41 protein-coding genes are annotated in these 57,671 nt (G+C 61.1%); 16 read left to right on the plus strand and 25 right to left on the minus strand.

The annotated features are described in order from the left end of the window. Positions 1–225: 225 nt before the first annotated feature. Genes tldD through AC54AF_RS09630 form a run of 3 tightly spaced genes read right to left on the minus strand, consistent with a single transcriptional unit; the run spans position 226 to position 6,723 of the window. Complete coding sequence (gene tldD / locus AC54AF_RS09620; RefSeq protein WP_496636363.1) at positions 226–1,686, minus strand: metalloprotease TldD; 1,461 nt, start codon at positions 1,684–1,686, stop codon at positions 226–228. Between the two features lie 21 nt (positions 1,687–1,707). Next, a complete protein-coding gene (locus AC54AF_RS09625; protein WP_131688811.1) occupies positions 1,708–2,508 on the minus strand; it encodes a nitrilase-related carbon-nitrogen hydrolase in 801 nt (266 codons plus the stop codon). A 30-nt stretch (positions 2,509–2,538) separates the two neighbouring features. Continuing rightward, positions 2,539–6,723: a YhdP family protein gene (locus tag AC54AF_RS09630; RefSeq protein ID WP_496636364.1), complete on the minus strand. Its 4,185-nt coding sequence runs from the start codon at positions 6,721–6,723 to the stop codon at positions 2,539–2,541. Between the two features lie 233 nt (positions 6,724–6,956). On the opposite strand from AC54AF_RS09630, the gene glnE reads away from it, so the two are divergent. Both glnE and AC54AF_RS09640 read left to right on the plus strand, forming a co-directional pair. Continuing rightward, a complete protein-coding gene (glnE, locus tag AC54AF_RS09635; RefSeq protein WP_496636365.1) occupies positions 6,957–9,710 on the plus strand; it encodes a bifunctional [glutamate--ammonia ligase]-adenylyl-L-tyrosine phosphorylase/[glutamate--ammonia-ligase] adenylyltransferase in 2,754 nt (917 codons plus the stop codon). A gap of 13 nt (positions 9,711–9,723) precedes the next feature. Next, positions 9,724–10,488: a YoaK family protein gene (locus AC54AF_RS09640; protein WP_496636366.1), complete on the plus strand. Its 765-nt coding sequence runs from the start codon at positions 9,724–9,726 to the stop codon at positions 10,486–10,488. 178 nt (positions 10,489–10,666) lie between these two features. Here AC54AF_RS09640 and gap read toward each other — a convergent pair whose 3' ends face one another. Beyond that, positions 10,667–11,677: a type I glyceraldehyde-3-phosphate dehydrogenase gene (gene gap / locus AC54AF_RS09645; protein ID WP_010395244.1), complete on the minus strand. Its 1,011-nt coding sequence runs from the start codon at positions 11,675–11,677 to the stop codon at positions 10,667–10,669. Positions 11,678–11,755: 78 nt separating this feature from the next. Further along, complete coding sequence (gene tkt, locus AC54AF_RS09650; protein WP_496636367.1) at positions 11,756–13,753, minus strand: transketolase; 1,998 nt, start codon at positions 13,751–13,753, stop codon at positions 11,756–11,758. 186 nt (positions 13,754–13,939) lie between these two features. On the opposite strand from tkt, the gene AC54AF_RS09655 reads away from it, so the two are divergent. Further along, complete coding sequence (locus AC54AF_RS09655; protein ID WP_496636368.1) at positions 13,940–14,665, plus strand: 16S rRNA (uracil(1498)-N(3))-methyltransferase; 726 nt, start codon at positions 13,940–13,942, stop codon at positions 14,663–14,665. Positions 14,666–14,774: 109 nt separating this feature from the next. Here AC54AF_RS09655 and AC54AF_RS09660 read toward each other — a convergent pair whose 3' ends face one another. Next, positions 14,775–17,576 carry a TonB-dependent receptor plug domain-containing protein gene (locus AC54AF_RS09660; protein WP_496636369.1) on the minus strand — a complete coding sequence of 934 codons (2,802 nt, stop codon included), beginning with the start codon at positions 17,574–17,576 and terminating at the stop codon, positions 14,775–14,777. A 2,216-nt stretch (positions 17,577–19,792) separates the two neighbouring features. On the opposite strand from AC54AF_RS09660, the gene AC54AF_RS09665 reads away from it, so the two are divergent. Together AC54AF_RS09665 and AC54AF_RS09670 are read left to right on the plus strand one after the other, a co-directional pair. Further along, positions 19,793–22,489 (plus strand): TonB-dependent receptor domain-containing protein, encoded by a 2,697-nt coding sequence (locus tag AC54AF_RS09665; protein WP_496636370.1) that lies wholly within the window; start codon positions 19,793–19,795, stop codon positions 22,487–22,489. Positions 22,490–22,721: 232 nt separating this feature from the next. Continuing rightward, the gene (locus AC54AF_RS09670) at positions 22,722–24,356 is read left to right on the plus strand and encodes an NAD(P)/FAD-dependent oxidoreductase (protein WP_496636371.1); all 1,635 of its coding nucleotides are present in this window, start codon (positions 22,722–22,724) and stop codon (positions 24,354–24,356) included. A gap of 83 nt (positions 24,357–24,439) precedes the next feature. On the opposite strand, the gene AC54AF_RS09675 is transcribed toward AC54AF_RS09670, so the two are convergent. The 7 genes from AC54AF_RS09675 to glnA form a co-directional block, all read right to left on the minus strand. Beyond that, entirely contained in the window at positions 24,440–27,133 is a 2,694-nt protein-coding gene (locus AC54AF_RS09675; protein ID WP_496636372.1) for a TonB-dependent receptor, read from the minus strand. 412 nt (positions 27,134–27,545) lie between these two features. Continuing rightward, positions 27,546–28,928, minus strand: a complete 1,383-nt coding sequence (locus tag AC54AF_RS09680; RefSeq protein WP_496636373.1) for a GAF domain-containing sensor histidine kinase — start codon at positions 28,926–28,928, stop codon at positions 27,546–27,548. 134 nt (positions 28,929–29,062) lie between these two features. Next, positions 29,063–30,028 carry a magnesium/cobalt transporter CorA gene (gene corA / locus AC54AF_RS09685; RefSeq protein WP_131688820.1) on the minus strand — a complete coding sequence of 322 codons (966 nt, stop codon included), beginning with the start codon at positions 30,026–30,028 and terminating at the stop codon, positions 29,063–29,065. Between the two features lie 140 nt (positions 30,029–30,168). Further along, positions 30,169–31,659, minus strand: a complete 1,491-nt coding sequence (gene ntrC, locus AC54AF_RS09690; protein WP_496636374.1) for a nitrogen regulation protein NR(I) — start codon at positions 31,657–31,659, stop codon at positions 30,169–30,171. 48 nt (positions 31,660–31,707) lie between these two features. Beyond that, positions 31,708–32,796: a nitrogen regulation protein NR(II) gene (gene glnL / locus AC54AF_RS09695; RefSeq protein ID WP_496636375.1), complete on the minus strand. Its 1,089-nt coding sequence runs from the start codon at positions 32,794–32,796 to the stop codon at positions 31,708–31,710. A 5-nt stretch (positions 32,797–32,801) separates the two neighbouring features. Then, positions 32,802–33,305: a DUF4124 domain-containing protein gene (locus AC54AF_RS09700; RefSeq protein ID WP_496636376.1), complete on the minus strand. Its 504-nt coding sequence runs from the start codon at positions 33,303–33,305 to the stop codon at positions 32,802–32,804. A gap of 155 nt (positions 33,306–33,460) precedes the next feature. Further along, positions 33,461–34,876: a type I glutamate--ammonia ligase gene (gene glnA / locus AC54AF_RS09705; protein ID WP_070219258.1), complete on the minus strand. Its 1,416-nt coding sequence runs from the start codon at positions 34,874–34,876 to the stop codon at positions 33,461–33,463. Between the two features lie 384 nt (positions 34,877–35,260). Here glnA and AC54AF_RS09710 point away from each other — a divergent pair, with 384 nt between their 5' ends. The 3 genes from AC54AF_RS09710 (at position 35,261) to AC54AF_RS09720 (ending at position 36,511) form a co-directional block, all read left to right on the plus strand. Next, positions 35,261–35,722: a rhodanese-like domain-containing protein gene (locus AC54AF_RS09710; RefSeq protein WP_496636377.1), complete on the plus strand. Its 462-nt coding sequence runs from the start codon at positions 35,261–35,263 to the stop codon at positions 35,720–35,722. 157 nt (positions 35,723–35,879) lie between these two features. After that, positions 35,880–36,230: a type II toxin-antitoxin system RelE/ParE family toxin gene (locus AC54AF_RS09715; protein WP_496636378.1), complete on the plus strand. Its 351-nt coding sequence runs from the start codon at positions 35,880–35,882 to the stop codon at positions 36,228–36,230. Next, positions 36,227–36,511: a Fis family transcriptional regulator gene (locus AC54AF_RS09720; RefSeq protein WP_496636379.1), complete on the plus strand. Its 285-nt coding sequence runs from the start codon at positions 36,227–36,229 to the stop codon at positions 36,509–36,511. Before AC54AF_RS09715 ends, AC54AF_RS09720 begins: the two co-directional genes overlap by 4 nt. A 4-nt stretch (positions 36,512–36,515) precedes the next feature. Here AC54AF_RS09720 and AC54AF_RS09725 read toward each other — a convergent pair whose 3' ends face one another. Further along, complete coding sequence (locus tag AC54AF_RS09725) at positions 36,516–37,868, minus strand: TAXI family TRAP transporter solute-binding subunit (protein WP_496636380.1); 1,353 nt, start codon at positions 37,866–37,868, stop codon at positions 36,516–36,518. A gap of 131 nt (positions 37,869–37,999) precedes the next feature. Here AC54AF_RS09725 and AC54AF_RS09730 point away from each other — a divergent pair, with 131 nt between their 5' ends. Then, positions 38,000–38,605 (plus strand): glutathione S-transferase family protein, encoded by a 606-nt coding sequence (locus tag AC54AF_RS09730; RefSeq protein WP_496636381.1) that lies wholly within the window; start codon positions 38,000–38,002, stop codon positions 38,603–38,605. A 49-nt stretch (positions 38,606–38,654) separates the two neighbouring features. On the opposite strand, the gene AC54AF_RS09735 is transcribed toward AC54AF_RS09730, so the two are convergent. The 6 genes from AC54AF_RS09735 to AC54AF_RS09760 form a co-directional block, all read right to left on the minus strand. Then, positions 38,655–41,783 (minus strand): transglycosylase domain-containing protein, encoded by a 3,129-nt coding sequence (locus AC54AF_RS09735; protein ID WP_496636382.1) that lies wholly within the window; start codon positions 41,781–41,783, stop codon positions 38,655–38,657. Positions 41,784–42,147: 364 nt separating this feature from the next. Then, positions 42,148–42,933 carry a competence/damage-inducible protein A gene (locus AC54AF_RS09740; protein WP_496636383.1) on the minus strand — a complete coding sequence of 262 codons (786 nt, stop codon included), beginning with the start codon at positions 42,931–42,933 and terminating at the stop codon, positions 42,148–42,150. A 31-nt stretch (positions 42,934–42,964) separates the two neighbouring features. Next, positions 42,965–43,783 (minus strand): EI24 domain-containing protein, encoded by an 819-nt coding sequence (locus AC54AF_RS09745; RefSeq protein ID WP_496636384.1) that lies wholly within the window; start codon positions 43,781–43,783, stop codon positions 42,965–42,967. Next, on the minus strand, positions 43,783–44,823 hold the full coding sequence (locus tag AC54AF_RS09750; RefSeq protein ID WP_496636385.1) for a sterol desaturase family protein: 1,041 nt from the start codon (positions 44,821–44,823) through the stop codon (positions 43,783–43,785). Before AC54AF_RS09750 ends, AC54AF_RS09745 begins: the two co-directional genes overlap by 1 nt. Then, positions 44,820–45,662 carry a polysaccharide deacetylase family protein gene (locus AC54AF_RS09755; protein WP_496636386.1) on the minus strand — a complete coding sequence of 281 codons (843 nt, stop codon included), beginning with the start codon at positions 45,660–45,662 and terminating at the stop codon, positions 44,820–44,822. The genes AC54AF_RS09750 and AC54AF_RS09755 overlap by 4 nt, the downstream gene beginning before the upstream one ends. An 11-nt stretch (positions 45,663–45,673) precedes the next feature. Next, positions 45,674–46,645: a YVTN family beta-propeller repeat protein gene (locus tag AC54AF_RS09760; protein ID WP_496636387.1), complete on the minus strand. Its 972-nt coding sequence runs from the start codon at positions 46,643–46,645 to the stop codon at positions 45,674–45,676. 197 nt (positions 46,646–46,842) lie between these two features. On the opposite strand from AC54AF_RS09760, the gene AC54AF_RS09765 reads away from it, so the two are divergent. The 3 genes from AC54AF_RS09765 (at position 46,843) to AC54AF_RS09775 (ending at position 48,172) form a co-directional block, all read left to right on the plus strand. After that, on the plus strand, positions 46,843–47,199 hold the full coding sequence (locus tag AC54AF_RS09765; protein ID WP_034760263.1) for an FKBP-type peptidyl-prolyl cis-trans isomerase: 357 nt from the start codon (positions 46,843–46,845) through the stop codon (positions 47,197–47,199). A gap of 200 nt (positions 47,200–47,399) precedes the next feature. Continuing rightward, on the plus strand, positions 47,400–47,654 hold the full coding sequence (locus AC54AF_RS09770; RefSeq protein WP_034782468.1) for an acyl-CoA-binding protein: 255 nt from the start codon (positions 47,400–47,402) through the stop codon (positions 47,652–47,654). A 47-nt stretch (positions 47,655–47,701) separates the two neighbouring features. Next, the gene (locus AC54AF_RS09775) at positions 47,702–48,172 is read left to right on the plus strand and encodes a GNAT family N-acetyltransferase (RefSeq protein WP_496636388.1); all 471 of its coding nucleotides are present in this window, start codon (positions 47,702–47,704) and stop codon (positions 48,170–48,172) included. A 91-nt stretch (positions 48,173–48,263) separates the two neighbouring features. Here the strand turns inward: AC54AF_RS09775 and proX are convergent, their stop codons facing one another. From proX to AC54AF_RS09795, 4 genes are all read right to left on the minus strand, one after another. Beyond that, complete coding sequence (proX, locus tag AC54AF_RS09780) at positions 48,264–49,316, minus strand: glycine betaine/L-proline ABC transporter substrate-binding protein ProX (protein ID WP_496636389.1); 1,053 nt, start codon at positions 49,314–49,316, stop codon at positions 48,264–48,266. A 9-nt stretch (positions 49,317–49,325) separates the two neighbouring features. Next, positions 49,326–50,429, minus strand: a complete 1,104-nt coding sequence (proW, locus tag AC54AF_RS09785) for a glycine betaine/L-proline ABC transporter permease ProW (protein ID WP_496636390.1) — start codon at positions 50,427–50,429, stop codon at positions 49,326–49,328. After that, on the minus strand, positions 50,426–51,658 hold the full coding sequence (gene proV, locus AC54AF_RS09790; protein WP_465044862.1) for a glycine betaine/L-proline ABC transporter ATP-binding protein ProV: 1,233 nt from the start codon (positions 51,656–51,658) through the stop codon (positions 50,426–50,428). Before proV ends, proW begins: the two co-directional genes overlap by 4 nt. A gap of 597 nt (positions 51,659–52,255) precedes the next feature. Next, positions 52,256–52,540, minus strand: coding sequence for a polyhydroxyalkanoic acid system family protein (locus tag AC54AF_RS09795; protein ID WP_131688836.1), 285 nt, complete (start codon positions 52,538–52,540; stop codon positions 52,256–52,258). 200 nt (positions 52,541–52,740) lie between these two features. Here AC54AF_RS09795 and AC54AF_RS09800 point away from each other — a divergent pair, with 200 nt between their 5' ends. The 4 genes from AC54AF_RS09800 (at position 52,741) to AC54AF_RS09815 (ending at position 56,660) form a co-directional block, all read left to right on the plus strand. Then, a complete protein-coding gene (locus AC54AF_RS09800) occupies positions 52,741–54,138 on the plus strand; it encodes a hypothetical protein (RefSeq protein WP_496636391.1) in 1,398 nt (465 codons plus the stop codon). Positions 54,139–54,221: 83 nt separating this feature from the next. Beyond that, a complete protein-coding gene (locus AC54AF_RS09805; RefSeq protein WP_131688838.1) occupies positions 54,222–54,509 on the plus strand; it encodes a protealysin inhibitor emfourin in 288 nt (95 codons plus the stop codon). A 333-nt stretch (positions 54,510–54,842) separates the two neighbouring features. Continuing rightward, positions 54,843–55,166 carry a ferredoxin FdxA gene (gene fdxA, locus AC54AF_RS09810; RefSeq protein WP_034782458.1) on the plus strand — a complete coding sequence of 108 codons (324 nt, stop codon included), beginning with the start codon at positions 54,843–54,845 and terminating at the stop codon, positions 55,164–55,166. Between the two features lie 273 nt (positions 55,167–55,439). Further along, on the plus strand, positions 55,440–56,660 hold the full coding sequence (locus AC54AF_RS09815) for a polyhydroxyalkanoate depolymerase (RefSeq protein ID WP_496636392.1): 1,221 nt from the start codon (positions 55,440–55,442) through the stop codon (positions 56,658–56,660). Between the two features lie 247 nt (positions 56,661–56,907). On the opposite strand, the gene AC54AF_RS09820 is transcribed toward AC54AF_RS09815, so the two are convergent. Then, a complete protein-coding gene (locus AC54AF_RS09820; protein WP_496636393.1) occupies positions 56,908–57,648 on the minus strand; it encodes a substrate-binding periplasmic protein in 741 nt (246 codons plus the stop codon). Positions 57,649–57,671 lie beyond the last annotated feature (23 nt).

A 57,671-nucleotide genomic window follows, 5' to 3' on the forward strand; every position in this document is an offset into this window, starting at 1 on the left:
TTGTTCGCAACACCACCAACCGCATGAGAGGAATAATACAAGGTCGGATTAGCGGGGCGCAGCCACGCGTAATCCGACACCATTGTTGACACTGCCATTGGGGGCGTCGGCTTACGCGCTGCGCGCTAAGCCGACCTACGCACGCGCCATGTCAGAAAAAAGTAGGTCGGATTCGCCCGGAGGGCGTAATCCGACAATCGCGTTGGCCTCACAGTGTCCGAAAAATCAGGCAGTCCCGCCAACCGTGATGCCATCCAGTCTCAGGGTCGGCTGCCCCACGCCCACGGGCACGCTTTGCCCCTCCTTGCCGCACACGCCCACGCCCGAGTCCAGGCGCATGTCGTTGCCGATCATCGAAACGCGGTTGAGCACGTCCGGACCATTGCCAATCAGGGTGGCGCCCTTCACTGGATAGCTGAGCTTGCCGTTTTCGATCATATACGCTTCGCTGGCCGAGAAGACGAACTTGCCGTTCGTAATGTCGACCTGGCCCCCGCCGAAGTTGACGGCATACAGGCCGTTCTTGACGGACGCGAGGATCTCGCCCGGGTCCTTGTCGCCACCGAGCATATACGTGTTCGTCATGCGCGGCATGGGCAAGTGGGCAAACGATTCGCGGCGCGCATTGCCCGTCACGGGCATCTTCATCAGGCGCGCGTTCATGGTGTCCTGGATATAGCCCTTCAGGATGCCATCCTCGATCAGGGTCGTGCACTGCGTGGGGTTGCCCTCGTCGTCGATATTCAGCGAGCCGCGCCGGCCAGCCAGGGTGCCGTCGTCGACCACCGTGACGCCCTTGGCGGCCACGCGTTCGCCGATGCGCCCGGAAAACGCGGACGAACCCTTGCGGTTGAAATCGCCTTCCAGGCCATGGCCGATCGCTTCGTGCAGCAGGATGCCGGGCCAGCCCGGTCCCAGCACGATGGTCATGGGGCCGGCGGGCGCCGGGCGCGCTTCCAGGTTCACCAGGGCCGAATTGACAGCGTCGGCCGCATATTGTTCCAGCACGGCATCACTGAAATAGTCATAGCTGAAACGCCCGCCGCCGCCGGCCGAGCCCGTTTCTCGGCGGCCATGCTGCTCCGCGATCACCGTCAGCGAGACGCGCACCAGCGGGCGGATGTCGGCCGCCAGCACGCCGTCGCTGCGCAGCACCAGCACCACGTCGTATTCGCCAGCCAGGCCCGCCATCACTTGCACCACCCTGGGATCTTTCGCGCGCGCCATCTTTTCCACGCGCTCGAGCAACCGCACCTTGGCCGTGGCGTCCAGCGAGGCGAGCGGATCGTCGGGCAGGTACAGCGAGCGCCCGCCCTGCGCCAGCGTGTTCCCCGCAATCTTGATCTTGCCCGAACCGGCGCGCGCAATCGTGCGCGTGGCCGCCGCCGCTTCCAGCAGGGCCCGCTCGGAAATATCGTCGGAATACGCAAACGCCGTCTTGTCGCCAGACACGGCGCGCACGCCCACGCCCTGGTCGATGGAAAAACTGCCCGTCTTGACGATGCCCTCTTCCAGGCTCCAGCCTTCGCTCCTGGTCGACTGGAAATACAGGTCGGCATAGTCGACCTTGTGCGTAAACATCGTGCCCAGGGCTTTGAGCAGCTTGTCTTCGTCCAGGCCGAAGGGAGTCAACAGGATATCGCGCGCCACAGCCAGGCTGGACAGATTGGGTTCAAATGGCTTCATAGCTCTTTCTCACAATTCAATTCACATCGTCCGATGCGCGAGCGCTGGCAAGGATTCGCGCACGCCGGCCAAAAACGCCAGGTCGATCTCGCCGCTCACCACGCCCTCGCCTTCGGGCAACACGGCTTTCACTTCGCCCCACGGGTCGATCAGCATGCTGTGACCCCAGGTGCGGCGGCCGTTCGGATGCAAGCCGCCCTGCGCCGAGGCCAGCACATAGCACTGGTTTTCGATGGCGCGCGCGCGCAGCAGCACTTCCCAGTGGGCGCTGCCCGTCGTATGGGTAAACGCGGCCGGCACGACGATCAGCGCGCAATCGCCCATGGCGCGGTACAGTTCGGGAAAGCGCAAGTCATAGCAGATGGACAGGCCGACCCGGCCGAACGGCGTCTCGATCGAGCGCACCTGCGCGCCCGGCACGATGGTGCGCGATTCATTGTACGACTCGGTGCCGCGCGTAAAACCGAACAAATGGATCTTGTCGTAGCGGCCGGCCGGCGCGCCTTGCGGGTCGTACACCAGCGTCGTGTTCAAGACCTTGCCTTCCTCGCCGGAAATCAGGGGCAAGGTGCCGCCGATCAGCCAGATGCCATGCTGGCGCGCCATCTGCGCCATGCCATCCTGGATCGGTCCGCTGCCGGGCTGCTCCGCATGGGCCAGCTTGTCCGTTTCCTGCTGGCCCATGATGGCCCAGTATTCGGGCAGCACCACCAGTTGCGCGCCACCGGCGGCGGCCTGCGCCACCAGCCGGCGCGCCGTGGCCAGGTTGTCTTCCACGGATGGCGAGGAAATCATTTGTACTGCTGCCACTGTATGCATCATTGCCACCTCTTCTCCATTCGAACGCCTCGCCTATTTCGCCACAGCCTCCACGGCCGCAGCGGCAGGCACGGCGACAGGTTCCAATTTACCACCATCGAGCTTGGTCACGACGGGCGACTTCCACGGGCCGGCGATCTGCATGTGGTAAGTGAGCGCCTTCATCACGGGCGCGCGCAGGAACAATTGCGCCAGGAAACTGCCCAGGCCGATGACGGGATTGACGGCCAACGCGTACACGAGCGGCCCCGTGCCCAGGTTGAATTCCGGGATCACCACCACATGCAGATTCGTCGTTTCATTGGCAATATCGGCCGTGCCATCCATCAGCACGGTTGCCGCCACGCCGTGCATCTTGAGGTTGTCGGTACTCACCACACCGCGCTTGATGCTGGCGTTGGCCGTGATGCCGTCGAAGGCCAGGCCTTCGGAAAACACGTCATGGAAATCGAGTTTCAGCAAGCGGGGCAAGGCTTGCAGACTGAGCACGCCCAACAGCTTGGCCGCGCCCGGGTCCTGTTTGAGGAACTGGCCCGATTCCACGTTCATCTCGATCTGCCCCGACAGGGTGGGAATATCGAGCGAATACGGCAAGCCATTCCAGGCGATGTCGCCGCTCAGGCGGCCCTTGCCGCGACGCACCGTGTCGGCAAAGCCGAAGCGGTCGAGCAACTTGCCCGCATCGACGATGTCGAGGCCGAAACGCAGGCTGGTGGTGCTTTGCCCGTCCTTGATGACCCATTTGCCATTGCCGCTCAGCGCACCATCGGGATTCGACAATTGCAGCTTGCCCACGCGCCACTCGCGCCCGCCGGCCGCCATGGTGTTATAGGCCTGCAACTCCAACCGGCCGATCTTCTTGTTGAACAGTTCAAATTGCTCGGCGATGATATCGAGCGACGGAATCGACTGGGCGCCGCTCTTGCCTTCCAGTAAACTCTTCACATCGTTGGCGGCCGACTCGGGAATGATCAGGGACGACAGGCGCGCCGTCATCTTGCCCAGGCCGGACGGCGTTTCCAGCCACGTCACGTAACCGGACACTTGCTTCGCGTCAATATTGGCTTGCCACACATCCTTTTGATGCGTGGCGCCCACGACCACGTTTTCCAGCTTGCGTTCGCCCAGCATCAGTTCGCTGGCACGGGCCGCCATCATGTCCGGCACCACGTATTGCGCGATATCGGGCGCATCGTCGGCGGCGCCGCCGTCGGCGGGGACCGTGCCGCTGCCAGCGATTTCACTGCCGGCGGCAATCCAGCTATCCACGTCCAGGGTTTTCATGTTGACGTTGAACATCATGCCGCTGTCCGGTTCCGGCGCCGGCACGTTCACGCCAATGCCGCCGCGCACCAGGCGCCAGGCGTCCTTGCCCTGCTTCTGGCGCTGGTAGCGCGCGGCGATGCCGGAACCGAGCGCGATGCGGATATCGTCCGTGCGCAGGCCGGCGCCGTTGGCCGCATTGCCCGTCAAGGTGAATTTCACGGGCAGGCTGTCGCCGGCCGGCTTTTTCAGGGGCGCGGGGAAATCCAGGCCCAGGCCCGTCAGCGGCGACTCGACATTGACCACCACCTGGTGGTCGCGCGCCGTGATCAGGCCGCTGTAACGGGCGCCGCCATGCAAATGCTTCGCCAGTCGCTGCAGCACGGGCTCCGGATAGGTCTTGCGCAAGCCGTCGATGGTCATGTTGCCGACGAGTTTCACCTGGATGGAACTGTCCGGCTGCGTGCCGCCCGAGATGGCCAGCGGCCCGCCCAGCAGGCTGCCGTTCAAGCCATTCAGGTTGACGCCCTTTTCATTGAATTCGATCTTGCCTTGCGTGCCCAGCACGGACGGCATGTCATGGAACAGCACCACGTCGTTACCGGCCAGCTGCAAGCTGCCCTGCACGGTCGATTCGAGCATGCGCTCGATCGGCAAATGCAATTTGAGCGCCAGTTTGGCGTTGCCCGTGGCCGTCGTTTCATCCGTGAAATGCTCGATCCAGCCCAGCACGGGACTGGCCGTCACGTACTTGAGGAATTCCTGCATCGGGCCGGCTGCATTGCCTTCGATGTCGAGCAAGGTGTCGAACACGGTCAGGTCGGGAATCACGGCTTTCACATTCGTCAAGGCCACGCCGCCCGTGGTGGCCGTGTCGCCGCGGATTTCCATGCGCGCCCGTTCGAACACGAAACTGCCCTTGATTTTTTCCGCCTGCGGCCACAGGGGCGCCTTGCCGGCCAGCGGACCGCTTTCGGCGAATTCGCCGGGCGCGTAGTTCAGGGTGCCATTCTCGATCTTGCCGGCCACGCGGAAGTCGCCGCGATTGCGCTGGGCGGGCGTATCGGCCTTGAAGGGGAAATGCTCGAGTTCGCCGCGCAGGCGCAGGCTGACATCGCGCGCCATGCCGCCTTCCAGCGCGCCCGTTAGCCAGTGGCGCAGGTGTTCGGGCGTTTGCAGCGGCAGGTAGCGGCCGATGGTGTTGATCTGGAAATTGTCGATCATGCCCGTCAAGTCGACCTGGCCCAGGTTCTTGCCGTCGAGCGGCAGGCGGTGCGTGCCTTGCAAGGCGACGCGCAAGCCTTGCTGGTTGAAGTCGAGCTTGTCCAGCCCGACTTGCAGCATATTGCCCGCCTCAAACGTCCAGCGCGCCTGCATGGCGAATCGTTCGAACGGCATGGCCGGTTCGCTCAGGTAGGTGGGCAATTGCAGCACCAGGTCCTGCGCGTCGATGGCAATGCTGCCGCCCTTGTCATTGGCGTCGATGCTGCCGGTCAGGTGGTCGAAGCCGGGAATGGCCGGTGCGGCCGCCTGCGCAGGGCTGGTCGCCGTCTTCGCCACGGCCAGGCGCGCCGGCTGCGCATTCAGGCCCAGGTCGATCAGCTTGCCGCGCAAACGGTAGCTGGCGGGCGTGGCCATCTCGCCGTCCCATTGCGCCGAGAAATCCTGCAAACGCCCGCGCGGCGCCAGGGCGTCGAGACGCTGGCGCTGCTGTTCGCCCAGCGGCAACTTGTCGGCCAGTGCGGCCAGGGTTTGCAAATTGAGGGACTTGGCCGTAATTTCCGTGCGCGACGGCTTGCGCTTCGTGGCGGCAACAAAGCGTTCGGACAGGGTCGTGGGCGGCAGGCTGAGGCCATCGCGTGTTTCCACCGCGAAATTCGTCAATTCCACCTGGTGCCCATTCGCGCCAAAGGTGGGCTTGCCGTCCGGCACCTGCGCCGACAGCTCTTCCTTTGCCGAAATGCGCCCGCTGACCGACAGCAAGTCGAGCGGGGCGATATGCTCGCCCAGCTGCGCCTGCACGTCCGTCAAGCCCACGTCGGCCGTGAAGCCGGCCAGGCGCGCGTGATCCAGGCTCAACCAGGCGCGCAGGGCACCCTTGCCCTGGCTCAGCTCGAACGGGTAATCGAGGTAGCGGCGCCAGGCGGCCAGGTCGGCGTTTTTCAGGTCGGCGTACAGCTCGCCCTTCCACATCGACACATCCGAGATGCGCGTGCTGAAAGGCGGATGCGTGAAGTGAGCGCGTACATCGATGGGTGCGGCCAGGCTGGCCGGCGGCGTAGCCTGCAAGCCCAGCCGGTGGCTGCGCCAGCGGTTGCGCAGCAACAGATTGACCTGGGATAAAGCCAGCTCGGGGGTGCCGCGCACTTCGTCCGTCCAGCGCACCTTGCCGTCGCGAATGATGATGTCATGCTGCGACAGCAGCCAGTCGGCGCCCTTGCCTTCGCTGCCCTGCGTGCTGTCGATCAACACCCCGGCCACATACAGCTTGCCATCCATGCTGCGCCGCACGTCCAGGTCGGGCCGCGTGACTTCCAGGGTAGTGAAGCGCACGGAACCGAGCACGCTCCACCACGACACGGTGGCCGAGACGCTCGGCAGGCTCAGCGCCTGGCGCCCCGCCTGGTCGCGCAGGGTCACGTCACCGAGGAAGAGATTCGGCCGCACGCCATGCCAGGAGGCATAAATACGCGCGATACTGACAGGGTTGCCCAGCGCGCGGCTGGCCGCCCGCTCGATATCGCCTTTGTAGTAATCGATATTCGGCAAGATGGCGTAGCGCAGGAATAAAAACAGCACGGCGAAGGCGAAATACGCCAGCAGCACCAGTTTGATGGTAAAACCCAATACATGATGGGTGGCCAGGTTGGCCATGCGATAGGCGGCACGCAGCCGCTGCCAGCGCAGGGCCAATGGCACATGTTCTGTCACGCTTGCTTCTGGCGGTTTTTGCATCAATAAGCTAATAAACTGGCCCGGCGTCAAATAATGGCAAAAATCGTCTGCATTCGTGGTGAGCGCCTGCATCCTTGCGCTTGCGTCTGAGCAAAGCCTCCCTTACCATCGTCCGGAAGAGCACGCACTGCCGGCGGCGAAGCCAGCGGCACAATTTTACCGCATCCCCCGCCGTTCGCAGCCAAGTTAAACAAGAACATGCACGCAGCATCCACGAGATACTTACCGATACCATGAGCACACAGCCTTTGATCTCCGCCTCCCGTTTCTACCAGCGCTGGCTGGACGCCGCCCCCGAGCGCGCCGCGCAGGTAGCGCAACTGGTGCGCGCGCCGCTGGACGGGCTCGACTTCGCGGCCGCGCTGGCCGAGCAATCAAACGCCGCCACGCCGCCGCTGCCGCCCGAGCGGGCCATGCGCCGCCTGCGCAACCTGCTCGTCTGCGGCCTGATCGCGCGCGATCTTGGCGGCCAGGCAGACTTGAACGAAGTGGTCACAGCCATGACTGGCTTCGCCGATTTCGCTATCCGCACGCACGTGGACGCCATCATGGCCGAGATGGTGGCCCTGCACGGCATGCCGGTCGGCGAGGAGTCGGGCGAGGAACAGGCCTTGATGGTGCTGGCGATGGGCAAGCAGGGCGGCGGCGAACTGAACGTCTCGTCCGACATCGACCTGATCTTTGTCTATCCGGAAGATGGCGACACACAAGCTACCTTGCCGGGCCAGCGCAGCCTGTCCAACCACGAGTTTTTCATTCGCATGGGCAAGAAGCTGATCGCCGCCCTGGCCGAGATCACGCAAGACGGTTTTACCTTCCGCGTGGACATGGCCTTGCGTCCGAACGGCAATTCGGGTCCCCTGGCCGCCAGCCTGGGCATGGTGGAGCAATACCTGATCGTGCAGGGCCGCGAATGGGAGCGCTATGCCTGGGTCAAGGCGCGCGCCGTGACGGGCAAGCCGGAAGATATCGCCTCGCTCGACGCCATCGTGCGCCCGTTTGTCTTCCGCCGCTACCTCGATTTCGGCGTCATCGATGCCATCCGCACCATGCATGGCCAGATCCGCGCCGAGGTCAACCGCCAGGAGCGGCTGCATCCGGACCGCAGCAACAACGTCAAGCTGGGCCGTGGCGGCATCCGCGAAATCGAATTCCTCGCGCAAGTGTTCCAGCTGATACGCGGCGGTCGCGACGCCGAGCTGCGCGAGCGTTCCACGCGCGCCACCCTGCGCACGGTGGCCGACAAAGGCTTGCTGGAGCCGGCCATCGTGGAACAATTACTTGCTTCCTACGCGTTCCTGCGCAACCTCGAACACCGGCTGCAATACCTCGATGATGCGCAAACCCATACCCTGCCCGCGAATGACGCCGACCGCCTCATCGTTGCGCAGATGATGGGCTTGCCCGACACGCCCACCCTGCTGGCCCAGCTGGAAGCGCACCGCGTGTTTGTCGCGGGGCAATTCGATGAAATGTTCAGCGACAAGAGCAGCGGCACGCCGCCGGCCGACACGGGCATCGACCCGCAAACGTCGAACGACTGCGCCGCCTCGGACCAGCAGGAAGCCATCGAGGCGCGTTTCGCCGCTCTGGGTTTCCACGAGCCCACCGCCTGCGCGCGCCGTTTGCTGGCCACCTGGCAGGCGCCCCGTTTGCAATCGTTGCCCGAGGCGAGCCGCACGCGCTTGGTGGCCCTCGTCAATTCCGCCCTGCCCCTGATCACCGATTGCTCCGTGTCCAACGGTAATGCCAGCCAGCTGGCCACCCTGGGCCGGCTGCTCGACTTTTTGGAAGCGATTGCGCGCCGCTCGGCCTATCTGTCGCTGCTGACGGAATACCCGCACACGCTCGAACGCGTCGTGCGCATGGTGTGCGCCAGCGGCTGGGCCGCCACCTTCCTCACCCAGCACCCGATCCTGCTCGATGAACTGCTCGATGAACGCATCCGCAACAGCGTGCCGGACCCGGCCGCGCTGGCGCTCGACCTGCAGCGCCAGCTCGACGACGCGCCCGGCGACACGGAGCGGCAGATGGATATCTTGCGCGAAACACACCACGCGCAGCTGTTCCAATGCCTGGCGCAAGACCTGGCTGGCGATCTGAGCGTGGAAAAGCTGGCCGACTACCTGTCGCAGCTGGCCGACATCATCGTCGCCGCCACCGTGCAAGCCGTCTGGCAAACCTTACCCACGCGCCACCGCGACGTGCCGAAGTTCGCCGTCATCGCGTATGGCAAGCTGGGCGGCAAGGAGTTGGGCTATGTCTCGGATCTGGACGTCATTTTCCTCTTCGACGACGACGACCAGGACGCGCCCGGCCTGTACGCCAAGCTGGCGCAGCGCTTCATTACCTGGATGACCTCGCACACCTCGGCCGGCATCCTGTTCGACATCGACATCGCCCTGCGCCCCGACGGCGCCTCGGGCATGCTGGTCTCCAGCGTGCAGGCATTCGAGCGCTACCAGGGCAGCGCAGCCTGGGTGTGGGAACACCAGGCGCTCACGCGCGCGCGCTTCTGCGCCGGCGACGTCGCCATCGGCAAGCATTTCGAGCGCATCCGCGACACGATCCTGCGCAAGGAGCGCCCGGAAAACGGCCCGCTCAAGGGCGAAGTGGTGGCCATGCGCAAGAAGATGCTCGACGCGCATCCGCCCCGCCCGGGCAGCTTTGACTTAAAGCAGGATCCGGGCGGCATGATCGACATCGAATTCATGGTGCAATACCTGGTGCTGCAGCATGCGGCGCAATATCCGCAGCTGACGGCCAACTCGGGCAATATCGCCCTGCTGCGCCTGTGCGGCGAACTGGGGCTGATCGACGCGCAGCTGGCTACCCTGGTTGCCGACGCCTACCGCGCGCTGCGCAAGCTGCAGCACCAGCTGCGCCTGCAGGGCCACGACCTGGCCCGCGTGGAACCGCAGCGCGTGCGCGTGCATGCGGAGAATGTCACGCGCCTGTGGCAAGCCATCTTCGGCACCACCGCCTGAGGCCGGCCCGGGCATGCCACTCCATTACCTGTCCCGCCTGAGCGGATCGGCGCGCGATACGCAAGCCAACCTGCAGTTGGGCTGCGTGCTGGCGCTGGTGGCCGGGGCGGTCAATGCGGGCGGCTTTCTCGCCATCGGCGGCTATACCTCGCACATGACGGGCATCGTCTCGGGCATGGCCGATGACCTGGCACTGGGCAATATCACGCTGGCCCTGGCCGCGCTGGGTGCGTGGCTGGCCTTTGTCAGCGGTGCGGCCGTCACAGCCATCATGGTGAACTGGGGCAAGCGGCGCCGGCTGCACAGCCAGTTTGCCGCCAGCCTGCTGCTGGAAGCGGCCCTGTTATTGCTGTTCGGCTTGACGGGCAATTACCTGGCCGCCATGCCCGACGTGCTGGGCCCCGTCACCATCTTGCTGCTGTGCTTTGTGATGGGATTACAGAACGCCATCATCACCAAGATTTCAGGCGCCGTCATCCGCACCACGCACGTGACGGGCCTGTCCACCGATATCGGCATCGAACTGGGCAAGATGGCGTATTACAACCGGCGCCACCTGCCGGACCGGATGGTCAAGGTCAACCGCGGCAAGCTGAGAACGCACAGCCTGCTGATCGCCTGCTTCTTCATCGGCGGCGTCAGCGGCGCCCTGGCCTTCAAACACATCGGCTTTCCTGCCGCCACCATCATCCTGGCCGGCGTGCTGACCCTGCTATCCGGCGTGCCCGTGCTGCGCGATTTGCGCGTGCTGTGGCGTTTCTACCGGCGCCGCTTGTAGGTACACCTAACCAAACCTACTGCGCGTCGCGCTTTGCGGCCGGAGATGCTCACCGTACTGAAGGGCGGTTGCGCTTCTCGGCCACAAATCACTGCCGTTCGCTACGGTTTTGTTAGGTGTCGTACGGCCATGATAAGAAAAACGCCCCGAAGGGCGTTTTTCTTATACGGTCAAAAAATTACTTGGCCGACATCAGTGCGACGGTGGTGTCGAGCATGCGGTTCGAGAAACCCCACTCGTTGTCGTACCACGACGAGACTTTCACCAGGCGGCCCGACACTTTGGTCAGGGTCGAGTCGAAGTTCGACGAAGCCGGGTTGTGGTTGAAGTCGATCGATACCAGCGGTTCGGTCTGGTACGTCAGGATGCCTTCCAGGGCGCCTTCCGAAGCGGCCTTCATCAGGGCGTTGACTTCTTCCACGGTGGTATCGCGCTTGGCGATGAAGGACAGGTCGACCAGCGAGACGTTGATGGTCGGCACGCGGATGGCGAAGCCGTCCAGTTTGCCATTCAGCTCCGGCAGGACCAGGCCCACGGCGGCGGCGGCGCCCGTCTTGGTCGGGATCATGCTCATGGTGGCCGAACGGGCGCGGCGCAGGTCTTCATGCATCACGTCGGACAGCACCTGGTCGTTGGTGTAGGCGTGCACGGTGGTCATCAGGCCCGTTTCGATGCCGATGGCGTCGTTCAATGGCTTGACCAGCGGTGCCAGGCAGTTGGTGGTGCACGAAGCGTTCGAGATGACGGTATCGGTCGATTTCAGTACCGAGTGGTTCACGCCGAACACGACGGTCGCATCGACGTCCTTGCCGCCTGGTGCCGAAATGATGACTTTTTTCGCGCCACCCTTCAGGTGCGCCGAAGCTTTCTCTTTGGTGGTGAAGAAGCCCGTGCATTCCAGCACGACGTCCACGCCCAGCTCGCCCCATGGGATTTCAGCAGGATTGCGCTGTGCGAATACGCGGATCGGATCGCCATTGACGATCATGTTGTCGCCTTCGACAGTGACCGTGCCCGGGAACTTGCCGTGCGCGGTGTCGTAGCGGGTCAGGTGGGCGTTCGATTTGGCATCGCCCAGGTCGTTGATGGCAACGATCTGGATATCCTGTTTCTTGCCGCCTTCGTAGAAAGCGCGCAACACATTACGGCCGATGCGGCCGTAGCCATTGATTGCAACTTTGATCGTCATACTCTGCTCCTGATTAAAAAAAAGGTATCAGCACAGCACCCCGGCCAGCACATGGCCAGGGTCTGCTCAAAATCAATACTAGCCGGCGATAACGGCTTTAACCTTGGCTACGACGTTCTCGACCGTGAAGCCGAAGTGCTTGAACAGCACGCCGGCAGGGGCCGATTCGCCAAACGTGTCGATACCGACCACGGCGCCTTCCAGACCCACGTATTTGTACCAGAAGCTGGTCACGCCCGCTTCGATGGCCACGCGCGGCACGCCTTTCGTCAGCACGCTGGCCTTGTAGGCAGCGTCCTGGCGGTCATACACGTCGGTCGACGGCATCGACACCACGCGCACGTTGATGCCTTCGGCCGCCAGCGCGCTGGCGGCGGCGACAGCCAGTTCCACTTCGGAACCGGTGGCGATCAGGATCGCCTTGGCGTCCGCCACGTCGTTCAGCACATAGCCGCCGCGGTAGATGTTTTCGATCTGTTCGGCGCTACGTTCCTGGTACGGCAGGTTCTGGCGCGAGAAGATCAGGGTCGACGGGCCATCCTTGCGGCGCACGGCGGCGCCCCAGGCAGCAGCCGACTCGACGGTGTCGCATGGACGCCAGTTGTCCAGGTTCGGGATCAGACGCATCGACGAGACGTGCTCGACCGATTGGTGCGTCGGGCCGTCTTCGCCCAGGCCGATCGAATCGTGGGTAAACACGAAGATCGAACGCAGCTTCATCAGGGCAGCCATGCGCAGGGCATTGCGGCTGTAGTCGGAGAACGTCAGGAACGTGGCGCCGAACGGGATGTAGCCGCCGTGCAAGGTGATGCCGTTCATGATGGCGCTCATGCCGAATTCGCGCACGCCGTAGTTGATATGGTTGCCAGGCTGGCCCGAACGCACGGCCACGCATTCTTTCCAGTTGGTCAGGTTCGAACCGGTCAGGTCGGCCGAGCCGCCGAGGAATTCCGGCAGGGACGAGGCCAGCGCCTGGATGGCGTTCTGGCTGGCCTTGCGGGTGGCGATGTTTTCTTTCTTCTCGACGCAGGAAGCGATCGCGGCCGACAGCGCCGTTTCAAACGCGGCTGGCAACTCGCCCTGCATGCGGCGGGTCAGTTCGGCGGCTTGCTGCGGGAATTCGCGGCTGTAGGCGCCAAAGCGCTCGTTCCAGTCCGCTTCCAGCAGGGCGCCTTGTTTCTTCGCATCCCAGGCGGCGTACACGTCGGCCGGCATCTCGAACGGTGCGGCATCCCAGCCGATGTATTCGCGCACGGCAGCGATTTCCTTGTCGCCCAGCGCGGCGCCGTGGACCTTGTCGCCGCCTTGCAGGTTCGGCGAACCCTTGCCGATGATGGTCTTGCAGCAGATCAGGGTTGGCTTCGATGCGGTCTTGGCGGCAGCGATGGCGGCAGCCACGGCGGCAACATCGTGGCCGTCGACAGCGCGGATGACGTTCCAGCCGTACGCTTCGAAGCGCGCCGGGGTGTCGTCCGTGAACCAGCCTTCGACTTTGCCATCGATGGAAATGCCGTTGTCATCGTACAGGGCGATCAGTTTATTCAGGCCCAGGGTGCCTGCCAGTGCGCACACTTCGTGGGAAATACCTTCCATCAGGCAACCATCGCCGACAAAAGCGTAGGTGTAGTGGTTGACGATGTCGTGGCCCGGCTTGTTGAATTCAGCGGCCAGCAATTGCTCCGACAGAGCCATGCCGACGGCGTTGGCGATGCCCTGGCCCAGCGGGCCGGTCGTCGTTTCAATGCCTGGCGTGACATCGACTTCCGGGTGGCCCGGGGTTTTCGAATGCATCTGGCGGAAGGCCTTGATGTCGTCCATCGACAGGTCGTAGCCCGTCAGGTGCAGCAGCGCGTAGTGCAGCATCGAGCCGTGGCCATTCGACAACAGAAAACGGTCGCGGTTCTGCCATTTTGGATTCGCGGGATTGTGGCGATAGTGACCACTCCACAGGGCAACTGCGATCTCGGCCATGCCCATCGGCATGCCTGGATGGCCGGAGTTGGCCTTTTGTACAGCGTCCATTGCCAGTGCGCGGATCGCATTGGCCATTTTGGTAGTCGGGAGCGTAGTTGTCATGATGGTGTGGGTCAGTCGCGAGTTTGGGATTCGTTTGCAACAGCACGGACAGGGAAGCCGGCTGCTTTCTGTAGTCAACTATTTTACCAGACTGGGGGGCCGCAAATTAGAATTGCGGCGTACTCGCCCGCCAAATGGCTATACTTTGACGTCTTTCCACCCCACTTACCCCCGTTGAGGATTTGCATGCCGCGTTTTTTCTGTCCCCAGCCGCTCGTTGCCGGCACCACCATCGCCCTGCCGGAGGCTGTCGCCCACCATATCCAGGTCGTGCGCCTGGCGCCGGGCGACCTCATCACCCTGTTCAATGGCGAAGGCGGCGAAGTGCAAGCGAGCCTGGTAACGGTGGCCAAGCGCAGCGTGACGGCCGAGGTACAAGCCCATGTGGCGCGCGAAGCGGAACTGCCCTACGCCGTGACCCTGGCGCAGGCGCTGCCGGAAGCGTCCAAAATGGACTGGATCATCGAAAAAGCCATCGAACTGGGCGCGGCAGGCATCGTGCCGCTGTCGGCGCAGCGCTGCGTCGTGCGCCTGTCCGCCGAGCGGGCCGAGAAAAAACTCGCGCATTGGCAAGGCATTATCGTTTCCGCTTCGGAACAATGCGGGCGCAACCGCCTGGCGCAGCTGGCGCCGCTGCAAGATTTCAGTAGCTGGAGCAGCCAGCAAGATTTACACAAACGCATCATTTTGACGCCACGCGCGCAGCAGTCGCTGGCCGACTGGGCCCGTCACCAGCCGCCACAAGCCATCACCGTGATGGTGGGGCCGGAAGGCGGGTTTACCGAGGCGGAAGAAAAAGCCGCCATCGCGGCTGGCGCCATCGGCCTGTCCATGGGGCCGCGCATCCTGCGCACGGAAACGGCGGGCCTGACGGCGCTGGCGACGCTGAGCGCCTTGTGGGGCGGGATGTAAATAAAAAAGCGCAGTGCGGTTTCCCGCACTGCGCCAGTAACGCGACGTAGCAACTACGTCATGCCATATCCGCTGGACAGCCCTTGCTGGCGCCGTCCAGCCTGTCTAATTAAAACGAGTACTCGGCACCCACTTTCAGGGTGCGTGGACGCCACACGTAGCCGGTACGCACGTTCATCGGACGATCACGTTCGAAGACGTTGTTGATGTTCGCCAGCAAACGCAGGTTTTTGATGCCCGTGTAAGCAAAGTTCAAATCAGTACGCACATCGCTTGCTACGCTGCACGACAGGTCATTGGCATCCAGTGCCGCTAGTGCCTTACGGCAACCAGCCTCACCCCAACGCGCTTCATCCGTCTCGTCATAGTTCAACGACTGCGCAGAACGGTAGTTGACGCGCACGCCAGCCGTCATCGGGCCTTTGCGCCATGCGGCGCTCAGCACCGACACAACACGCGGGTTATCCAGATTACCAACTATGTTAGGACGGTACTCGTTGGCATCGATATCCCAGTAACGCAGTTTCAGGGCAACGGTGGTCTGCAGACCCAGGGTCACGGTACCGTATTCGCCGGCCGAAATACGGCCGTTCAAATCGATATCCACGCCTTGCGAATCGGTCTTGCCGAAGTTTTCATAGTTCAGCAACAGCGACTGGATGGAACCTGCGCCCCAGGCGATGTTAGCACCTGGCTTCAAGGTGTTGGCGCGTGCAGCCAGGCGACGATCGGTATCACTGACCGGGTTGCGTACCATCTTGTCGGAGTAACCGGGATTATCTTCACGTTCCAGCACATATGGCACGTCGCGGTAGTCGATCTGGTCCTTGCGCTCGATCTTGTAATAATCGAGTGCAATGGTAAAGTTCTTCACCGGCTCAGCGACGAAGCCTACCGTGATGCTGCGCGAGGTTTCCGGCTTCAAGGTCGAGCTCGACGAAATCATCGCCGGGATCGAAGTCAGGCAACCCGAGTTGTAGGCAGTGGTCGCATCAGCCTTGTCGCTGGCATTGCCGTTGCGCAGGATGTCGCGAATGGCAGTTGCAGTATCGCAACGTTTTGGATCCAGCGAGTTGTTGAAGAAGCCGGTCAAGCCCACTTTACCCAAGGTTTCCGGAATATTTGGAGCACGGAAACCACCAGCGACCGTACCACGGAACAGCAACTGCGGCACGACTTTCCAGCTGGCACCGAGTTTAGGCGACACGTGTGCCGAGAAGCCAGGTGCTTTATCCAGGCGCAGCGCACCGTTCAGTTCCAGGCCCTTGAGGACTGGCGCGTTCAATTCCAAGTAAGCGGCGCTCAGCGTACGCTCGCCATCGATCCACAGCGAACCCTGGCTGATGATCTCGGCATTCATGACGTTGTCGAGCGACTTGATATACATCTTTTCCTGGCGCACTTCAGCACCAACGGCGAAACTCAGTGGACCGGCTGGCAAAGCCATCAGCTCACCGGTCAATTTCGCTTCGGCAAAGTTGGTGGACAGTTCAGCATCGGTGCCGACCACCGGGAACATGCTCGCCAACAATGCATCGCTATTCTGGCCACCGAGCTTGTACTCGCCGCTGACGATGGCAGCAGGCATACGGTCGCGGTGCGGGCCGCGGTTGCGCGATGTACCATCACCGCCGGTACGGCCAACCGTTGCCTCCCAATCATAGGCGCCAACCGTGCCTTCCAGGCCGGCCATGACGCGGTATTGCGTGGCTTTCGATGGCGAGGACCAGTCCAGGTTGCTGTCCATGAAGCGATAGTCCAGGCCAACCGGGAAGTTATATGGATTGTATGGCGAGTTAGCTGGCAGTCTTGGCTTCTGTACGCTTTGTGATTGCTTCTTGTTGCCGTCGAACCAGTTCCATGGCGAACCTGCCGCCATGGCGAATGGCAGTGGCTCATAGTTGGTACGGGTTTCCGAGTAAGACACTTCGGCGAAACCGCGCGTCGTTTCATTGAGCTTGAAGTGCAAGGCGCTATACAAGTTGACGCGCTCGGCACCGTCCGACCATGGGTTGATTCCGTTAAGGTCGCTAGTGCACAGGCCCGTGGCATTGATGACCTGGCAGCCCTTGACGGCTTGGCGCACAGCAGGGTTGCCGCCGCCAGCGGCCTGGTTCAAGTTACCTGGATAGGACGTCAGCGAAGGATCGCCGAAAGCCGTGCTGACAACTTTCTTGTGGTAGGAAGGATATTTGCCAATCACGTCAGCCAGTTTGTAACCCTCGCGCTTGTAGCCTTCGATGTTGAAGAAGACGTTATAGCGGTCTTTCTCGAGATCGCCATAACCAGCCAGCAAACCAACGGTGGTCTGCTTGCCGAGGCTATCGCTGGTAGGTTGCTGGTAATTGGCGCTCACGCTAACGCCTTGATAGCTCTTGCGGGTGATGATGTTGATCACACCGGCCATGGCATCAGAACCATACACGGCCGATGCGCCATCCTTCAACACTTCCACACGCTCAATCGCGTCCGCAGGAATCGAATCGAGGTTGACGAAGGTTTCCTTGCCGCCATCGGCGAAAGCATAGTTCGACACGCGACGGCCATTGACCAGCACCAGCGTGGCGCCCTTGCCCAGGCCGCGCATGGCCGCGCCAGACGCGCCGCGGGCAAAGCTGTTCGAGGAACCGTCATCCTTCAGGGTAGTGCTATCGAAAGACGTCAGAGTATCGAGAATCTGGCGCACGGTATTGGCACCGGTGGCCTTGATTTCGTCACGACGAATGACGGTAACCGGCGAAGCCGTTTCCGTATCCATGCGCTTGATGTTCGAACCAGTCACTTCAACACGTTGCATGACCGGCGCTGCGGCAGCTCCCGTGTTTTGTGCATGGGCGGAGGCAGCAATGGCGCTCAAAGCAAAAAACACCGCCTTACTAATAGGGCTTAATTTTGGTTTACTCAGCATCATGTTTAGCAATCTCAACTTGTAATTTTTAATGAACACCAGGCAACTGGATCGCAGTGGCTCATGTGGCACTTGTATGTGTCAAAATTTTTGGCACAAGTAAGTATCTGTAACAGAAAAAATATTGTCAATTAACATGGTCGAATCTTTAATTGAATAGAGGAAAAATCCGGAAATAGACGTTTTTTGTTGTTTTTTGACATTGGAGTTTGGCAAATTTTCCGTTTTTTTCAGCTATTTATCCAGCTCCGAGCGGACAAAAAAGGCCTGCCGCAGCACTGTCATTCCAGCCGTTTTTAGCCTGTCTGCCACGGCCATTCCTCATATGAAAACATACTGAAAAACGCTGCTTCCGGGCAGCGTCTTGCGCATTCACATTTCCCCGCCAAGATTGCAGAAAAATAAATACATCGATTTAAAAAAATATTTTTGTTGGGTAACGTAGAAACTATCGAAATGAAATTCTGCACCCACCCATTTTTCCGTCAAATATCAACGAGCGCAGGATGAATTGTTAAATCGGCTGCCCGCCGCACGCGGGAGACGCCAGTTGCGCGAGGCACGGCGCGGCCGCCTTCCGGCAACCGTGCCGAACACAGAGCCCCAAGATTGCGCCGCATGCTGGCGAGATCGCCGATGGAGAAATAAGAGATCGGGTAGGAGGCGGGGTTGCCCCCGCCGTCCTCCCACAACACCGGACGTACGGATCACGTATCCGGCGTTTCCTGACTACTGGGTTGCCCCAGCGAGCTTGGTTTCGTGCGTCGTGCCGCCTGTCGGTCTGCAAGCACCTCGGTTACGGCAAAGACTTCCGGTCTCGTCCATTGACCAAGGCCCTCCTTTATCAGAGGCTTGCGCCCTGCCCGCTCAGAGAGCACGCGTGACTGTCCACTCATGTCAGATTCAGCCCTTCAGCACTCCGGTTCCGAGCGGCTAATATGGCCTCTGCTGACTACCACCAATCCATCCCGGCACCTTGCGATGCCGGTAGCACGAGGCAGATTGATGGGCCTTCCGGGGTAATTCGCGCGACCTTCATGCTTATGTCTGTCGGATCTACGTCATAGCGTTCCGTGCAAGTATCGGGCTTTACAGATATCGGACTGCTTACCCCGCTACGCCGCCTAATCCGCTTCCTGTGCGTCAGACCAGCATTTTGCCTGCGGCTCCCTTCAGATTCCGCCTGGCGACGGACACCCTTGCCGTTCAGCTAGCACTTCCCCTTGCCGGGTGTGCAGAGGACTTTCACCTCCAAGTCACTCAACTAACCACCACAGTCAGTCGAGCCGCGCTCGCGCGCGTCGCGCCATGCATGGCGCACCGAAAAAAAGGCGGGATGACTTTTCAGTCATCCCGCCCTGTCGAAGAACGGAACGGCATTGCTGCCGCCAAGTTCGCCTTACTATATACAGAACGTGTATGCCACCCAAGCTGAAGAAGCGGCTTTGGCCACCGGCACCATCGGCCTGTTCATGGGCACGGCGCATCACATCGAAGCACTACACTACTCTGTCATTGCGCGGAAAATTGCCGCGCGCCTCAATTTAATTCGGCGCCGATAATGCCAGCCACGCCGCAATGCAAAATATCACTGCGCCGTCTTTACGTGCAGCATCTCGAATAATGCAATAAAACAAACAAAGATAATCCGAGCATCCATATAATGGCGGACCCGATATTATCTTTTCAAATATAGAAAGAAATAAAACGCCAAAACTATCGACAATCAAGCACCAATATGGCGCGGCGCCGCACTACCATGATGCAAAAACCTAATATTGCACCATGATGGCGCTTACGTCTATCGTTCTCCGACTTAGTACAAAAAAACAACGTTTTTACTTCCATACCATACGTCTGAACCTACCCTGCAAGCCAGAAGGCATGCGGCCTGCAGGCCATCAACGACGCTGCACTGCAGCAAAGGGGATGTGCCGAACTGTGCCTTGTGTTGTTTTTTACATGCATTTCCACTATAAAAATTGACAGCCAAGCAGCTGCGATGGTTTCATTAACATCTTGAAATTTTGAATACTCAAAAACTTCAAAGACACCGTCCATGAGACGATCGATAAAATAATAGATATATATGGCCGGCCTTGCCAATACAAGGCGACGTCAGGCTACATATTCATATAGTGAGGAGTTTTGCAATGATGGTGGAAACAGGATTATCGCGGTCTATCCGTTTGATGTTTATCGGCAGCCTTGCGTTTGGCATGCAAGTGGCAAACGCACAAACCACTGGCGAAAGCATTCAAAGGGTCGAAGTGACCGGTTCGAGCATCAAACGCGCGGAAGCCGAAACCATTTCGGTCGTTCAAACGCTGACCCGCAAGGACATCGAACAAACAGGTAAAGCTTCGATCGCCGACGTCGTGCGCAGTATCTCCGCCGATAACAACGGCAGTATCAGTGGCTCCTTCACCAACGGTTTCGCCGGCAGCGCCTCGGGTGTTTCGCTGCGCGGTTTGAGCGTCAGCTCGACCCTCGTACTGATCAATGGCCGCCGCACGGCGCCTTACGGCTTCGGCGATGACGGCCAGCGCAGCTTCGTCGACTTGAACTCGATTCCCCTCGACGCCGTGGACCGCATCGACATCCTGAAAGACGGCGCTTCCGCCATTTATGGTTCCGATGCGATCGCCGGCGTGGTCAACATCATCTTGCGCCAGAACTATGTCGGCAAGACCATTTCGGCCAATGTCGGCCAGAGCGGCCACGGCGACGGCACCGTCACCAGCATCTCGGGCGCTATCGGCTTCGGCGACATGGACACCGACAAATTCAACGTCTTCGCCACCATCGATGCGAAAAAATCGGGCGAAATCAAGCAAAGCAGCCGCGACAAGTGGATCGGCCAGGCCGATGCCCGTCCATGGGGCGGCCGCGACCAGCGCGCTGGCGCCACGACCGGCGGCAACGGTGGCGGCAGCTCCTTCCTGGGCACCCTGCGTCCAATCTCGCCAAAACTTGGCAATGTAACCAACTTGCCGGGCTCGTGCGATCCGATCAACCTCGATCCAACCGGCGGCACTGCGGGCGATAACGCCGGCGGCGGCTGCCTGTGGGATCCGATTCAGTTCGCGACCATCCAGCCAAAGACCGAAAACGTCAACCTGTTCATGCGCGGTACCCTGGCGCTGGGCGCGAATGCGCAAGGCTACACGGAAGTGGGCATCTTCAAATCAAAGGCCGACACCTACACCACCCCGTCCGGCCTGACCGGCGCCGGCTTTGACCTGATCAACGCCCGCGTCAACAACACCAACAGTGGCACGGACCAACTGCTGATGCCAGCGGGCCACCCGGACAACATCCTAGGGGTCGCCGCTCGTCCACGCTGGGTCGATGCTTCGCGTCCACGCGTATCGAACCTCGAAACGACCGTCACCCGTGTCCTGGCCGGCGTCAAGGGTACGTACGCCAACTGGGATTACGATACGGGCCTGATGTACGCAGAAAGCAAAACCGACCGCACGCAAACGGGTTACTACCGTACCAGCGCCCTGCGCACGGCGCTGAACAACGGCACCTTCCGCATCGGCAAAGGCGTGGTCAACACCCCTGAAGTACTGGCACTGGTATCGCCTACGCTGCAAAACTCGGGCACGACGAAGAGCACCTCGCTGGACTTCAAGGCTACGCGCGAACTGTTCCAATTGCCAGGCGGCATGATGGGCATCGCTCTGGGAGCCGAATACCGCAAGGAAGAGACGAACAGCCAGGCAACGCCATACACCAATATCAACGATATCGTTGGCCTCGGCTATTCCGCTTCGCAAGGTTCGCGCAACGTCAAGGCCCTGTACGCCGAGATCGCCGCGCCAGTCATGAAAGAGCTGGAACTGCAATTCGCGCTGCGTACCGATGATTACTCGGATTATGGCCGCTCGACCACGCCAAAAGTTGGCTTCAAGTTCACGCCTGCCTCGGCCGTGGCCTTCCGCGGTACGTATGCGGAAGGTTTCCGTGCTCCAAGCGCCGCAGAAAACGGCAACAGCGCCGTGGCGGCGTTCACCAGCATCCCCAACGATCCCGTGCGTTGCGCTGTCACGGGTTTGCCAGTGGATTGTACTTTGTCGCAACAAGTTGGCGCGATCACGATCGGCAACAAAAACATCAAGCCAGAAACATCGAAGAGCTATAGCCTGGGTATGGTGCTTGAGCCGATCAAGAACATCAGTCTGTCGATCGACTGGTGGAAAATCGTCCGCGAGGGCGAAATCAACGGTTCCGATCCTGGTGCCGTGGTTGCCAACCCAGCTGGTTACCCGGATGCGGAAATCGTTCGCGGCGAACCAACGAGCAACTTCCCGGGCCTCGTTGGTCCTATCCTGATGATCAAGGCGCCTTACCTGAACGCGGGTCAAACCAAGACCTCGGGTATCGACCTGGATCTGCGCGGCAAGTACAACGCAGGAGAATACGGCCGCTTCAACTCGGGCGTGACGGTTACGTACATGAAAGAGTTCACCCGCACCAACGCCGACGGCACGGTACTGAAATTTGCCGGCACCCACGGTGACGTCAACCTGTCCGGCAACGGTGGCACGCCGAAGACTAAAGTCCGCCTGACCCTGGGCTGGGATCAAGGTCCGGTCAACGTCACGGCGAACATGAACTACGTCAGCAGCATCAGCAACAAGAACGATGTTGACGGCGAGTGCCTGGACTCCGATGCGGACCACGTGCCATATAAAAACTGCCGTATCGCTTCGTTCACGACCACGGATCTGTTTGCCAAGTGGAGTGTCACGAAACAATGGGAACTCACCGCGTCGATCACCAACTTGTTCGACAAGATGGCACCGCTGGACGTGCAGACCTACGGCCGCATCAACTACAACCCATCGCTGCACCAGTCGGGCGCTGTGGGCCGTTACTTCACGCTGGGCGGCCGCTACACGTTCTAATCGCCAGGCAAGATATCACCGTTAGTTAGCAAGATAAATCCGGCGGCCATGCAGTGGTCGCCGGATTTTTTCTTTTTGCAGTACCTTTTCTTTCCTACCGCGCCAAGGCGCCACCTTCCCGGCAGATGGCCCGCAACTGGACATGCGGGTAAAATACCGCCCTGATGCCCTCACGCGGCATAACACACTCTCCGCTAGATACGGAGCCCGGCAATTTTTAAGACTACACACCATGTTGCGACTCAACGAAGTAAAACTCCCCCTCGAACACGACGAAGCGGCCCTGCCCGCCGCCATCCTGGCACGCCTGGGCATCGCCGCCGCCGACCTGCTCGGCTTTACCGTCTTCAAGCGCAGCTATGACGCGCGCAAGCGCAGCGCCGTGGTGTTGATTTACTCGCTGCATGTTGACGTCAGGAATGAAGCGGCCGTGCTGGCGCGCCTGCAGCACGATGTGCACCTGATGCCCGCGCCCGATACCGACTACAAATTCGTCGCCGGCGGCGAACAGCTGGCCGGCCACAGCACTGAGCCGCGTCCCATCGTCATCGGCACGGGCCCCTGCGGCCTGTTCGTGGCGCTGATCCTGGCGCAGATGGGCTTGCGCCCCCTCATCCTGGAACGCGGCAAGCAGGTGCGCGAACGCACGGTCGACACCTTCGGCTTCTGGCGCAAGCGCGAGCTCAATCCCGAGTCGAACGTGCAGTTCGGCGAAGGCGGCGCCGGCACCTTCTCCGACGGCAAGCTGTACAGCCAGATCAAGGATCCCAAGCACTACGGCCGCAAGGTGCTGACGGAATTCGTCAAGGCGGGCGCGCCCGAAGAAATCATGTATGTGAGCAAGCCGCACATCGGCACCTTCCGCCTGGTCAAGATGGTGGAAGAAATGCGCGCAAACATCGAGCAGCTGGGCGGCGAATACCGTTTCAGCAGCAAAGTGGTCGATCTCGACATCGTGCCCGGTGCGGACGGCGGCCAGGTGCGTGGCGTGGTGCTGGACAATGGCGAAACCATCGCCAGCAACCACGTCGTGCTGGCCATCGGCCACAGCGCGCGCGACACCTTCGAAATGCTGCACCGCCGCGGCGTGTACATCGAAGCGAAACCGTTTTCGATCGGTTTCCGCGTGGAACACCCGCAATCCTTGATCGACAGCTGCCGCTTCGGCCCCAGCGCCGGCCACCCGATCCTGGGTGCGGCCGACTACAAGCTGGTGCACCACGCCAGCAATGGCCGTTCCGTCTACAGCTTCTGCATGTGTCCGGGCGGCACGGTGGTGGCGGCCGCCTCGGAACCGGGCCGCCTGGTGACGAACGGCATGAGCCAGTATTCGCGCAACGAGCGCAACGCCAACAGCGCCATCGTCGTCGGCATCACGCCGGCCGACTATCCGGGCGACCCGCTGGCCGGCATCGCCCTGCAACGCGAACTGGAAGAGCGCGCGTTTGCCCTGGGCGGCGGCAATTACGATGCCCCGGGCCAATTGGTGGGCGACTTCGTGGCCGGCCGCGCCTCGACCGAATTTGGCAGCGTGGTGCCATCGTACAAGCCGGCCGTGCACTTGACGGATCTGGCGCCATCCTTGCCCGAGTACGCCATCACGGCCCTGCGCGAAGCGTTCCCGGCGTTCAACAAGCAGATCAAGGGCTATTACAAGGCCGACGCCGTGCTGACGGGCGTGGAAACGCGCACCTCGTCGCCGATCCGCATCAAGCGCCGCGACGACAACCTGCAAAGCCTGAACACGCGGGGCCTGTTCCCCGCAGGCGAAGGCGCCGGCTATGCGGGCGGCATCCTGTCGGCGGCCGTCGATGGCATCAAGGTGGCAGAGGCGGTGGCGCTGTCGATGGCGGCACGCGGAAAATAAGCAACGACTGCCGTGCCGCACGGCCAGGCAAAAAAACGCCCGGGTTTTCACCCGGGCGTTTTAGCTTTCAGCCTGCAACAGACTTAGAACGTATAGCTGCCGCGCAGATACACGGTACGGCCAATGGCGTCCGCGTAGCGTGGATCATAGCCAGCCTGGAAGGTGTTGGTTTGATAGCTCAGTGGCGGTTCGCGGTCGAACAGATTGCGCACACCGGCGGTCAGGGTCACGTTCTTGGTGGCGGCAACCGTACCGAAAGCGTCAAAGGTGGTATAGGACGCCACTTTGTTCTCTTCATCCTGATCCAGGTAGCCAGACTTGTAATGACCCGACATGCCGGCACTAAAGATACCGCTGTTCCAGTTCACGCTCGCCGTATGCTGCCAGCGGAAGATCGGACCGGAGCCGGAGAAGACACCCACATTCTGTTTCCATTTACCGCCTTCGGCACTTTGATAATCGTACTTGTTGACGTAAGTGCTGTTGGTGATCAGGGCGAAAGTGCCGAAGTCGCTGGTGCGCAAACGGTAGTTGACGCTCAAGTCGAGGCCGCGGGTCTTCACGCCACCCAGGTTCTGGGTACGCAGGTCGACATAGCCGCAAGTGGCCGGATTCGGACATTGTGAACCGTCGGTAGCCAGGTTGCCGTTCGCCGTGCGGTGGTACACGGCAGCGTAGGTAACCGGGTCGCCAAACACATCGTCTTCCTGCAGGGCACCGATCGAATGATCGAGCTTGATATCCCAGTAATCGATGCCGATGCTCAGGTTGGCGACCGGTTCAAATACGACACCCACAGTAATGTTGCGCGACTCTTCAGGCGACAGCTTTTTATTGCCTCCAAACAATGCCTGGAATTGCTGTTCGCAATTCGTTGCCTTTGGCTTGCCAGGCAATGGGGTACCATTCGGGCAATTAACTGGGTCGTCACGCTGGCTGGTATTGGTGTACGTTTGCGAAGAATTGATCTCATACAGCGATGGCGCGCGGAAACCGGTCGAATACGAACCGCGGAACAGCACTTCTTTTGTCGGCTGGAAACGGAACGCCACTTTCGGGTTGGTCGTATTGCCGAAATCGCTGTAACGGTCATAGCGCACGGCGGCAGTCACGTCCAGTGTCTTGAGGATAGGCACGTTCAACTCGGCATACACGGCTTGCGTGGTGCGCGAACCTTCATCATGCGTGTTCGGATCAATACCGGTACTGGCAACGACCTTGGCAGCATATTCCGAATTGGCAGTGCTGAGGAATTTTTCATGTCCCACTTGCGCACCCACGGCCAGAGCGGCAGCGCGGCCAGCGCCCAGCCAGTCGCCCAGCTCCCGGCTTGCATTGAAGTCGGCGACCTTGGTCGTGCCCTTGGCGTTGCGAACGTTGCCGTTCAATGCCGCACTTTCGATCAAGGCCATGCCGGCCGCATCTTGCTCGCCGTATGGATTGATGATGCCGTTCAAGACACCCTTCGTGATAATGCCACCATCGCTGTAGCCCATCAAATTCACAGCGACCTTGTTTTCATTAAAGGTCAGCGCCGCGTTGTAATCCCAGCCAGCGAGGTTGCCGTTCAAGCCAGCGACGAAACGCTGTTGCTTGTTGATATTTTCATCAGCGCGCGAACCGTTCGGCAAATCGCGCCATTTGACGTTCACGAAGCCAGGATTGACACCGGCAGGCATGAAGTTGGGATCGACGTAGTTGGCATCGAGCGGAATATTCGGCGTGAAATTGCCATTGCCCGGGTAGTACGGATTCGGCGAACCATCGAGACGCGTACGGTTCTGGCGAAGGCCACCATACGGCACAGGGGCGATTGCGCTGTAGACCTTGCTTTCGCTGTTCAGGTATTCAAGGCTTATCTCGTGATTCGCGTTCAGCTTCAAGACGCCTTTGAGCAAGCCGGTCGTGCGCTTGCTTTTCGGTACATAGTCCACGAAGTTCGAGGTCGACATATTGCAGCTGAGACCATCGCCACCAGGTACCAGGAAGGTGCCCGCAGCGCAACTAGGCGCGGTCGGATTGCCGGTCAGGTCATCCTGATAGTAATTGGCGGGACTGGTGGTAGGCGAAATGCCACCTGGATAGCGCTTGTTGTAATTGCGCTGGGTACCGGTAACGGCACGCTGGCTCTGGGTATCGAGCATACCGAAAATATTGAAGCCATCCTTATCCAGGTCGCCATAGCCGAAACCGACATTCGCATTCTTGGAGAAGCCCCCCGATTGTTCCGGCATATCGCCACCGATGCTGACGATGCCCCCCTGGAAGTCCTTGCGCGTGATGAAGTTAATCACGCCACCGACGGCATCGCTGCCGTACAGCGACGACGCCCCATCGCGCAACACTTCGACGCGTTCGAGCGCGGCAAACGGGATCATATTCAAGTCGGGCGCCGAGCTGTCGAGCGCATTGTTGGCCATGCGCCGGCCGTTGAGCAAGACGAGGGTCTTGTTTGCGCCAATACCGCGCAAATCGGCGAACGACGCGCCGCCAGTACCCAAGCCAACGACTTGGCTGGTGCCTTGCGATGCCTGCGAGGCGCTCAGGTTCGACATGACTTGCTCGATGGTGGTAATGCCCTGTTTTTTCAGGTCATCCATTTTCATGATGGTGATCGGTACCGAGGTTTCACCATCGATCCGTTTAATGGCGGAGCCGGTGACTTCGACACGCTGCATGGGTGCATCGCTCTGTTGTGCCAGGGCTGGCTGGGCCAGCATGGTCAGGCCAGCGACGACGGCGCTACCCGTAAACATCAAACGCAAAGAACGAGACAAGACTGTTTCCATCATCATTGCAAACTCCCCTTGATATAGTTTTTTATTGCATTTTTATCATGTGAACTCGGCGCCACCGAACTGCGGATGCGGCGCTCTGTGCAGGGCGGCTATGTGCTCATTAACATTCTTTATCGTTATGAAAACCGCACCCTGGCCTCCGCAAAAGGGCTGCCCGAATTTAATGAATGATGCATAGCCGCCATGCCACTACCGGTCAAAGGCCCCGTTGCCGTTGGCAAACTGAACCTTAATGAAACATCAAAACACGCGGAATTGGAAGGTGTCAACGATGCACTGAGCGCAGGAATAAAAAACAACAATTTCTAATTCAGTAATACTGTTTTGCACAATGATGGTGTACGGTATGCACCAGGAATCAGCGTCGCTGCACTATGTCAGTGAGGTTTTTTCACGCCTGCCGGGAGGCCAGCGGCAGCCTGATCTGTATATGACAGCCGGGACTGCTGTCGATGGCGCACACCTGGCCGCCCAGTTGCTGCACGATGGTGTAGACGATGTGCATGCCCAGGCCGGAGCCGCCCTGGCCCCGCTTGGTGGTGAAAAACGGTTCAAACATGTGTTCGCGCACGGCCGGCGCCAGGCCGATGCCGTCGTCGGAAAAATCCAGCAGCAGCCAGCGCGCGGCCGCGTCGGTGTCGTCCGCCTCGATGCGCGCGCGTATCGTGATGCGCCCCGGCCCGCCCTGCGGATAACCGTGGCGGGCGCTGTTCATCAGCAGGTTCGAGATAATTTGCGACAGCTTGCCGGCCGCCAGACGCACCTGGCAATCGGGCGCGATGTCGAGTTCCACGCCCAGCGCCGCCTTGCGCAGTTCCGGGCTGTGCGCCGATACCAGGCCGTGCACATAGTCGTGCAGTGCCAGGTCGGCCACGTATTCGCTGACCTGGTCCACGGCCAGCTGCTTGAAATTGCCGATCAGGTCAGCGGCGCGCGCCAGGTTGCGCTCGATCAGGGCCGCCGCGCCTTTCAGCGATGCGGCAATGTCGACCAGTTCGGCACGGCTGACCTTGGCGCCGCCCAACAGCTGCACCAGCTGGTCGGCATAGCTGCCCATGCTCGAGGCCGCCGTCAGCGCCACGCCGATGGGCGTGTTGACCTCATGCGAGACACCGGCCACCAGCGAGCCGAGGGCTGCCATCTGCTCCTGCTCGATCAGGTTGGCTTGCGCCGCCAACAGTGATTCAGTACGCACGCGCACGATTTCTTCCAGCTGCTGCGTGCGCTCCTGGTGCTGCAGCTCGGCCGCGCTGCGGGCCGAGAAGATCGACAGCAGCAACAGCGCCAGCAAGCGCTTGTTTTCATCGATGGGCCGCGTGTCGATGGCCGACAGGATGCCCAGGGTCTTGCCGTCGGTATCGATCAGCGGCATGCCAACATAGCTTTCCGCCTGCATGTCGACAAGGAGACTATCGAATGGAAAGCGACGCTGGATATCGCTGCCATGAAAACACATGCTCTGACAGGTCACGTCCTGGCAAGGCGTGTGCTGCAAGCTGTATTCGATATTCGGCTGGTAGCCGTCGCCGCCCCACAGGGCCAGGGTGCGGATGCCTTCGCTACCATCGTCCAGGCGCACCAGGCGCCCGGCGATCACATAGTGCACGTCGAGCGCTTCGGCCAGGTCCTTGACGAGAATGCGCAGGAAGTCGTCGCCACGGGCGTGCGCCGTCGAGGCGGTAATCGAGCGCAGGGCCGCTTCCGCCAGGGTGCGCCGCTGCTCGGGATCGAACAGGGGTTCTTGCGAATTCACATCAAACAACGGAATACTCATGAATGCTCCTGCACGGCACCGGAAACGCAAGCACACCTGCCGGCGCGGCGACTCTCAGCCATGATCCACCCCAGCGGACCTGCCGCGATTGTACCCCTGCCTATTGTTTAATAATACAGATACACAGGAATTTTTTACAGCCAGCCGGAACGCTTGAACAAGTAATACATATAACCGCAGACACAGCTCATCACTGCCACGGCGGCCGGATAGCCATAATGCCAATCCAGCTCCGGCATGAACTTGAAGTTCATGCCCCAGATGCCGGCAAACGCCGTAAACACGGCGAAAATAGCGGCCCAGGCCGCCAGTTGCTTGTTCACTTCGCTCTCGTCGATGGCCACCATCGACAGATTCACCTGGATCGCCGTGCTGATGGTGTCGCGGATGGTGTCGAGCGTGCCATTGATGCGTGCCAGGTGGTCGTGCACGTCGCGGAAATACTCCTGGGTATCGTGGCATAGCGGTGGCACGCGCCCGCCGTGCAGCTTGCCCACCGCTTCCATCAGGGGCGCCACCACGTGGCGCAAAACCATGACCTTGCGTTTCAACTGGTACAGCCGTTCGATATTGTCGCGCTCGGTACCCCGGTCGAAGATGCGGTCCTCGATCAGTTCCAGCTCCGATTCGAGGGCGTCGAGCACGGGAAAGTAGCGGTCGACGACGGCGTCCATCAACGCGTACAGCACGAAGGCCGAGCCCTGGCGCAGCAAGTGCGGTTCGCGCTCGGCGCGCGCGCGCACGCCGAGGAAACCTTGCGAACTGTTGCTGCGCGACGAAAGCACGTAATTGGCGCCAACAAAAATGTCGACTTCGCCCAGCACCAGCTCATTTTCAACCATTTCCACGGTTTTCACGACGGCAAACAGGGAGTCGCCATATTCCTCGATCTTCGGACGCTGGTGGCCCCGCTGCGCATCCTCGACGGCCAATTCATGCAGACAAAACTCGTGCTGCATCTGTTTCAGCTCAGCCGGCGTGGCGTCGAGCAGGGCGACCCAGACGAAGCAATCGGGCCGCTCGACGTAATCGCTGATGTCGTCAATCGGCAAGTCGGCCAGTTTTTTGCCATCCTGGTAGGCCACGCAGTTTATGAGCATGCTATTCCACAGTTCAAGTTAACACCGGACGAAACAGTCCGGCAGGCGCCAGCTTACCTTATCGCCTGCTGTGTGTGTTGTGGCGTGCATGGGACACCGGGAGGGGGAGCGGACGGGGCACGGCCCCGTCCGGACGGCAATCAGTCGTCCTTGGCGCCGTCGATGCCCAGTTCGGAGATCTTGCGGGTGATGGTGTTGCGGCCAATGCCCAGGCGCACGGCGGCGTCATTCTTGCGCCCGTGCGTATGCTTGAGCGCCGTCTTGATCAGGGCCGACTCGAATTGCCGCCCCAGCACGGCCATGACTTCCTGCTGCCCCGCGCCCAGCATGCCGGCCGCCTGCAATTCCAGTAAGCCAATCCAGCCCGGCGGCGCGCCGCTGGCGGGCGTGGCGGCCTCGAACACCTGCCCGCCGTGCGGCTGGGCAACGGCCGCCGGCGCCGCCTCGCCCGCCGCCGCAGTGGCCCCGCCATCGCCCTGCCCCTGCGTCAATTCCAGCGGCAAGTCCTTGATTTCCACCGTCTGGCCCGGCGCCATGACAGTGATCCAGTTGCACAGGTTTTCCAGCTGGCGCACATTGCCGGGCAAATCGAGGCTGCTGAGAAACTGCATCGTCGGTTCGCTCATGCGCTTGGCTTCCACGCCCAACTGGCGCGCGCTTTGCACCAGAAAGTGGCGCACCAGGATGGGGATATCCTCGCGCCGCTCCCGCAAACTGGGCAGGCGCAGGCGGATCACGTTCAGGCGGTGATACAAGTCTTCGCGGAACAGGCCGTCGCGCACGCGCTGCTCGAGGTTCTGGTGCGTGGCCGTAATCACGCGCACGTTCGCCTTCATCGGCTGATGCCCGCCGACGCGATAGAAATGGCCGTCGGACAGCACGCGCAGCAAGCGCGTCTGCAGGTCGAACGGCATGTCGCCGATTTCATCAAGGAACAAAGTGCCGTTCTCGGCCTGCTCGAAGCGGCCCCGGCGCGTCGTCTGCGCGCCCGTAAACGCCCCCCGTTCATGGCCGAACAGTTCCGACTCCAGCAAATCCTTCGGGATCGCCGCCGTGTTCAGGGCGATGAACGGCTGCGCCGCGCGCGGGCTGTGCTTGTGCAGCGCGCGCGCCACGAGTTCCTTGCCGGAACCGGATTCGCCCGTGATGAGCACCGTCACGTTCGATTGCGACAGGCGGCCGATGGCGCGGAAGACTTCCTGCATGGCAGGCGCCTGGCCGAGGATTTCCGGCGTTTCCGACGGTCCCGACTCGACGCTCGTCTCGCGCAGGCTTTCTTCCAGCGCGCGGCGGATCAACTCGACAGCCTTGTCGATGTCAAACGGCTTGGCCAGGTATTCAAAGGCGCCGCCCTGGAAAGCCGCGACGGCCGAATCGAGGTCGGAAAAGGCGGTAATAATGATGACCGGCAGGCCAGGAAAACGCGACTTGACCGTCTGCAGCAATTCCAGGCCGGAGGCGCCCGGCATGCGGATATCGGACACGAGCACTTGCGGCGTGTCAAATTCCAGTGCGGCGATGGCGTCGCGCGCATTGGCAAAACTCTTGGTGGCGAGATTTTCCCGCGCCAGGGCTTTTTCCAGCACCCAGCGGATTGATTCGTCGTCGTCAACTATCCAGATTGGCTTCATTAGTGTGTGCGTCCCGCAATGGATTTCATGGGTGGGATACTGCCTCGCTTATGGCAAGGGGAGAACGATCCTGAAATCGGTGTATCCAGGCCGGCTTTCGCACTCGATCACGCCCAGGTGCTGTTGCACGAAGGTTTGCGCCAAGGTCAGTCCCAGCCCGCTGCCGCCTTCCCTGCCCGACACCAGCGGGTAGAAAATCCGGTCGCGGATCTGGGGTGCGATGCCCGGTCCATTGTCAATGATATGCAAGTCTAATGCCAGGCCGTAACGGACCTTGGCCAGGGTCACCTGGCGCGCCACGCGGGTCTTGAAAATCAGCTCCGCATCGCCCGCCTCGATGCGCTCGGCCAGCGCCTGCGCCGCGTTGTGCGCGATGTTGAGCACGGTCTGTATCAATTGTTCCTTGTCGCCGCGAAATTCGGGGATCGACGCGTCATAATCGCGCGAAATGGTCAGACCACTGGGAAACTCGGCCAGGATCAGGCTGCGCACCCGCTCGCACACCTCGTGGATATTCACGTCGCCCACGATATGCGGGCGGCGGTGCGGCGCCAGCAGGCGGTCGACCAGGGTCTGCAGCCGGTCCGCCTCCTTGATGATGACTTGCGTGTATTCGCGCAGCTCGCTCAGGTGCAGGGCCGGCAATTCCAGCTCCAGCAACTGGGCCGCGCCGCGGATGCCGCCCAGCGGGTTCTTGATTTCATGCGCCAGGTTACGGATCAGCTCCTTGTTGACCTGGCTCTGGTCGAGGATGCGCTCCTCGCGGTCGAGCTTTAACTGCTGCACGTTTTCGCGCAGCTCGATCAGCACGCCGTCGCGCGGCGCGTCGAGCGCGCTGACGATGCTGTGCACGCGCAGCGGCTCGCGCCCCAGGCGCTCCAGGCTCAGGTCCTGGCGCAAGTCGGAAAACTTGTGTTCGAGCGCCTGCGCGCAAATGCCGGCCAGCTCCTCGGGATTGAGGAACAGGGCCGTCAGCTTTTGCCGCGACAGGGCTTTCAATGAGCTTTCCAGCAGGTTTTCCGCCGCCGCGTTGGCATAGCCGATGCGCCCGTCGCCGTCGAGCAGGATCACGGCCGAGGCCAGCAGATCAAGGCCGGCCAGGTGGGCCGGACGGCTGGAGTGGTTGTCTAGTGTCATGTGCTTTACCGAATATTCGCGATCTCGCGTTTCAGGGCCTCGACGTTCTGCTGTGTCCGGCCAATGTTGTCCTTCAACTGCGCCACCCGTTCCTGGTATTTCGCATAGTTGCGCTCATTGCCCTGGCGCTCGGGCTGGCCGCCGTTCAATTCCAGGCGCTGCGCCGCCAGCTTCTGCTCTTCGCTGCGCAATTCGTCCTGCAGGATCTGGCGCCGGTCCAGGTCGCGCGCGCGCTGCTCGGCGCCATCGACCCTGGGAAACGCGCCGGCGGCAGGCGCCGCCGTGGCCGCCGCCTGCACGGTGGGCCGCGCGCCAGCCAGCGGCGCCGTCTTGCGCGGCGGCTCCGTCATGGCGCCCGGCAGATCGAGCAACTGGCAATGCTTGCCAGCACTCCTGTCCGTGTACGTCTTGTGTCCCTGTGCATCGGCGCAGACATACAGCTGCCCGTGCGCCTGGGCCGCCGCGCCCAGCAATCCTGCCATCAGCGCCATTCTGTAATGCTTGGTCAATCTTCACTCCTGTCGGCACATGCCGCATCGTTCCTGGGCCGACTATACAACACCGCACGATCACCACCTTGGCGTACTGCATAAAAAAACGCGGGCAAGACCATCGCCTCACCCGCGTTCTTATTCACTACCGGCACGTTGCCGGCGTGGCGCCATTACAGCGAGTAGTACATGTCGAACTCAGCAGGATGCGTGGTCATGCGCATGCGCTGTACGTCCTGCATTTTCAGTTCCAGGTAAGCGTCGATCATCGAATCGCTGAACACGCCGCCACGGGTCAGGAACTCGCGGTCCTTGTCCAGGGCTTCCAGTGCTTCTTCCAGCGAAGCGCACACGGTCGGGATCAGTGCGTCTTCTTCTGGCGGCAGATGGTACAGATCTTTCGAGGCGGCTTCGCCCGGATGGATCTTGTTGGCAACGCCGTCCAGGCCAGCCATCAGCAGTGCGGCGAAGCACAGGTACGGGTTCGCCAGTGGATCCGGGAAGCGCGCTTCGACGCGGCGGCCTTTTGGATTGGCCACGTGCGGGATGCGGATCGAGGCGGAACGGTTTTTCGCCGAGTACGCCAGTTTCACTGGAGCTTCGTAGCCTGGTACCAGACGCTTGTACGAGTTGGTGCCAGGGTTGGTGATCGCGTTCAGTGCCTTGGCGTGCTTGATGATGCCGCCGATGTAGTACAGGGCGAAATCGGACAGGCCGGCATAGCCGTCGCCGGCGAACAGGTTTTTGCCATCTTTCCATACGGATTGATGCACGTGCATGCCCGAACCGTTGTCGCCAACGATAGGTTTCGGCATGAAGGTGGCGGTCTTGCCATAGCTGTGCGCCACGTTCCACACCACGTATTTCAGGTTTTGCGTCCAGTCGGCGCGCTCGACCAGGGTCGAGAACTTGGTGCCGATTTCATTCTGACCGGCGCCGGCCACTTCGTGATGATGTACCTCAACCGGGATGCCCAGCGATTCCAGGATCAGGCACATTTCCGAACGCATGTCCTGGAAGCTGTCCACTGGTGGCACCGGGAAGTAGCCGCCCTTGACGGTAGGACGGTGGCCGCTGTTGCCGCCTTCGATGTCCTTGCCGGTCGACCACGAACCTTCGTCCGAACCGATCTTGACGAAGCAGCCCGACATGTCGATCTTCCAGCGCACGCTGTCGAAGATGAAGAATTCTGGCTCAGGGCCGAAGTAGGCGGTGTCGCCCATGCCCGACGATTTCAGGTAGGCTTCGGCGCGTTTCGCGATCGAGCGCGGGTCGCGGTCGTAGCCCTTGCCGTCCGACGGTTCGATCACGTCGCACTGCATGAACAGGGTCGTTTCTTCCATGAACGGGTCGATATTGGCCGTGTTTGGATCCGGCAGCAAGATCATGTCGGACGCTTCGATGCCTTTCCAGCCAGCGATCGAAGAACCGTCAAAGGCGTGGCCCGACTCAAATTTGTCCATGTCGAAGTGCGACACGGGAACCGTCACGTGCTGCTCTTTACCACGGGTATCAGCAAAGCGGAAATCAACGAATTTGACTTCGTTTTCTTCTACCATCTTCAAGACTTCTGCGGCTGTCATTGCCATGCGTATCTCCTAAATGAATGTGGGGTGAGCCGACCTTAATGCGTCTGGGCTGATGAAGCGAAGCAAACATTGCGTGCCACCAAAACTCATAAGGATCATAGCAGATTCCATGCCAGCTTCTGAACGGACGTGGCCGCCAAGGTCAAAACCCGGCCATCCCTGTGAAAGTTTTCCTGCCCACGATTTTTACGCGCGTTTGCGTCACATCAGGAATGCACTATGCAAGTGCAAAAAACGAATAACGCACCATTATCGTGCATTCCGTGTGAATTTCTGAAAAATGCCTCGTTGTGGTGCATCGACCGTGCACCAAGTATTCCCGTTTGCGGGGCGCGGACGGCGCACTATAATCGACCACACCTTTTCACTTTCATCGAGGACGCCATGACCACCGCCGCCGACATCCTGACCACCGCCCGCAGCCGGGCCAATGAAGGTACGCCATATGCCGGCGCCGTCACGCCGCAGGAAGCATATGCCTTGCTGCAACTCGATGCTGCCGCCAAGCTCATCGACGTGCGCACGAATGCCGAGCGCGACTGGGTCGGCCGGGTCGACATCGCCGATACCCAGCATGGCGCGGTGCAGTGGGCCACCTATCCGGGTGGCGTGCCGAATCCCGATTTCCTTGCGCAACTGGCGGCCCAGGCCGGCAAGGATGAAGTGCTGCTGTTCCTGTGCCGCTCCGGCGTGCGTTCACGCCATGCCGCCAAGCTGGCGACCGAGCACGGCTACATGAACTGCTTCGACATCCTCGAAGGGTTTGAGGGCGACAAGGACGCGGACGGCCACCGCAAGCAGATCAGCGGCTGGTGCAAGGCGGGCCTGCCGTGGCTGGGCGCCTGACGCTGGGTGCCTGACTATCTGAACCGTGTTTGATCTGGCGGGCCATGCTGCGGCCCGCCATCGGCTACAACCATCCATGCGCGCCCGACTTTCTCAAGAGCGGCGCCGACTCTCCTTGTAAGTATGTACCTTATATAGTACAACGTAGAGGTGCGTCATGGATGCTTCCGGCTTGCCGCAGATTACCCTGCTGTTCTATGCGAACGGCAATGGCGGCGAACCCGTGCGCGACTGGCTCAAGTCCGTGCCCATCGAAGAGCGCCATGCGATCGGGCAGGACTTGATGCATGCGCAATGGCGCTGGCCCGTGGACATGCCCCTGTGCCGCCACCTGGGGCAAGGCTTGTCGGAAGTGCGCAGCAGCTTGCCCGGCAACCGCATCGCTCGCGTGCTGATCTGCCATCACGGCGATTGCCTGGTGGCGCTGCACGGCTTTATCAAGAAAACCCGCGCCACGCCGGACGACCACCTGGCGCTGGCCCGCAAACTCAACAAGGAACTGCCATGAATGCCACCGCTCCCCATCTTGGCAGCAGTCTCGACGACTTCCTCAAGGAAGAAGGCATCTTCGAGCACACGCAAACCCGCGCCATCAAGGAAGTGATCGCCTGTCAACTGATGCAGGCGATGCAGGAACAAGCGCTATCGAAAACGCGCATGGCGGCCCTGCTGCAGACGAGCCGCTCGCAGCTCGACCGCCTGCTCGACCCCGGCAGCGACGTGACGCTCTCCACCCTGGAGCGGGCCGCCGCACTGGTCGGGCGCAAGCTGTCGGTCACCCTCGTTTAAGCGCTCAGGCCGGCTCGCCCGCTTCAAGGGCCGGATGCTCGCCCATCAGTGTCAGGATGCGCTTGCGCACGAAATTGATGTGGCTGCGCAAACCATACAGGCCATCGGCAAACGACAGGGGAATCGAGATCTGGTTGACCATTTCCTCGATCTGATCCAGCCGTTGCAATTGCGCCGCATACACTTGCGCGCGCTGCTCTTCCGGTACGTCTTCCAGCGCCTGCTCTACCGTGCGCAGCTGGCCGTACCAGCGGTACACGCGCGAGCGGATGCGCCATACGTACAGGGGCGGCACCACGCGCGACAGCGGCAGGATCAAGGCGCCCAAGGCCACCACCAGCACCCACATGCGGTCAAAGAAATTGGCCAGCCAGAAACTCATGTAGCGCTGCAGCACGGGCGCGCCATCCTTGTAGAATTTCAGCGCTTCGGGCGCGACGGGAATTTCCGTGTAGCGCGCGGATGGGAACTGCCCCTGCTGCTGGAACCAGCCCGTGCCCCCATGGATGCCGGCCGCCGCCTGCACGAACAGGTCGACCAGGGCGGGATGCAAGTCTTCGCGCGCGACTAGGGTGGCGGTCGGCGCGATCAGGTGATAATCCTGCGCGGGAATGTTACGCCCCAGGTCGACTATGCCGCGCGGCAAGACGACATGCGTGAGGAAAGGCAGGCGCCGCGTGTACGCTTCCGCTTGCGAAAAGTCAAACAGCTTGATGCCCGGCGTTTGCAGCAGCATCTGGATCAGCGGCGCTTCCGGCGCCGAGCTGAACACGAGACCGTCGATGCGCCCTTCCAGCAGCTCCACCGTGGCGGGCGTGTTTTGCAAGTCGCTCACCGTCAATTCCTTGGCTTCGACGCCATTCACGGACAGTAACTGCCGGAACAGGCCGGGCACGCCCGTGCCTTCCGGCCCCAGGTTGATCTTCATGCCCTTCAATTGCGTCAGTTCCGTCACCGCCTTGTCTTCGCGCAGGAACAGCCACACGGGTTCCGTAAACAGGCTGCCCAGGGAAATCAAGCCATGCCGCTCGGCATCGTCGTGTTCCGTCGAGCCGCTTTGCACGAAGGCGATATCGGTCGTGCCGTTATTGAGGCGCTGCAGGTTTTCCTGCGAGCCCAGCGACGGCTGCAAGGTCACCTTGATGCCGTGCCTGGCCAGGGTGGCCGCGTATTTCTTGCCGAACTCTTCATAGGCGCTATTGTCCTGCCCCGTCGACAGGCTCACCTGGCGTGGCGGCGCCGGGTCGACCAGCCAGTACGCGAGCGCGCAAAACGCGCCGACCAGCAGCAGGGTAGGACCGGCGGTGGCGAGGAAGTCGCGCACGGAAAAGCGGCTGAACGCGAGGATTTTGGACATGTGGTGGCGCATAGGTTTCATGGGTGGCTACGATGCCAAGAAAACCCCAACTATGCAAGGCACTTTCACGTGCGCGGCCTGACCAAATCCGCTACAGTGCTGGATCGACCACTTGCCTATGGAGCCCCTGCATGCTGAAAATTCTTGGAAAAGCTGCCTCGATCAATGTCCGCAAAGTCCTGTGGACCTGCGAGGAACTCGACCTGCCGTATGAACGCGAAGACTGGGGCAGCGGCTTTCGCAGCACGGATGACCCTGCCTTCCTGGCCTTGAACCCGAACGCCATGGTGCCCGTGCTGCTCGATGGCGACCTGGTGCTGTGGGAATCGAACACCATTTGCCGCTACCTGTGCGCGCAGGCGGGCCGCGACGACTTGCTGCCAAGTACGCCCCGCGCCCGCGCGGAAGTGGAAAAATGGATGGACTGGCAGATGGGCGACCTCAACAACAGTTGGCGCTACGCCTTCATGTCGCTGGTGCGCCACAGCCCGGCCCACCAGGATGCGGCGCAACTGGCGGCCGGTATCGCCGGTTGGAACAAGATGATGGGCGTGCTGGAACAACAGTTGCAGCGCACGGGCGCCTACGTCTGCGGCGAAGCCTTCAGCCTGGCGGATATCGTGCTGGGCCTGTCCGTCAAACGCTGGCTGATGGCGCCGATGCAGCGCCCCGACTATCCTGCCATCGCCGCGTATCATGCGCGCCTGGAAGATAAAACGGCCGTGTTTGCCGGCTAGAAAAAAGCCGGTGTGACACCGGCATTTTGCTACCACTGCCTGCTGACTGCTAATTCGTGCACTGCCTGGCCACGCCCTCGGCCGGCGCGGGCGCCTCGATCAGCGGCATCAGGCTTGGCGCCAGGGACACCAGCAATTGCACCGGCAAGGCGCTGGTGAAATCGTAGTTCTTCGATTCCGGCCCCCGCACATACGCCGTCATGCTGCCGTAGAAGCGCTCACCAATATTGAACACGAACGTGGCCGAACGGTTCACATAGCGCGACTCGATCAAACGGCCACCGGCGCCGTACACGTCGAAGCGCTGGTCGCCCGTGCCCGTCTTGCCGCCCATCGGGATCGGCACGCCATCGGCGCCGACGAACGCCGTCTTTGCGCGTTTCGCCGTGCCGTCCGACACCACTTCGCCGATGGCCTTGGCGACGGCGCGTGCCACGTCTGGCGACAACACTTGTTCCGCCTCCACCTTGCTGCCCCGCTTGACCATGGTGTCATACAGCGTGTTGGCGGCGAAATGCATGGAATCGATGCGCACGCTCGGCTTGCGCACGCCATCGTTGATGATGATGCCCATCAACTCGGCCAGCGCGGCGGGACGGTCGGCCGACGCGCCCAGGGTGGTCGCATACGACGGCACGAGCGAGTCGAAGGGATAGCCCATCTTCTTCCACTGGCGGTGGATTTCCAGGAAGCCTTCCACTTCCAGCAAGTTGGCGATGCGGCGGTCCTGCGCATGCTTGCGGTGCGTGTTGAACAGCCATTTATAGACTTCCTGGCGTTCCTTCTCGCTGGCCGCCACCATCTGCGACAGGGTAGAACCTTCGTGCTGGCGCAGATACGCCACCATCCACAATTCCAGCGGATGCACATTGGCGAGATAGCCGCGGTCGGCCAGCGACCAGTTTTCCATCGCGTACTGCTGATACATCCTGGCCACGCGCTCGGGCGGCACTTCGTTTTGCGACGGCAAGTTGGCGTTGAGGAAATCGCCAAATTCCGCCACCGTGCCCTTCGGATTGATGGTGCGGAAGATATTTGCCAGGCGCACGGGCGTCGGGCGGATGCTGGCCAACAGGATCTTTTCCTGCTCGTCGACGCTCTTGCCGCGGTACTTCTGATAGAAGCGGTGCAGGAATTCGCGCCCTTCCTTGTCGGCAAAACGGCTCAGGTACTGGGCCCGGCGCGGATCATCCGCATCGGCCAGCAAAGATGCCGAGGAATCGGGGCGCGAAAACATGTAGTAGCGGGCCACGTCGCGCATCAGGCGCACGAACACCAGGTTGGTCGACTGGCGCAGCGCCTGCTGTACCGTCATGATGCGGCTGTCGTCGAGCTTGGAGAAGTTGCCGAAATGGTGCAAGCCGCCGCCCGTGAAGAAGCCTTCGCCCGGGTTGCCCGAATATTTGCGTTCCATGGCGGCCGCCAGCATGGCGGCCAAATTGCGCGCCTCACCGAGCGGCAACGGTTTCAGATAGGCGATCGCCCACTGCGACAGCATGTCCTTCGGATCGACGGCGATCTTATTCAGCTCGGCGGCGCCCATGCCGCTGTAGCGCTGGTGCAACTGGTCGATGATGTCCAAGTAGGTGACCAGGGTGCGCAGCTTGGCCGTGGAACCCAGGTCCAGCTTGGCGCCTTCGTTGATGTCGAGCGGCTGGTCGTAGTTATCCGTCTGCACGCGCAGCAAGTTGGCCTGGTCTCCCTTTTGCAGCAGGGTAAAGCTGTAGACCACGTTGGCCGGGTCGCCATTGCCCAGCATGCCTTTGCCCGTCAGGCCGGCCGCTTTCGCCACTTCCGGGTCGCGCAATTCGCGCAAGACCTTGGTGACGGCGTTTTGCGCCTGCGCATCGAGCGTGCTGACCACTTTCAGGTCGAGACGGTCGAGGTTGTACAGGCGCGGATCGCCGAGCATGCTGGCCAGGTGGTTGCGCACGGCATTCGAGGCCTTGCGCGTGACGAACGAGGTCGACGCTTCCGATTGCACGCCCGACGCCGTCGACGGGCGCAGCTTCTCGGCAATGGCCGCATTGCGCAGCTGCGGCGAGATCACGCCCGCCTGCGCCAGCAGGCGCAGATGGCTGTTGGTCAATTCTTCCAGGTCGGCGCCACCGGCCACCAGGTAATGCGAAGGACGGCGCTGCGCGATCAGCAAGCTCAGTGCCTGCTTGTAGGCCAGCGCGCTGCCCGGCTGGTCCATATTACCTTTGAGTAAAGTTTTCACTTCAGCGAACGGCCGGCCATACCAGACCCACATGCCATCGCCAATGCCGTTGACTTCGCCAAAGCCGCTCTTTGCCGACAGCGGCACGGTGTTGAGGTAATTGACGACGATCTTGCGCCGCGCTTCCATGGTGTTTTCGCCATCCTGGTACGCGCGCAGGCTGGCCGAGATCATCTGCAGCAGCTTGTCCTGCATGGAACTGGTGCGGCCATCCTCCGAATGGCGGTATTTTTCGATCTGCGTGGCCAGGGTGCTGCCGCCGCCACTGCGGTGGCCGCCAAACAGGTTCAGCGCCTTGTCGAAGACAGCCTTGCTCAGGCGGTCCCATTCCACGGCCGGATTGCGCTCGGGCGTGCCCGGGTCGAGCAATTCCCGGTTTTCGATGAACAACAGGCTTTGCACGAGCGCGGGCGGCGCTTCGGCAAAGCCGTCGAACATGCGCTCGGGATAGCTGGCCGCGAACAGGGGCGCGGCGCGGCAATCGAGAATGGTCAGTCCGGCGCGGTTTTTCTCGTGATAGGTGGCAAAGATGCCCCGGTCGACCAGTTCCACCATCTTCGGCGACATGCGCGCCTGCGCCGTGACGGCATAGTCGCGCGCATTCAGCTTGGCGATAAAGTCCGGCAGGCTGGCATAGCCGAGACGCTCGTCATACGGACCGTGCTGCGGATAGCGGATGGCGCCCGCCGGTGCCGGGCCAGGCTCGACCTTGAAGGCCAGCTGGCGGTCCAGGCGCGTGAAAAACTCCGCCTGCAGGGCCGAGGTGCGCACTTCGCGCATGACGAACCAGGCCACGCCGGCGATCAGCGCCAGCACGATGATGGCAAAGATGGGCCAGATGCGCGAACGGCGCTTCCTCGGAGGGCTCACCGGCGGCGGCGCCTCGGCGCCCGGGTCGGAGGGTGGTTCAGAGGGGGGCCGCTCTTGCGCGGCCAGATTGACGCCTGTGTCTTTCATGGGATGCTGGGGTAAGGTTGGGTTTGGACGGCGCGGAAAAGGCGGTAGCGATACCGCTCCGCGCAGGATAAGACCAGGGCCGGCCAGGGCCGGTCACGACAAAGCTTGCTTAACATGATGTCCATACCGGTGAATCAAAAAAACACGCTACTGCACAGGCAGGCAACCCCGCGTTTGACGCGCAAGGCCCCTGTTCACCATTCCACCACATCGGCATGAAAACGACAGACGAGCGCACACAAAAATCTTGCTCCATTGAAGATTTTCGCAAAAAAACAACGCCTTGGAACGTACGCTTGCGAACATAGATGTACGGCGGACTGGACGCCAGCGAAAAAGCCGCCGGCGCCGTGCTGGCAGCAGCTCAGATGGTGGTGTATTCCGCGTGCAGGCCATCGAGCGCGGCGCACATCTGCGCGAAGGCGGCCGCCGCCTGCGTGGGTTCGCCCTTGACGCCCAGTTCGATATGCCGGCGCGTCTGCGCATCACCCACGCTGGGCAGGCTGAACACCTTGATCAGCGGAAACTCTGCTTCCAGGCGCACCATCAGCGGCGTCAGCAGGGATTCGGCCGTTTCATACACGAGCAGGGCATGTTCCGCGTGCGGCACCTGGTTGAACAAATGGCTGTAATGCGTGTCGAGCACCCATTCGATCATGGGCCAGGACATGACGGGAAAGCCGGGCACGAAATAGTGTTCCTGCACGGCAAAGCCGGCAATCTTGTTGTACGGATTCGGAATCAGCTCGGCGCCTTCGACAAATTCCGCCATTTTCAGGCGGTGCAGGTTTTCCGGCGAGTTCAAATCGGCCGGCACACCCGCCTCGGCCCCCATTTCCGTGATGCGTTGCTGGATATTGAGCTTGCCCTGCGGATGCAGCACGAGCGGCAAGCCCAGCGCATCGGCCGCCGCCTGGCGCGTATGGTCGTCCGGCGTGGCGCCGATGCCGCCAAAGCTGAAGACGATGTCGCCGCTGGCAAAACTGCGCTTGAGCAAGGCGACCAGCCGGGCAGGTTCGTCGCCCACATATTCCGCCCAGCTCAGCTGCAAGCCACGCTGCTTGAGCATTTGCACCACTTTCGGGAAATGCTGGTCCGTGCGCTTGCCCGACAGGATTTCGTCGCCGATGATGATCAATCCGATAGCCATGGAACTTCCTCGTAGAATTCGATAAAAATGGTCAGGCGTCCGCCGGCGCCACGTCCGTCATGCCGCGCAGGCGCGCCAGGGCTTCCAGGCAGTAATACTGGAACCACAGCCCCGTAAAGATAAAGATCAGTACATACAGCCAGATGGCGAACGCCGCCAGAAAGGGGAAGAACACCACCGCCATCACGCCGCCCATCCACAGCAGGCCCGGCACGGCGCCGGCCGCGCCGGACACCATGCCGATGGCCAGCAAGGGCCAGCGTTGCGTGCGCATGATGGCGTGGCGCTCTTCCGCGCTGGCGTAGTCGGCCATGGCGTCATACGCCATCACGCGGTACGTCAGCCAGCCCCACAGCACGGCTTGCCCCGCCAATGCGGCCGGCGGAAACGCGTACAGGGGCAGCAGGATGACCCAGGCGACGATGAACAGCAAGAACGTGGCCAGGGACGTTCCCACGCTGCCGAGCAGGCTGCCGCCATGTTTCTTTTCCAGCTGAGGAAAGTGCCGCCCGCCCACATGGCGGCCGATGGCCGGCATGGCGAACAGGCCCATGAAGATCAGCGCCGTCAAGATCATCAGCGGCAGCAGCATGAACATGGCGATCAGCGGCACGATCACGGCTTTCAGCGTGCCCAGGCCGAAGGTGGCCAGCATCTGGCCGCTGGTGCGGAAGAAATCGTACTGCGTAAACAGCGCATGCAGGCTGTCGATCAGCGGCTGCAAGCCCACATACAGCAATCCACCCCACAGGATCAGCGACAGGATGAAGGGCGCCACACTCAGCAGCAATATCCTGCCATGCAATTGCGACAGGAAAGCGCGGCCATACGAATTCAACACATTACGCATCAACGGCGTCCTTTTCGTTTAACTCTTGCAAATTCCACCATACGGCGCAGGCCCAGCCATTGCTGCTGCCAGAAGCCGCGCCCATAGTGGCGTCCCGGCCGGCCCACGCCATGGCTGTCGATGCGGGCCAGCTGGTCGCGCACGCCCGTGCGCGCATAGCCCGCCGAGAAATTCGCGGTGCCCAGCAGCATATCCCAAATTGGCAAGACCACGCCGAAGTTGCAACCGCCCATGCTGCCCGTGCCTTTCGACTCGTGCCCCACGCCGATCGCATGATGCGTGCGGTGGAAACGGGGCGAGATCAACAGCCGCTCGCCGATGCGGCCGAAGTGTATCCTCACGTTCGCGTGCTGCAAGCTTTGCAGAATGCGCGAAATCGACACCAGCAGCACATATTGCCCAGGCGGCACGCCGATACCGAGCGCCACCAGGGCCATCACCACGTCGCGCAGGAAGTCATCGAGCAGGTGGTTGCGGTCATCGCTCCACAAATTCATGTTTTGCTGGCTGTGATGCAGGCTGTGCAAGCCCCACCACCAGCCGAAATGGTGCGAGGCCCGATGGTAGCAATAGTCGACGAAGTCCAGTATCACAAAATAAATGATAAAACTGAGCAAGGGACTGATTCCGGGCAACAGCGACTCCAGGTTCAAGGGATGAATATTGTCGAAACGCAAAGCACCCGCCAATGCATCCATCAGCGGATCGAGCGTGAAAAAGACCACGACAGAAAACAGGCCGACGCGGTGCAGCACGGTGTAGATAAAATCGTTCCAGCGGGCGCGCGGATCCGTCATCTTTTGCGCGGGAATCAAGGCTTCGAGCGGGCGCAGCACGAGAAACAGCAGCACCAGCTCGCACAGGCCGATCAGCAGCCACTCCGTGCCCTCGAACGCCTCTTCCGTGAATTCGCCAAAGCCCAGGTGATACACGAGCGGGTTGACCACGGTCTGAAACAGCCAGCCTTGCGCCACGCCAAAGGTCTCGACGATGACGTCGATGACGGCGGTGGCGAGGCCGAGGATGTCGGCGGCCATCATGGCTGGCCCTTCTTTTGCGCGTAGGCAGGATGCTCACGCAGGGTGGCAAAGCAGAAACCCTTGTCTTGCAAGCCAGAAATCAAGGCATTCAGGTTGGCCGGTGCCCACGGCTCCTTGCGCGACCAGATGCCCATGTGCGCAATGAAAATGTCGCCGCTGCGCAAGTTCGCCAGCGCTTTTTTCAGCAACATGGCGTTCGGATACTTGTCGCTGGGCAGCTCATCACCCGAGTAGCCCGCCGGCGCCCAGCCCGCATGCTGGTAGCCGCAGGCGCTGCCGGCGGCCAGGGTGCGCGGCGACGTGTAGCCGCCCGGCGCGCGCCAGAACGGGTCAAGCTTGTGCCCGGTCAACGCCTGGAAGCGCGTATCGACGCGGCGCAGTTCCGCGCAGAACTGTTGATCGGTGAAGGAGGCCAGCTTGCCGCCGTCCTTGCCGAACTGGGGCTTGACCTGGATCAAGCCGTTGGCCAGATCCTTCTTCCAGTACACGTGGTCAAACGTATGCGTGCCAAATGCATGGCCTTCGGCGACCCTGGCTTTCCAGTACGGCGCCCACGCGGCATCGAGCGAATAGTCGCCGCGCGTGGTCTTTTCATTGGCCAGGAAGAAGGTTGCCTTCACATGGCGTTGATTCAGCACGTCGGCGATCAGTTGCGCCTGCGACTGGCTACCTGTGTCGAACGTCATGTAGATGGTGCCCTTGCAGGCGGCCGGGGCTGAAGATGCGGCTGTTGCCGGTGCTGCTGGTGCCGGTGCGGCGGCATGCGCGGGCGACAACATGGCGCTGGCGCACAGCAGCATGGCGGACACGCGGCACGCGAAAGTGAAACGTTTCATCATCACACCCGCCATCACATGCGCGGCGAGTGGGTGGCGAAGTACACGCCGTGGGGCGAGCGGCCCACCGGTATCATCTTGATCACTTTGCGCGTGGTCAAGTCGATCACGGCCACTTTCTTGATCCAGCGCAGGGTTACCCACATGGTCTTGCCATCGGGCGTGATTTCCATACAGTCCGGGCCACCGGGCACATTGATGGTGCCCACGTTTTCCAGCGTCTTCTGGTCGATGATATTGATCGTGTTCGACACGCGGTTCGAGACAAACGTCATGCGGTTGTCACCGAGCGCGCGGAAATTATGCGTGCCGGCACCCGCCTTGATGCGCTTGACGGTCTTTTGCGTGCGCCAGTCGATCACTTCCACGTAGTCGCTGCCCATGATGCCCACCAGCAAATGCTTGCCATCGGGCGTCATCGTGATGCCGGCCGGCGCCGGGCCGACGGGCATGGTCCATTTCACCGTCTGCGTGGCCAGGTCGATGGCGCTGACCTGGTTGCTGCCCTGCTGGGTAATGAAGGCCATGCTGCTGTCGGCCGTGAACGCCATGTGGCTGGGCAGCTTTGGCAGCGGGATACGCTTGGCCAGGGTCAGGTTCTTGCCGTCGTAGCGGTACAGATCGATGCGGTCCAGGCGCAGCGAGTTCGAGATGAACCATTTCTGGTCCGGCGAAAAGCCGATCTGGTAAGGGTCAAGGATATTGCTGATGCGGCGCTGGATCTGGCCCGAGACGGGGTCGAGGAAAATCAGCTCGTTGCCCACGGAACTGGCGACGATCAGCGATTTTCCGTCCGGCGTTTCCATCAAATGGTGGGGTTCCTTGCCGACGGCAAAGGTGGACAGGGGAGCATACGTTTTCTGGTCCAGCAGTTGCACCGTAGCATCACGGGAATTGAGCACCACCACCACTTCGGCTTGCGCCGTCGATATTGCGGAAACCAGGCACAGCGAGGAAAAAACAAGGCGGCGTAGACTGCGGAACATGGAAGAAATCACTGTTAAATACAAAACATGCATTTTACGTGGAACACCGTATTTATTGTGTGAAATCCCCCCTTAAATGCTACCGGCAGCCACACATCGCCGTCATTTTCGTTTTTTACTTGCGCCGGGCCTGGAATGGCGCTTTGCAACTCATTGCTCTACAATCTGAAGCTTTCATCGCCTACACAAGGATTATCATGACCACCACCACTACCGCTTCCGGCCTGCAATACATCGATACCGTCGTTGGCGAAGGCGCTGAAGCGCAAGCCGGCAACAATGTTGTTGTGCATTACACGGGCTGGCTGCAAAACGACGACGGCAGCGCCGGCTCGAAATTTGACTCGAGCAAGGACCGCAACGACCCGTTCGAATTCCCGTTGGGCGCAGGCCGCGTCATCCAGGGCTGGGACGAAGGCGTGCAAGGCATGAAAGTGGGCGGCAAGCGCCAGCTGATCATCCCGGCAGCACTGGGCTATGGCGCACGCGGCGCCGGCGGCGTGATTCCACCGAACGCCACCCTGATTTTCGACGTCGAACTGCTGGGCGTATAAGCACAGACTCCGCAGCGCTCAAGCGATTGCGCCAGGCGCCGCCCCTGTTCACGCAGCGGCGGCGTTTTTGTTTTGAGTGTGTCCTCTAATGCACGGCGCGCTTTTTTCACTATGATGTCAGGCACTGCAGCACGCACGGTGGCCACTCCGCCGGGCCTGCCGCACTTTTTCAGCGATTCCATCAGCACACAGGAGCCATCATGAGTTTACAAGAGCAATTCGAACAAGCGCAGCTCGATTCCAAGACCCTGTCCGAGCGTCCGGACAATATGACCTTGTTGAAAATCTACGCCCTGTTCAAGCAAGCCTCGAGCGGCGACGCCACGGGCGAGCGTCCTGGCATGACCGACTTCGTCAACCGCGCCAAGTTCGACGCCTGGGCGGCCCTGGCCGGCACCTCGAAGGAAGAGGCGCAACAGCAATACATCGACCTGATCGAAGACTTGAAGGACTGATCGTCCCTCCCCTGCCCCGGCGCCTGCCGGGGCAGTATAATTTCTGCATGACACCATCACCAATTTCCAAGGTTTCGCTGGCCCATGCCGCCGACCTGTCCCGCTTGTTCGACGTCTGGCAGCTGTCCGTACGCGCCACCCACGATTTCCTTGCCGATAGCGATATCGCCTTCCTGACACCCTTCGTCCGCGATGAGCTGGCCAGGGTGGCGGCAGAACGCCTGCTGCACGTGCTGCGCGCCGATGACGGCGTCGCGTATGCCTTCCTGTGCGTCGAGCACGCCAAGATCGAGATGCTGTTCGTACATCCCGACCAGCGCGGCAGCGGCGCCGGCCGCGCCCTGGTCCAGCATGCGCTCGCGGCTCTGGGCGCCACGGCCGTCGACGTCAACGAACACAACACGCAGGCGCATGGTTTTTACCGCCACCTGGGTTTTAGCGTGGAAAGCCGCTCGGCACTCGATCCGTTCGGCAAGCCTTTCCCCATTTTGCACCTGAAACTGGCCAAACATGCCTAAAAACTCACCAAAAATCACCAAAACAGGCTGTTAACGCAAAAGTGGCTACCAAATCGGTAGCCACTCTTTCATGTTGAAACGGCGTTAAAACTTACTTCTTGGCCGCCGCCAGCGCTTGCGCGATCCAGCCGTCAAACTTTTGCTGGTGATACTTGATCCAGCCAGCCGTATGGCGCGCGATATCGGCTTGCGTGCTTTCGCCGCGGCGCATGCGCTCGTTCTGCGCATTGATGTCCGCCACCGGCAATTGCATCACCTCGAACAACTTGGCCGCGGCCGGATTTTTCTCCGCCCAGGCCTTGTTCGACACGATGCGCGCCGTGTTGACGGCAAAGCCATAATCGCTGCCATCGTCGAGGCGGGTATTCACCTTGTCCGGATTGGCCGAGAACGGCACTTTCAGCCAGATCACATCCTTGCCCGGCACCAGCACGCCACTGACCCAGTACGGCGTCCACGTGTAGTACAAAATGGATTCGCCGCGCTTATAGCGGCCCAGGGTGTCGGCGATCAGGGCCGCATAGCTGCCCTGCACGTGCGTCACCGTGTCACGCAACTTGTACGCATCCATGTGCTTCTCGATCAGCGCTTCGCAGCCCCAGCCCGGGTTGCAGCCCGTCAAGTCGGCCTTGCCATCACCATCGTGGTCGAACAGCTTGGCCAGGGTCGGGTCGCGCAACTGGTCGATATTCGTGATGTTGTACTTCTCTGCCGTCGCCTTATCGATCAGGTAACCTTGCGCGGCCGGACCCGCGTACTGGCCCGTGCGCAACAGCTTGGCATCGCCGCCCGCATTGTTATAGAAATCCTTGTGCATCGGGTCCCAATGCACGGCCATGAAAGTGGCGTCACCGTTGGCGATGGCGATATGCGCGGTCGGATATTCCACTTCCTTGATCGGCTGCACTTCATAGCCCAGCTTTTCCAGGGCCTTGTCGACCAGCATGGTCTGGAAGGTTTCTTCCGCGATCGAGCTTTGCAGCGGCTGCACCTTGCCGCCCTTGCCGGGCAGCGCATCGGCGGCCGGCGTCTGCGCCATGGCCAGGCTGGTGGTCAGGGCCATGGCAGCGATCGCCAGGGCGGAAAACAGCTGGAACTTGCGTTGCGATTTTTGCGTCACTTTAAAATTGTCAATTTGATGCATGTGTATCCTTTATTGTGCGTTGGCCAGCGTTGCTTGCTGTTCAACATTATTTTTCTCCGTCTTGCCGCGCACCAGGCGCAGCACGAAACCGGCTGGACCCGTCTGGTACCAGTGGCGCACGCCGCGGCGTGGCTGGCCCATCGCTTGCGTCAGGCGGTCCAGGGTAATGGCCAGCAGCACGATGCCCAGGCCACCCACGGTTGCCAAGCCCATGTCCAGACGGCCGATGCCGCGCAATACCATTTGCCCCAGGCCACCGACGGCGATCATCGAGGCGATCACGACCATCGACAGCGACAGCATCAGCGACTGGTTGATCCCGGCCATGATGGATGGCATGGCCAGCGGGAACTGCACGCGGGTCAGCAACTGCCACGGCGAGGCACCATACGCGCGGGCCGCCTCGATCAGGTCGGGACGCACCTGGCGGATACCGAGGTTGGTCAAACGCACCAGCGGCGGCAGGGCAAAGATGATCGTCACGATCACGCCTGGCGCATTACCGATACCAAACAGCATCACCACCGGCACCAGGTAAACAAAAGCGGGCGTCGTCTGCATGGCGTCGAGCAGGGGGCGCAGGATATTCTGCGCGCGGTCGCTGCTGGCAAGGAAAATGCCCAACGGCAAACCGATGGCCAGACAGAACGCCAGGGAAGTGAGCACCAGCGACAGGGTCGTCATGGCTTCCGGCCAGATGCCCAGCATCGACACCACCAGCAGCGCCAGCACGGTGCCGACGGCCAGGGTGCGGCTGGTAAATTGCCACGCCAGCAAGCCGATGATGGCGATCACCGTCAACGACGGGGCCGCCAGCAGCACGCCTTCCACGCCGTTCAGGGTGCTGTCGATCGGCGCGCGCACTGCCTGGAAGAAAGGACGGAAATGCGCGACGACCCAGCCCAGGCCCTGATTGATCCAGCTTTCCAGCGGCAGCGAGCCGTCGAAAATCTGTGTCAGGTGAAAGCCGCTCGCCTGTTCCGGCTGCACGGCAGGCGCGGCGGCGTCCAGCCACGCGGTGCTGGCGTCGGTCGGCGGCGTCAGCGCCCAGGGATTGATCTGGGCGGCCTGTTCAACAACAGGTTCTACTGTGGAAATGGTGCTGGGGTTCATGCTTGTCCTTTCTGTTGTTGTTCGGCAATGGCTGGCGTGTCGCGGTCGAGGAACTTCAGCAAGGTCGTCTTGCTGATGGCGCCGCGGAAGCTGCCGTCATTGGCCACCACAGGGACGGCGTAAGGCAGTTGCGCCACCTGGCCGAACAGGCCGGCGACTGGCTCATCTGCATTGATGGTCTGCACGTCGGGCAGATAGGCATGCGCCAGGCCCAGCGGTCCCACATGGCCGTCGAGCGCACTGCGCAGCGAATCGACCGAAACGACGCCGAGGAACTTGCGCTGCGGATTGACGACGTAGGCAAACGCGCGATCCTGCTCTTCCAGCATCGACAGCGCGGCGCGCGAGCCGCGGCTCGGCGACTCGGACACCACGATCTGGCTCTTGCGGGCAATATCGCTGGCCTTGAAGACGGCCGCAGCATCGACGCCGCGCACGAAGTTGCGCACGTAATCGTTGGCCGGTTTGCGCAGGATTTCTTCCGGCGTGCCCACTTGCACCACGTGGCCGTCTTTCATGATGGCGACGCGGTCGCCGATGCGCATGGCTTCGTCGAGGTCATGCGAAATAAAGACGATGGTGCGGCGCTTGATTTGCTGCAAGCGCAGCAGTTCCGATTGCATTTCTGTACGGATAATCGGATCGAGCGCGGAAAACGCTTCATCCATCAGCAGGATCGATGGATCGCAAGCCAGCGCGCGGGCCAGGCCCACACGCTGCTGCATGCCGCCCGACAATTCGTCAGGATAGCTGGCGCCGTAGCCATCCAGGCCCACCTGTTCCAGCGCTTGCTGGGCCAGCGCATGGCGTTCGGCTTTCGGCATGCCGGCCAGTTCCATGCCGAAGGCAGTGTTGTCGAGCACGGTAATTTGCGGCAGCAGCGCGAACGACTGAAACACCATGCTGATGTCCTTGCGGCGCAGGGCGCGCAGCTGGGCGTCCGGCAAGGTATTGATGTCGTTGCCGTCGATCAGGATGCGGCCGGCGGTCGGCTCGATCAGGCGGTTCAGCATGCGCACCAGGGTCGACTTGCCCGAACCGGACAGCCCCATGATGACGAAGATCTCGCCTGCTTCAATGGTAAAGGTGGCGTCGAAGACGCCGATGGTGCAGTCGGTCTTGGCCAGGATGTCCTGCTTGCTGGCGCCCTGACGGACGAGTTCAAGTGCTTCTTCTGGCTTGTCGCCGAACACTTTGAACACATGGTCGATAATGATTTGTTTTGCCACGATGTGGTTCTCCCTCGATTTGACGAATGGAATGAAACCCAGCAAGCTGCTAGCTTGCGGCGGGAATCAGCAAACCCTGTTGCGTCGGCTACGCCACGGCGCAAAAAAGCGCACGGGAGCGACAGGTAACAGGGGGTGACACGCGTGTGACCAGCGGATGGCCAAAGCCGATGCCGGGGTGCCGTGTGCGTGCTAAAAGAGGCTGTGGTTCAGGACTTTTAACAACGCTAGCGCCATGCAAATACATGGCACCAAATGTATTTGACCGAAAAAAATCGACCAAGCTACTTTTTAACTGGATGCGGGTGTAAAACCCGAAGAATTATTCACCACTCAGCGAGCGGAGAGTACTGCGAAGCAGAAGGTGAAACGCGGTGTAGCTGTTGTAAATATGACTCAAGTATAACGCAAAAAGCCACCAAAGTCCAATGGCTTTCCAAATAGAAATGTGCTAGCAATGTTCGCCAGCGCACAGTCCAATGCGAAACAAGGGGGTAAAGCGGCGAAAAGCAGCCTGTTTCCTGCCTCTTTTCGCCCTCCCGCCGCGGCGCCATCCCTACCACCAAACGAGGCGCCAGACAAGCGGGTGCAAGGCCGTCAAGCCGGCTCGGTAAACACCTTGCGCATCTTCTCGGCAATCTTGCCTTCGATCGTGGAAGCAAAGGCGCTGAGCATGAAGCCCAGCTTGATTTGCAGTTGCGCCTGCTCTTTGTCCAGGGTCAGCGACCCATCGACGCCGCTGCGCTCGAAACGCAGCACATCGCCATCCCACGCGCACGCCAGGTCATATTCCTGGGCCAGCTTGTCGGCCACTTGCTGCGCCGCTTCGCGCGCCTTTGCTGCTGTCAGCTTATGTTGCTGAACTATATTTATATCCGCCATCAAACGATCCTTTTATTATAAAAACGGGGGCCATACGGCCAGCATCATACCAGCCGCCATGTGGCGGGCACGGCGGCAGCCGGCGCCGGACGGCTAAAAAAGCCCGTCCGTCCCACGCATCGTTTGCGCCGGATCAAACCGGACGCGTCGAAGCGGGACGACTATTCCAGTTCCAGTTGCGCGTGTCTTGGAGAGCTACCATGGACCAGAAAGTCATCGTGCCGGTCGAAGCCGTGCTGACCAAATGCGTATCCCTGCCCGTCGGCTACGTCCCTACCCCGTCGGCGCCGTACCGCCAGCACCGCAAGAATGCGCAACTGACCTTGCAGCCGGGCCCGCCACGCGTGCTCGACCCCGTCACCCGCAAGCTCGAAGCCGTGCCGGTCGGCTCGCGCGTGCTGATCTGGAAGCAAGACCCTTCCGTGAGCGAACTGGGCACGCGCAAGACCTTCCTGGCCGGCCTGACCCTGCAAGGCCCGCGCGATGCGCGCATCACCTTTGGCGAGCCGGGCATCGCCCAGGTCAGCCCGAACGCCTTTGGCGACTTCATCGTCTCGCCCAACACCGACCAGTTCGACGCCGTGCACACATTTGCCATCGTACGCATGACGCTCACCATGTACCAGCGCGCGCTGGCCGGCAACGGCACGGCCTCGCCCCTGCCGTGGCAATGGAATAGCGCCAGCAATACGGCTCCGCTGCGCGTGTTCCCGCACGGCTTGCCCAATGTCATGAATGCCTATTACAGCCGCAGCGACAAGGCCCTCAAGTTCGGCGACTTCATTCCCAGCGGCGCCACCGAGCGCGTCTACACCTGCCGTTCGCTCGACATCGTCTCGCATGAAGCGGGACACGCCATCCTCGATGGCCTCAAGCCGAACTGGCTGCTCAACAATAACCCACCGCAGACGGGCGGCTTGCATGAATCGTTCGGCGACCTGACGGCCATCTTCCTGGCCCTGTCGCAGCTGGACCAGGTCGAAGCCGTGATCGCGCAAACCAAATCCGACCTGCACGATAAAACCTTCCTGGCCGACCTGGCGGAGCAGTTCGGCCTGGCGCTGGGCCGGCCGAACGGTTTGCGCAATGCCGACAATGACATCAAATTGTCGGAGGCGGGCACGGAAGTACACGCCATCTCGCAAGTGTTTACGGGCGCCATCTACGACATCCTGGCCGACATCTTTGCCCACGAACGCCAGCCTCAGCTGGAAGACGACGCGGCCGTGCTGCACCGTTGCGGCGACTACCTGCGCAGCCTGGTCTTGCGCGCCCTGGTGGCCGCTCCCGACCATGCAGCCACGTATGCCGACGTGGCCGGCCAGATGCTGGCCCTGGCGCAGGCCGACGGCTATACCGCCTACCTCGACTTTATCCGCAACAGCTTTACCGTGCGCGAAGTGCTCAAGGACAACGCCATGACGGAGGATGGACAAATGAGCTTTGCCGCAGGCATCGTCGATGACGAGGGGGCCGTGCAAGACAGGCGCGCCTGCTGCGGTACCATGAACCATGCGGAATACAGCGAATCGGATCAATTGCTGGAAGCGGAGCGCGAAGCGCTGGCGGCCTGGTGCCGCAGCTACGCCCCCCGATAAATGCCGTACGCCGCAGGCCAGTCAGCCGTCAGCCGCAGGCATGCCGCAGCATGTCCCCACCACTGTCCACCAGAAGGAGCAGCATGAAAATTTCAGCCCGCAGCAGCGGCGGCTTTGCCGGCCTGAGCGAACAGTACGACATCGATACGCAAGCCCATCCGGCCGGCCCCGGACTGGAGGCCACACTGGCCAGCAGCGGCTTTTTCACGCACCAGCAGGCGACGGGTGAACAGGTGGGCGCCGATATCCCCCAATGGCAGATCACCGTCGACGCGCCCACCGCGCGCCGCACCATCACATTTGCCGAGGATGGCAGTGCTGAAAATGCACGTTGGCAACAGTTACTGACACAAATACGCGCCAGCGCCTGATGGTCCCGGCACTTATTTTGTGCCGGTCTTGATTTGAGTAAAACAAAAACACCACACGGCAGGCCAGTCCACCGCCCACCCTGCACCCTGCTGCAGCGGGTGACTGTCGCTTTCTTGCCGCGTTCTGCACGCCAACGTCCCGGATAGTCGCTGAATTGCCCGCTCTGCGCGGCAACGGCACTGTCAAAAAATGAATTTGCTTATATGTATTGTATATAAGCGGGATTTGTGAGAAATAGCGAATTGCCTTAAAATACAATGCTTTGCTTTAGTATGCGCCGCCGAGTTTCCTGCAGGCGCTACAGCACCTCCCCCAAAATTGATAGGACTGTTATGACCCACGTTGTCACCGAATCCTGCATCGCCTGTCGCTATACCGACTGCGTTGATGTCTGCCCGGTAGATTGTTTCCGGGAAGGCCCGAACTTCCTGGCGATCGATCCGGACGAATGTATTGACTGCGCAGTCTGCGTGGCAGAGTGCCCGGTGAACGCGATTTTCGCGGAAGAAGACGTGCCGGGCGACCAGCAAGCCTTCATCAAGATCAACGTTGATCTGGCCCGCAACTGGCCTTCGATCACCAAGACGAAGGCTGCCTTGCCGGAAGCCGAGCAATTCAAGGACGTCAAGGACAAGCTCGACATGCTGGTGCGCTAAGCGCACGGCAATGCCGCAGCCGTTCTTGCGGGGAGATTCTTCTCCGCAGGGGCGTGGCGGCGAAAAGTCAGACAAAAAGCAGCGGAACGCTGCTTTTTTTACTTTTAAAGCATCGTTGCAGGTCTATCCACGCAAGTGTGGCGCGTTATCACACCGAAGCGCAAACTGTGGACCTATGCGCGGTAAAGCACATTTTGTCCTCAACAAATATCGTAGAATTGGATTATGATATTTGAGCCGATATTGGCGCTTGGAATTAAACAAGGACTCTATATGCTTTACCAACTGCACGAACTGCAACGCTCTTTCCTCACTCCGGTGATGCAATGGGCAGACATGTCCTCCAAGTTATTTACCAACCCGGTTTCCCCACTGGCCCACACCCCGTTTTCGCAACGCATCGCAGCCGGCTACGAGCTGATGTACCGCCTTGGCAAAGACTACGAAAAACCACAATTCGACATCCAATCCGTTCTCGTCCAAGGCGAGAGCGTCGACATCCGCGAACACGTTGTCGTGACAAAACCGTTTTGCCGCCTGATTCACTTCAAAAAAGAAGCCACTGGCTTGCAACAGCCCAAAGTTTTGCTGGTTGCCCCCCTGTCCGGTCACCACTCGACCCTGCTGCGCGATACCGTGCGCGGCTTGCTGGCCGAGCACGATGTCTATGTCACCGACTGGACGGACGCGCGCATGGTGCCGCTGACGGAAGGCCCATTCCACCTGGACGACTACATTTATTATGTGCAGGAATTCATCCGCCTGCTGGCGCCTGACTTGCATGTCATTTCCGTCTGTCAACCGACCGTGCCCGTGCTGGCTGCCATCTCGCTGATGGCGACGGCAAAAGATCCGCACATGCCGAAAACCATGACGATGATGGGCGGCCCGATCGACCCGCGCCGCTCGCCGACGCAAGTGAACAACCTGGCGACGGAAAAGAAATTCTCGTGGTTTGAAAACACCGTGATCTACGCGGTGCCGCCGAACTATCCGGGCTTTGGCCGCAAGGTGTATCCGGGCTTCCTGCAGCACGCCGGCTTCATCGCCATGAACCCGGGCCGCCACGCGCAAAGCCACCGCGAGTTCTACATGCACCTGGTAACGGGCGACGACGAGCCGGCGGAAGGCCATCGCCAGTTCTACAACGAGTACAACGCCGTGCTGGACATGCCGGCCGAGTACTACCTGGAAACCATTAAAACGGTTTTCCAGGAATTCAGCTTGCCGATGGGCACATGGAAAGTGGGCGGCCAGCTGGTGCGTCCGCAAGACATCACGAACGTGGCGCTGTTCACGGTAGAAGGCGAACTGGACGACATTTCCGGCGCCGGCCAGACGCAGGCGGCGCATGACTTGTGTTCCGGCATTCCTGCCGAAATGCAGCAAGACTTCGTGGCGCCGAAATGCGGCCACTACGGCATCTTCTCGGGCCGCCGCTGGCGCGAGATCATTTGCCCGAAAATCGGTGAATTCATCCAGAAACATTCCTGATCCGGATTGTTTCAAGCGACGCGGCACGCCAGCTTATTCTGGCGTGCCGCTTTTTCATGCGCGCCCGATTTTCACCGTCGGGCGCGTGCCGCCATCGATGCGCAGCTGCCCGCCGCAGGCGATGCTGCCCGGACCAGGCCGCACGCGGGCCGGCAAGTTATACGGTAGCAGGGCCGTGGCCTGTGCAATTGCCGCGCGCGCCCGTCACGATCACGGCATCGAGCGGGGCAACAGCGAGCGCGCCGTGTCAGGGACTGGCCGGGGCGGTCGCCAGACTCTGGTCGAGCCGCTTCCAGCAATCGCGCTCCAGCTTGGCCGTGTCGATATCGCGCGCCGCCTCGTTGAAGCGCTTTTGCCGCGCAGCACCTTCCGCGTCGCGCTGGAAGCACACATGCACGGGGCGCTCCTTGAAGACGGTATCGATGATGGCGATGCGCTCCCGCTCAGCCTTGCTGAAGTTGCGTCCCATCAGCAAATGCTGCAGGACATGGCGCTCGATGACGATCACGCGGTAACGCTTGATGAGCAGTTTACGCAGATTCGTCGCGTCGTTCAAGCCCTCTTCCGTCTTCAGCTCGCCGCGCGCCACCATGCCATCGAACTGTTCTCCATTCGAATAGCCGGCCACGGTGCCGATGCGCAGCTTGCCCAGGTCGGCCAGGCTGGCACCGGGCACGCCATCCTCCTTCAGGTAGGCCAGCACACCCTGCGTGCCGCCAACCGGAACAGAAAAGTGGCAGAGTTTTTCCCGTTCCGGCGTGCGCCACACGGCCAGCAGCCCGGCATAGCGGGAACTGGCCAGGCCAAACTGCATGGCACGCTTCCAGGGGAAATATTCATATCTGACCGCATAGCCGAGACGTTCGAAGACGGCGCTGACCATGGCACCCGACATGCCGTCGGCAGGCAGGCTGCGGGAAATGAAGGGCGGCCAGTCTTCCGCCGCAAAGCGTACGATGCGCGAGCTGGCAGCGCCCGGCGCCGCCATGGGAGAACCAGCCTGCCCGTACG

The sequence above is a fragment of the Janthinobacterium sp. JF4 genome, from assembly GCF_059617925.1.

Bases quoted from the DNA above. Each gene is read 5' to 3' on its own strand.
- tldD (WP_496636363.1), bottom strand. From the start codon at position 1,686: ATGAAGCCATTTGAACCCAATCTGTCCAGCCTGGCTGTGGCGCGCGAT.
- AC54AF_RS09625 (WP_131688811.1), bottom strand. From the start codon at position 2,508: ATGATGCATACAGTGGCAGCAGTACAAATGATTTCCTCGCCATCCGTG.
- AC54AF_RS09630 (WP_496636364.1), bottom strand. From the start codon at position 6,723: ATGCAAAAACCGCCAGAAGCAAGCGTGACAGAACATGTGCCATTGGCC.
- glnE (WP_496636365.1), top strand. From the start codon at position 6,957: ATGAGCACACAGCCTTTGATCTCCGCCTCCCGTTTCTACCAGCGCTGG.
- AC54AF_RS09640 (WP_496636366.1), top strand. From the start codon at position 9,724: ATGCCACTCCATTACCTGTCCCGCCTGAGCGGATCGGCGCGCGATACG.
- gap (WP_010395244.1), bottom strand. From the start codon at position 11,677: ATGACGATCAAAGTTGCAATCAATGGCTACGGCCGCATCGGCCGTAAT.
- tkt (WP_496636367.1), bottom strand. From the start codon at position 13,753: ATGACAACTACGCTCCCGACTACCAAAATGGCCAATGCGATCCGCGCA.
- AC54AF_RS09655 (WP_496636368.1), top strand. From the start codon at position 13,940: ATGCCGCGTTTTTTCTGTCCCCAGCCGCTCGTTGCCGGCACCACCATC.
- AC54AF_RS09660 (WP_496636369.1), bottom strand. From the start codon at position 17,576: ATGATGCTGAGTAAACCAAAATTAAGCCCTATTAGTAAGGCGGTGTTT.
- AC54AF_RS09665 (WP_496636370.1), top strand. From the start codon at position 19,793: ATGCAAGTGGCAAACGCACAAACCACTGGCGAAAGCATTCAAAGGGTC.
- AC54AF_RS09670 (WP_496636371.1), top strand. From the start codon at position 22,722: ATGTTGCGACTCAACGAAGTAAAACTCCCCCTCGAACACGACGAAGCG.
- AC54AF_RS09680 (WP_496636373.1), bottom strand. From the start codon at position 28,928: ATGAGTATTCCGTTGTTTGATGTGAATTCGCAAGAACCCCTGTTCGAT.
- corA (WP_131688820.1), bottom strand. From the start codon at position 30,028: ATGCTCATAAACTGCGTGGCCTACCAGGATGGCAAAAAACTGGCCGAC.
- ntrC (WP_496636374.1), bottom strand. From the start codon at position 31,659: ATGAAGCCAATCTGGATAGTTGACGACGACGAATCAATCCGCTGGGTG.
- glnL (WP_496636375.1), bottom strand. From the start codon at position 32,796: ATGACACTAGACAACCACTCCAGCCGTCCGGCCCACCTGGCCGGCCTT.
- glnA (WP_070219258.1), bottom strand. From the start codon at position 34,876: ATGGCAATGACAGCCGCAGAAGTCTTGAAGATGGTAGAAGAAAACGAA.
- AC54AF_RS09710 (WP_496636377.1), top strand. From the start codon at position 35,261: ATGACCACCGCCGCCGACATCCTGACCACCGCCCGCAGCCGGGCCAAT.
- AC54AF_RS09715 (WP_496636378.1), top strand. From the start codon at position 35,880: ATGGATGCTTCCGGCTTGCCGCAGATTACCCTGCTGTTCTATGCGAAC.
- AC54AF_RS09720 (WP_496636379.1), top strand. From the start codon at position 36,227: ATGAATGCCACCGCTCCCCATCTTGGCAGCAGTCTCGACGACTTCCTC.
- AC54AF_RS09725 (WP_496636380.1), bottom strand. From the start codon at position 37,868: ATGTCCAAAATCCTCGCGTTCAGCCGCTTTTCCGTGCGCGACTTCCTC.
- AC54AF_RS09730 (WP_496636381.1), top strand. From the start codon at position 38,000: ATGCTGAAAATTCTTGGAAAAGCTGCCTCGATCAATGTCCGCAAAGTC.
- AC54AF_RS09735 (WP_496636382.1), bottom strand. From the start codon at position 41,783: ATGAAAGACACAGGCGTCAATCTGGCCGCGCAAGAGCGGCCCCCCTCT.
- AC54AF_RS09740 (WP_496636383.1), bottom strand. From the start codon at position 42,933: ATGGCTATCGGATTGATCATCATCGGCGACGAAATCCTGTCGGGCAAG.
- AC54AF_RS09745 (WP_496636384.1), bottom strand. From the start codon at position 43,783: ATGCGTAATGTGTTGAATTCGTATGGCCGCGCTTTCCTGTCGCAATTG.
- AC54AF_RS09750 (WP_496636385.1), bottom strand. From the start codon at position 44,823: ATGATGGCCGCCGACATCCTCGGCCTCGCCACCGCCGTCATCGACGTC.
- AC54AF_RS09755 (WP_496636386.1), bottom strand. From the start codon at position 45,662: ATGATGAAACGTTTCACTTTCGCGTGCCGCGTGTCCGCCATGCTGCTG.
- AC54AF_RS09760 (WP_496636387.1), bottom strand. From the start codon at position 46,645: ATGTTCCGCAGTCTACGCCGCCTTGTTTTTTCCTCGCTGTGCCTGGTT.
- AC54AF_RS09765 (WP_034760263.1), top strand. From the start codon at position 46,843: ATGACCACCACCACTACCGCTTCCGGCCTGCAATACATCGATACCGTC.
- AC54AF_RS09770 (WP_034782468.1), top strand. From the start codon at position 47,400: ATGAGTTTACAAGAGCAATTCGAACAAGCGCAGCTCGATTCCAAGACC.
- AC54AF_RS09775 (WP_496636388.1), top strand. From the start codon at position 47,702: ATGACACCATCACCAATTTCCAAGGTTTCGCTGGCCCATGCCGCCGAC.
- proX (WP_496636389.1), bottom strand. From the start codon at position 49,316: ATGCATCAAATTGACAATTTTAAAGTGACGCAAAAATCGCAACGCAAG.
- proW (WP_496636390.1), bottom strand. From the start codon at position 50,429: ATGAACCCCAGCACCATTTCCACAGTAGAACCTGTTGTTGAACAGGCC.
- AC54AF_RS09795 (WP_131688836.1), bottom strand. From the start codon at position 52,540: ATGGCGGATATAAATATAGTTCAGCAACATAAGCTGACAGCAGCAAAG.
- AC54AF_RS09800 (WP_496636391.1), top strand. From the start codon at position 52,741: ATGGACCAGAAAGTCATCGTGCCGGTCGAAGCCGTGCTGACCAAATGC.
- AC54AF_RS09805 (WP_131688838.1), top strand. From the start codon at position 54,222: ATGAAAATTTCAGCCCGCAGCAGCGGCGGCTTTGCCGGCCTGAGCGAA.
- fdxA (WP_034782458.1), top strand. From the start codon at position 54,843: ATGACCCACGTTGTCACCGAATCCTGCATCGCCTGTCGCTATACCGAC.
- AC54AF_RS09815 (WP_496636392.1), top strand. From the start codon at position 55,440: ATGCTTTACCAACTGCACGAACTGCAACGCTCTTTCCTCACTCCGGTG.
- AC54AF_RS09820 (WP_496636393.1), bottom strand. From the start codon at position 57,648: ATGGCGGCGCCGGGCGCTGCCAGCTCGCGCATCGTACGCTTTGCGGCG.